Source organism: Spirillospora sp. NPDC052269 (assembly GCF_040679435.1).
Classification (GTDB): domain Bacteria; phylum Actinomycetota; class Actinomycetes; order Streptosporangiales; family Streptosporangiaceae; genus Spirillospora.
In genome coordinates this window covers 17,453-73,425 of sequence record NZ_JBFAUU010000007.1, presented here as the reverse complement: position 1 = coordinate 73,425, position 55,973 = coordinate 17,453, and the positions used below count along the sequence as shown (strand labels likewise).

52 protein-coding genes and 1 pseudogene (1 of these 53 cut by a window edge) are annotated in these 55,973 nt (G+C 72.7%); 18 read left to right on the top strand and 35 right to left on the bottom strand.

Translation table 11 applies throughout. The annotated features are described in order from the left end of the window. Positions 1-156: the beginning of a response regulator transcription factor gene (locus AB0L06_RS16460; protein ID WP_500231839.1), read on the bottom strand. 573 nt of this gene lie to the left of the window's left edge; the window shows 156 of its 729 coding nt (coding positions 1-156); it begins with the start codon at positions 154-156; the stop codon falls past the left edge of the window. Between the two features lie 137 nt (positions 157-293). On the opposite strand from AB0L06_RS16460, the gene AB0L06_RS16455 reads away from it, so the two are divergent. From AB0L06_RS16455 to AB0L06_RS16445, 3 genes are all read left to right on the top strand, one after another. Continuing rightward, positions 294-1,661: a ferredoxin reductase family protein gene (locus AB0L06_RS16455; RefSeq protein ID WP_500231838.1), complete on the top strand. Its 1,368-nt coding sequence runs from the start codon at positions 294-296 to the stop codon at positions 1,659-1,661. A 91-nt stretch (positions 1,662-1,752) separates the two neighbouring features. Next, positions 1,753-2,253: an FMN-binding protein gene (locus tag AB0L06_RS16450; protein WP_500231837.1), complete on the top strand. Its 501-nt coding sequence runs from the start codon at positions 1,753-1,755 to the stop codon at positions 2,251-2,253. Further along, entirely contained in the window at positions 2,246-3,034 is a 789-nt protein-coding gene (locus AB0L06_RS16445; protein ID WP_500231836.1) for an FAD:protein FMN transferase, read from the top strand. Before AB0L06_RS16450 ends, AB0L06_RS16445 begins: the two co-directional genes overlap by 8 nt. Before the next feature lie 9 nt (positions 3,035-3,043). Here AB0L06_RS16445 and AB0L06_RS16440 read toward each other — a convergent pair whose 3' ends face one another. Continuing rightward, a complete protein-coding gene (locus AB0L06_RS16440; protein WP_500231835.1) occupies positions 3,044-3,625 on the bottom strand; it encodes a hydrolase in 582 nt (193 codons plus the stop codon). A gap of 80 nt (positions 3,626-3,705) precedes the next feature. Further along, on the bottom strand, positions 3,706-4,167 hold the full coding sequence (locus AB0L06_RS16435; RefSeq protein ID WP_500231834.1) for a MarR family winged helix-turn-helix transcriptional regulator: 462 nt from the start codon (positions 4,165-4,167) through the stop codon (positions 3,706-3,708). A 126-nt stretch (positions 4,168-4,293) separates the two neighbouring features. Between AB0L06_RS16435 and AB0L06_RS16430 the strand changes: the two genes are divergently transcribed. Further along, positions 4,294-5,145, top strand: a complete 852-nt coding sequence (locus AB0L06_RS16430; protein WP_500231833.1) for a DUF72 domain-containing protein — start codon at positions 4,294-4,296, stop codon at positions 5,143-5,145. 22 nt (positions 5,146-5,167) lie between these two features. On the opposite strand, the gene AB0L06_RS16425 is transcribed toward AB0L06_RS16430, so the two are convergent. Further along, positions 5,168-8,020 carry an AfsR/SARP family transcriptional regulator gene (locus tag AB0L06_RS16425; RefSeq protein WP_500231832.1) on the bottom strand — a complete coding sequence of 951 codons (2,853 nt, stop codon included), beginning with the start codon at positions 8,018-8,020 and terminating at the stop codon, positions 5,168-5,170. Between the two features lie 247 nt (positions 8,021-8,267). Here AB0L06_RS16425 and AB0L06_RS16420 point away from each other — a divergent pair, with 247 nt between their 5' ends. Beyond that, on the top strand, positions 8,268-9,443 hold the full coding sequence (locus AB0L06_RS16420; RefSeq protein ID WP_500231831.1) for a cytochrome P450: 1,176 nt from the start codon (positions 8,268-8,270) through the stop codon (positions 9,441-9,443). Then, the gene (locus tag AB0L06_RS16415) at positions 9,440-10,228 is read left to right on the top strand and encodes an SAM-dependent methyltransferase (RefSeq protein ID WP_500231830.1); all 789 of its coding nucleotides are present in this window, start codon (positions 9,440-9,442) and stop codon (positions 10,226-10,228) included. The genes AB0L06_RS16420 and AB0L06_RS16415 overlap by 4 nt, the downstream gene beginning before the upstream one ends. Positions 10,229-10,420: 192 nt before the next feature. Here the strand turns inward: AB0L06_RS16415 and AB0L06_RS16410 are convergent, their stop codons facing one another. The 4 genes from AB0L06_RS16410 to AB0L06_RS16395 form a co-directional block, all read right to left on the bottom strand. Continuing rightward, a complete protein-coding gene (locus AB0L06_RS16410) occupies positions 10,421-10,741 on the bottom strand; it encodes a histone-like nucleoid-structuring protein Lsr2 (RefSeq protein ID WP_026413192.1) in 321 nt (106 codons plus the stop codon). Between the two features lie 14 nt (positions 10,742-10,755). Then, positions 10,756-11,118: a histone-like nucleoid-structuring protein Lsr2 gene (locus AB0L06_RS16405; RefSeq protein WP_026413191.1), complete on the bottom strand. Its 363-nt coding sequence runs from the start codon at positions 11,116-11,118 to the stop codon at positions 10,756-10,758. A 482-nt stretch (positions 11,119-11,600) separates the two neighbouring features. Beyond that, positions 11,601-12,623 carry a hypothetical protein gene (locus AB0L06_RS16400; RefSeq protein ID WP_500231829.1) on the bottom strand — a complete coding sequence of 341 codons (1,023 nt, stop codon included), beginning with the start codon at positions 12,621-12,623 and terminating at the stop codon, positions 11,601-11,603. A gap of 146 nt (positions 12,624-12,769) precedes the next feature. After that, positions 12,770-13,747: an ArsR/SmtB family transcription factor gene (locus AB0L06_RS16395; protein ID WP_500231828.1), complete on the bottom strand. Its 978-nt coding sequence runs from the start codon at positions 13,745-13,747 to the stop codon at positions 12,770-12,772. A gap of 56 nt (positions 13,748-13,803) precedes the next feature. Here AB0L06_RS16395 and AB0L06_RS16390 point away from each other — a divergent pair, with 56 nt between their 5' ends. Beyond that, positions 13,804-14,685, top strand: coding sequence for an EamA family transporter (locus tag AB0L06_RS16390; RefSeq protein WP_500231827.1), 882 nt, complete (start codon positions 13,804-13,806; stop codon positions 14,683-14,685). A 62-nt stretch (positions 14,686-14,747) separates the two neighbouring features. On the opposite strand, the gene AB0L06_RS16385 is transcribed toward AB0L06_RS16390, so the two are convergent. Together AB0L06_RS16385 and AB0L06_RS16380 are read right to left on the bottom strand one after the other, a co-directional pair. Beyond that, positions 14,748-16,406 carry an FAD-dependent monooxygenase gene (locus tag AB0L06_RS16385; RefSeq protein WP_500231826.1) on the bottom strand — a complete coding sequence of 553 codons (1,659 nt, stop codon included), beginning with the start codon at positions 16,404-16,406 and terminating at the stop codon, positions 14,748-14,750. Positions 16,407-16,410: 4 nt separating this feature from the next. Beyond that, complete coding sequence (locus AB0L06_RS16380) at positions 16,411-17,370, bottom strand: MBL fold metallo-hydrolase (RefSeq protein ID WP_500231825.1); 960 nt, start codon at positions 17,368-17,370, stop codon at positions 16,411-16,413. Positions 17,371-17,672: 302 nt separating this feature from the next. Between AB0L06_RS16380 and AB0L06_RS16375 the strand changes: the two genes are divergently transcribed. The 4 genes from AB0L06_RS16375 (at position 17,673) to AB0L06_RS16360 (ending at position 21,001) form a co-directional block, all read left to right on the top strand. Next, entirely contained in the window at positions 17,673-19,094 is a 1,422-nt protein-coding gene (locus tag AB0L06_RS16375; RefSeq protein WP_500231824.1) for a hemolysin family protein, read from the top strand. Continuing rightward, positions 19,091-20,125, top strand: coding sequence for a hemolysin family protein (locus AB0L06_RS16370; RefSeq protein ID WP_500231823.1), 1,035 nt, complete (start codon positions 19,091-19,093; stop codon positions 20,123-20,125). Before AB0L06_RS16375 ends, AB0L06_RS16370 begins: the two co-directional genes overlap by 4 nt. Before the next feature lie 83 nt (positions 20,126-20,208). Further along, positions 20,209-20,442: an RNA polymerase subunit sigma-70 gene (locus AB0L06_RS16365; RefSeq protein ID WP_500231822.1), complete on the top strand. Its 234-nt coding sequence runs from the start codon at positions 20,209-20,211 to the stop codon at positions 20,440-20,442. 4 nt (positions 20,443-20,446) lie between these two features. Next, positions 20,447-21,001 (top strand): Clp protease N-terminal domain-containing protein, encoded by a 555-nt coding sequence (locus AB0L06_RS16360; protein ID WP_500231821.1) that lies wholly within the window; start codon positions 20,447-20,449, stop codon positions 20,999-21,001. A 36-nt stretch (positions 21,002-21,037) separates the two neighbouring features. Here the strand turns inward: AB0L06_RS16360 and AB0L06_RS16355 are convergent, their stop codons facing one another. Beyond that, positions 21,038-23,527 (bottom strand): DEAD/DEAH box helicase, encoded by a 2,490-nt coding sequence (locus AB0L06_RS16355; protein WP_500232190.1) that lies wholly within the window; start codon positions 23,525-23,527, stop codon positions 21,038-21,040. A gap of 193 nt (positions 23,528-23,720) precedes the next feature. On the opposite strand from AB0L06_RS16355, the gene AB0L06_RS16350 reads away from it, so the two are divergent. Continuing rightward, positions 23,721-25,283 carry a restriction endonuclease gene (locus AB0L06_RS16350; RefSeq protein WP_500231820.1) on the top strand — a complete coding sequence of 521 codons (1,563 nt, stop codon included), beginning with the start codon at positions 23,721-23,723 and terminating at the stop codon, positions 25,281-25,283. Positions 25,284-25,325: 42 nt separating this feature from the next. Here AB0L06_RS16350 and gnd read toward each other — a convergent pair whose 3' ends face one another. Then, the gene (gene gnd, locus AB0L06_RS16345) at positions 25,326-26,783 is read right to left on the bottom strand and encodes an NADP-dependent phosphogluconate dehydrogenase (RefSeq protein WP_500231819.1); all 1,458 of its coding nucleotides are present in this window, start codon (positions 26,781-26,783) and stop codon (positions 25,326-25,328) included. 127 nt (positions 26,784-26,910) lie between these two features. Between gnd and AB0L06_RS16340 the strand changes: the two genes are divergently transcribed. Together AB0L06_RS16340 and AB0L06_RS16335 are read left to right on the top strand one after the other, a co-directional pair. Beyond that, entirely contained in the window at positions 26,911-27,663 is a 753-nt protein-coding gene (locus AB0L06_RS16340; RefSeq protein ID WP_500231818.1) for a beta-phosphoglucomutase family hydrolase, read from the top strand. Then, a complete protein-coding gene (locus AB0L06_RS16335; protein ID WP_500231817.1) occupies positions 27,660-30,065 on the top strand; it encodes a glycoside hydrolase family 65 protein in 2,406 nt (801 codons plus the stop codon). Before AB0L06_RS16340 ends, AB0L06_RS16335 begins: the two co-directional genes overlap by 4 nt. 101 nt (positions 30,066-30,166) lie before the next feature. Here the strand turns inward: AB0L06_RS16335 and soxR are convergent, their stop codons facing one another. The 7 genes from soxR to AB0L06_RS16300 all read right to left on the bottom strand — a co-directional run bounded on the left by soxR (position 30,167) and on the right by AB0L06_RS16300 (position 36,647). Beyond that, positions 30,167-30,715, bottom strand: a complete 549-nt coding sequence (gene soxR / locus AB0L06_RS16330; protein ID WP_500231816.1) for a redox-sensitive transcriptional activator SoxR — start codon at positions 30,713-30,715, stop codon at positions 30,167-30,169. A gap of 62 nt (positions 30,716-30,777) precedes the next feature. Continuing rightward, entirely contained in the window at positions 30,778-31,344 is a 567-nt protein-coding gene (locus tag AB0L06_RS16325) for a DUF421 domain-containing protein (protein WP_500231815.1), read from the bottom strand. Positions 31,345-31,442: 98 nt separating this feature from the next. After that, a complete protein-coding gene (locus AB0L06_RS16320; protein WP_500231814.1) occupies positions 31,443-33,263 on the bottom strand; it encodes a phosphoenolpyruvate carboxykinase (GTP) in 1,821 nt (606 codons plus the stop codon). Between the two features lie 175 nt (positions 33,264-33,438). Further along, positions 33,439-34,575, bottom strand: coding sequence for an ABC transporter ATP-binding protein (locus tag AB0L06_RS16315; protein ID WP_500231813.1), 1,137 nt, complete (start codon positions 34,573-34,575; stop codon positions 33,439-33,441). Beyond that, positions 34,572-35,327, bottom strand: a complete 756-nt coding sequence (locus AB0L06_RS16310; RefSeq protein WP_500232189.1) for an ABC transporter permease — start codon at positions 35,325-35,327, stop codon at positions 34,572-34,574. Before AB0L06_RS16310 ends, AB0L06_RS16315 begins: the two co-directional genes overlap by 4 nt. Before the next feature lie 74 nt (positions 35,328-35,401). Next, complete coding sequence (modA, locus tag AB0L06_RS16305; RefSeq protein ID WP_500231812.1) at positions 35,402-36,178, bottom strand: molybdate ABC transporter substrate-binding protein; 777 nt, start codon at positions 36,176-36,178, stop codon at positions 35,402-35,404. A gap of 76 nt (positions 36,179-36,254) precedes the next feature. Next, entirely contained in the window at positions 36,255-36,647 is a 393-nt protein-coding gene (locus AB0L06_RS16300; RefSeq protein WP_500231811.1) for a helix-turn-helix domain-containing protein, read from the bottom strand. A gap of 203 nt (positions 36,648-36,850) precedes the next feature. Here AB0L06_RS16300 and AB0L06_RS16295 point away from each other — a divergent pair, with 203 nt between their 5' ends. Continuing rightward, on the top strand, positions 36,851-37,849 hold the full coding sequence (locus AB0L06_RS16295; protein ID WP_500231810.1) for an alpha/beta hydrolase: 999 nt from the start codon (positions 36,851-36,853) through the stop codon (positions 37,847-37,849). 18 nt (positions 37,850-37,867) lie between these two features. After that, positions 37,868-38,317 (top strand): PPOX class F420-dependent oxidoreductase, encoded by a 450-nt coding sequence (locus tag AB0L06_RS16290; protein WP_500231809.1) that lies wholly within the window; start codon positions 37,868-37,870, stop codon positions 38,315-38,317. On the opposite strand, the gene AB0L06_RS16285 is transcribed toward AB0L06_RS16290, so the two are convergent. The 3 genes from AB0L06_RS16285 to AB0L06_RS16275 all read right to left on the bottom strand — a co-directional run bounded on the left by AB0L06_RS16285 (position 38,314) and on the right by AB0L06_RS16275 (position 41,031). After that, positions 38,314-39,726, bottom strand: a complete 1,413-nt coding sequence (locus tag AB0L06_RS16285) for an MFS transporter (RefSeq protein ID WP_500231808.1) — start codon at positions 39,724-39,726, stop codon at positions 38,314-38,316. The genes AB0L06_RS16290 and AB0L06_RS16285 overlap by 4 nt on opposite strands. A gap of 89 nt (positions 39,727-39,815) precedes the next feature. Continuing rightward, on the bottom strand, positions 39,816-40,364 hold the full coding sequence (locus tag AB0L06_RS16280; RefSeq protein ID WP_500231807.1) for a TetR/AcrR family transcriptional regulator: 549 nt from the start codon (positions 40,362-40,364) through the stop codon (positions 39,816-39,818). Between the two features lie 115 nt (positions 40,365-40,479). Next, positions 40,480-41,031 (bottom strand): carboxymuconolactone decarboxylase family protein, encoded by a 552-nt coding sequence (locus tag AB0L06_RS16275; RefSeq protein WP_500231806.1) that lies wholly within the window; start codon positions 41,029-41,031, stop codon positions 40,480-40,482. Between the two features lie 149 nt (positions 41,032-41,180). Between AB0L06_RS16275 and sigJ the strand changes: the two genes are divergently transcribed. Beyond that, the gene (gene sigJ, locus AB0L06_RS16270) at positions 41,181-42,164 is read left to right on the top strand and encodes an RNA polymerase sigma factor SigJ (protein WP_500231805.1); all 984 of its coding nucleotides are present in this window, start codon (positions 41,181-41,183) and stop codon (positions 42,162-42,164) included. Between the two features lie 44 nt (positions 42,165-42,208). Continuing rightward, complete coding sequence (locus AB0L06_RS16265) at positions 42,209-42,814, top strand: hypothetical protein (protein WP_500231804.1); 606 nt, start codon at positions 42,209-42,211, stop codon at positions 42,812-42,814. A 20-nt stretch (positions 42,815-42,834) separates the two neighbouring features. On the opposite strand, the gene AB0L06_RS16260 is transcribed toward AB0L06_RS16265, so the two are convergent. From AB0L06_RS16260 to AB0L06_RS16200, 13 genes and pseudogenes are all read right to left on the bottom strand, one after another. Further along, positions 42,835-43,038, bottom strand: a complete 204-nt coding sequence (locus AB0L06_RS16260) for a hypothetical protein (protein WP_500231803.1) — start codon at positions 43,036-43,038, stop codon at positions 42,835-42,837. A gap of 186 nt (positions 43,039-43,224) precedes the next feature. Beyond that, positions 43,225-44,649, bottom strand: coding sequence for a ribosome biogenesis GTPase Der (gene der / locus AB0L06_RS16255; RefSeq protein ID WP_500231802.1), 1,425 nt, complete (start codon positions 44,647-44,649; stop codon positions 43,225-43,227). A gap of 77 nt (positions 44,650-44,726) precedes the next feature. Continuing rightward, the gene (gene cmk / locus AB0L06_RS16250; RefSeq protein WP_500231801.1) at positions 44,727-45,389 is read right to left on the bottom strand and encodes a (d)CMP kinase; all 663 of its coding nucleotides are present in this window, start codon (positions 45,387-45,389) and stop codon (positions 44,727-44,729) included. Between the two features lie 103 nt (positions 45,390-45,492). After that, positions 45,493-46,614 (bottom strand): prephenate dehydrogenase, encoded by a 1,122-nt coding sequence (locus AB0L06_RS16245; RefSeq protein WP_500231800.1) that lies wholly within the window; start codon positions 46,612-46,614, stop codon positions 45,493-45,495. Between the two features lie 132 nt (positions 46,615-46,746). After that, entirely contained in the window at positions 46,747-47,109 is a 363-nt protein-coding gene (aroH, locus tag AB0L06_RS16240; RefSeq protein WP_500231799.1) for a chorismate mutase, read from the bottom strand. A 61-nt stretch (positions 47,110-47,170) separates the two neighbouring features. After that, positions 47,171-47,902, bottom strand: a complete 732-nt coding sequence (locus AB0L06_RS16235) for a pseudouridine synthase (protein ID WP_500231798.1) — start codon at positions 47,900-47,902, stop codon at positions 47,171-47,173. After that, positions 47,899-48,618, bottom strand: a complete 720-nt coding sequence (gene scpB, locus AB0L06_RS16230) for an SMC-Scp complex subunit ScpB (protein ID WP_500231797.1) — start codon at positions 48,616-48,618, stop codon at positions 47,899-47,901. The genes AB0L06_RS16235 and scpB overlap by 4 nt, the downstream gene beginning before the upstream one ends. Further along, positions 48,611-49,630 (bottom strand): segregation and condensation protein A, encoded by a 1,020-nt coding sequence (locus tag AB0L06_RS16225; RefSeq protein ID WP_500231796.1) that lies wholly within the window; start codon positions 49,628-49,630, stop codon positions 48,611-48,613. The genes scpB and AB0L06_RS16225 overlap by 8 nt, the downstream gene beginning before the upstream one ends. Before the next feature lie 31 nt (positions 49,631-49,661). Beyond that, entirely contained in the window at positions 49,662-50,546 is an 885-nt protein-coding gene (locus AB0L06_RS16220; protein ID WP_500232188.1) for a ParA family protein, read from the bottom strand. 128 nt (positions 50,547-50,674) lie between these two features. Further along, entirely contained in the window at positions 50,675-51,784 is a 1,110-nt protein-coding gene (locus AB0L06_RS16215) for a site-specific tyrosine recombinase XerD (RefSeq protein WP_500231795.1), read from the bottom strand. Positions 51,785-51,905: 121 nt separating this feature from the next. Next, a complete protein-coding gene (locus AB0L06_RS16210) occupies positions 51,906-52,580 on the bottom strand; it encodes an NUDIX domain-containing protein (RefSeq protein WP_500231794.1) in 675 nt (224 codons plus the stop codon). After that, positions 52,577-54,265 carry a CTP synthase gene (gene pyrG, locus AB0L06_RS16205; RefSeq protein ID WP_500231793.1) on the bottom strand — a complete coding sequence of 563 codons (1,689 nt, stop codon included), beginning with the start codon at positions 54,263-54,265 and terminating at the stop codon, positions 52,577-52,579. Before pyrG ends, AB0L06_RS16210 begins: the two co-directional genes overlap by 4 nt. Before the next feature lie 368 nt (positions 54,266-54,633). Further along, positions 54,634-55,973, bottom strand: a pseudogene (locus AB0L06_RS16200) (hypothetical protein); the annotation flags it as partial.

The window sequence follows — 55,973 nt, the reverse complement described above, 5'->3', positions numbered from 1 at the left end:
CCCGATCGCCCCGGCCCCGTCGGCGGCCGTCCGCACCTGCCAGCCCTCCTGGGCCAGGACGCGCCCCAGCACGTCGGTCAGGTCCGGCTCGTCGTCCACCACCAGCACGCGGACGGGAGACCCGTCGGCGTGGCTCAGTCCTCGAAGATCTTCCATGGTCCCCCCAGTCTCACCTCCTTTCCTCTGAGTTCCCTCTGCATCGACTCAGAAGCGCGGGGTGGACCACGGGTTCTGAGGGTTCTCAGAGATTCGGGTGGCACTGTGACGGGACGCCGATCGAAAGGGGGGTTTCCATGACCGCGGTCCGTTCCGGGCACACCGTGCCGAACACGCGCCGCACGCATGCGGGGCCACACCGCCGTGGCCTCCGGCCCGGATGGGTCCTCGGCGTGATCTACGCGGGGGCCCTGGCGGTCCTGGCCCTGTGGTGGCAGAACACGGACTCGGTGGTGGGGGCCGCCGGGTGGCTGACCGACGGGGCCCGCATCACCGGGCTGCTGGCCGGCTACGGCTGCGCGGTGCTGCTCGCGCTGATGGCCCGCGTCCCGGCGATGGAGAACGGCGTCGGCGCCGACCGGCTCGCCCGCTGGCACGCCGCGGGCGGCCGCTACACCGTCTGCCTGGTCGCCGCGCACGTCCTGCTGATCATCTGGGGCTACGCGCTGACGGACCGGAAGAACGTGATCGGCGAGACCGGCGACCTCGTCTTCCACTACCCCGAGATGCTCAAGGCGACGCTGGGCACGCTGCTGATGTTCGCGGTCGGGATCACCTCGGCGCGACTGGCCCGGCGGCGGCTCCGCTACGAGGTCTGGCACCTACTCCACCTGGGCACCTACCTGTCGATCTTCCTGGTGTTCTTCCACCAGCTCGCGAACGGCGCCCAGTTCGTCGACCGGCCGCTCGCGAAGTACTTCTGGTACACGCTGTTCATCGGCGTCTCGCTCGTGCTGGCCTGGTACCGCTTCGTCGTCCCCGTCGCGCGGAACCTGCGGCACCGGATGCGGGTGTCGGAGGTGCGCTTCGAGTCGCCGGGCGTGGTGTCGGTGTACGTCACCGGCCACCGCCTGGACGACCTGGCGGCGCGGCCCGGCCAGTTCTTCCGCTGGCGGTTCCTCGCGCCGGGCATGTGGTGGGCCGCGAACCCGTACTCGCTGTCGGCCCCGGCCCGGGACGGCCTGCTGCGGATCACGGTCAAGGCGGCCGGCGACCACAGCCGCGGGCTGGTCCGGCTCCGTCCGGGCACGCGGGTCTGGGCGGAGGGCCCGTACGGCGCGTTCACCGAGGCCAAGCAGACCCGGCGGCGGGTGCTGCTGCTCGCCGGCGGCGTCGGGATCACCCCGCTGCGCGCGCTGTTCGAGACGCTGCGCGGCGACGTCACCCTGATCTACCTGGCGCGCCGTCCCGAGGACCTGGCGCTCCGGGACGAGCTGGAGGCCATCGCCGCCCGCCGCGACCGCCGCGTGCTGTGCTTCGTGGACGACCCCGCCGAGTACTCCCTCTCCCTCACCGGCGACTCCCTGCAGGCGGTCGTGCCCGACGTGGACGAGCGGGACGTGTACCTCTGCGGCCCGCCCGGCATGACGCGCGCGGCCCACCGCGCGCTGCGCGAGGCGGGCGTCCCCGCCCGGCACGTCCACCACGAGTCCTTCGAGTTCTGATGATCCACCGGGTTCTGATGATCCAGAACCGGCCGCACCGAGTCACGACGAGTTCGATCACGGGTCCCGCGGGGCTCGGGGAGGAGAGCAGATGATGCGCCGAGCCGTCCTCGCCACCAGCGCGACGGTCGCCGGGATCAGCCTGCTGCTGGCGCTGAAGCCGCACAACGGCGGGCTCGCCGTCGCGTCCGGCTCGCCCGCCGGACGGTCCGGCGACGCGGGGTCCGCCACCGTGACGCCGCCGGAGGCGTCCGGGCCGTCCGGATCGGTGGGTCCGTCGAAGAAGGGCACGAAGTCCGGCGGGAAGTCCGGAGCGAGCGGCACCTACACCGGGAACACCATCGACACCCGGTACGGGCCCGTCCAGGTCCAGGTGACCGTGGCGCAGGGGAAGCTGACCGGGGTGAAGGTGCTCCAGACCCCGTCGGAGAACGGACGCGACCGGCGGCTGGCCGCGATGTCCGTCCCGCGCCTCACGCAGGAGGCGCTCGCGGCCGGGAACGCGCGGATCGACACCGTCTCCGGCGCCACCTACACCAGCGAGGGCTACATCGGCTCGCTGCAGAGCGCGTTGGACAAGGCCCATGCGTGAGTCCGCCCCCGCCCGCGAGGTCCGCGTCGTCCATGTGATGGGGACGGTCTTCTCGTTCGACGTGCGCACCCCGATGACGCCCGAGATCGACCACGCCCTGGACGCGGCGGAGGACCGGCTGCGGCACGTGGACGCGGTGTTCTCCACCTACCGTCCGGACAGCGAGATCAGCCGCCTCGCCGCCGGGACGCTCACCCTCGACGCCTGCCCGCCGGAGGTCGGGGAGGTGCTGGAGCTGTGCGCGGAGATCGCCGAGGAGAGCGACGGCCGGTTCACCTGGACGCCGGGCGGGCGCCTCGACCCGTCCGGGATGGTCAAGGGCTGGGCCGCCGAGGCCGCCTCGGACCTGCTGTTCGAGGCGGGCGCGACCGACCACTGCGTGAACGCGGGCGGCGACGTCCAGGCGCGCGGGTCCGCCGGGCCCGGGCAGGCGTGGCGGATCGGCCTGGCGCACCCGTACCACCGCGGCGACCTCATGGCCGTGGTGGTGGGCTCCGACATCGCCGTCGCGACGTCCGGGACGGCCGAGCGCGGCGGCCACATCGTCGACCCCCGCACCGGCCGCCCCGCGACCGGCCTGGTCTCCCTGACCCTGGTCGGCCGCCACCTGACCCACGTGGACGCCCTGGCCACCGCCGGTTTCGCCATGGGCGACGAGGCCCGCGACTGGGTCGACGGCCTGCCCGGCATCGAGGCGTTCGCGGTCACCGCCGACGGCCGCGCCTGGCAGACCCCCGGCCTCCCCGCCTGGACGGGCACTGGGGCGGCGAACCCCGAATAACGTCCTGGGTCAGTGGGTCTTGGCCAGGAGCTCCAGGATCTCGGCGGTGGTGGCGGTCTCTCCCAGGCGGGGGAAGATGCTCGCGACGCTGTGCTCGTGGGACTGGGCCGAGCGGTCGGACATCGCGTCGGTCACGAGCGCGACGTTGTAGCCGTGCTCGTGGGCGGCGCGCGCCGTGGACTCGACGCCGATGCTGGTCGCGATGCCGGTCAGGACGATCTGGGTGACGCCCCGGCGGCGCAGCTGGACGTCCAGGTCGGTGCCGTGGAAGGCGCCCCAGTTGCGCTTGGTGACGCGGATGTCGGACGGCTGCGCGCCGACCTCGTCGACGATCTCGTCCCAGCCCTCGGGCGGGGTGCCGTCGAAACGGGCGGCCTCGGTGCGGCCGGTCGGGGCGTCCGAGCCGTCCGGCGCGAAGGACACGTTGACCAGGACGACCGGCAGCCCCCGCTCGCGGAAGGCGGTGGCGAGCCTGGCGGAACGGACGACGACGTCCTCGACGGGGTGCGGCTGGGTCGGCATGCCGGCGACGCCCCGCTGGAGGTCGATCAGCACGAGCGCGGTGCGCTCGTCGAGCGTGGTGACGGCCATGGGTCTGCTCCTTGGGATACGGGCCCGTCCCGGACTCGGGACGCGGCCTCGGACTTCGGGACGCGACCGCTCGCGACCGGTCAGGACTGGGCGAGCCGGTCCATCAGCGCGAGCGCTTCGATGAGGGTCCGCCGCTCGGCCTCGGTGAAGTCGTGCTGCAGCGTGCGCGCCATCCACTCCTCGCGGGCCTTCCTGCTGCCCATGATGAAGCCGTGGCCGCTGCCGGTGAGCGAGACGAGCTGACGGCGTCCGTCGTGCGGGTCGGGGTCGCGCCGGACCACGCCCTGCTCCTCCAGCGCGCCGAGGGTCGCGGCCATCGACTGCGGACGCACCCCCTCGGCGGCGGCGAGCTCGCTCGCCGTCATCGCCCCGCCCGTGCTGAGCCGGCTCAGCACCGACGCCTGGGACGGCGTGAGCACGTCGTTCCCGCCGATCTCGCGCAGCCTGCGGCGCAGCCGGCTGAACACCACCCGCACCTCGCGGGCCGCGCGCACGGCCGACTCCCCCACCTGTTCGGGGACCTCCCCGGCGGACCTCTCCATGCCCACAACCTATATCAGCAGCCCAGCCTGTCAAGTTGAAACTGAACAGCCTGACCTGTTCTTTGCCTCCGGTCGCCCCAGCTCATACGGCGTGACGGCGCGCAGGGCCGGGATACGGTCGGGGCCATGCGGCTTCATGTGGGATGTGCGATGTGGACCCTTGCGCCCTGGAGAGGGCGGTTGGTCCCGCATCCGCTGCCGCCGAACGAACGGCTGCGCGCCTACGCGTCCTTGTGCAACGCCGTCGAGGGGAACACGACGTTCTACGCGACGCCGTCCGTGGAGACCGTGCGGACCTGGGCCGAGCAGACCTCGCCCGACTTCCGCCTCGTGGTGAAGCTGCCGAAGACGGTCACCCACGAGCACCGCCTCGTCGGGGCGGACGCGGAGATGCGGGCCTTCCTGACGGCGATGGAACCCCTCGGTCCTCGTGCGCACGCGTTGTGGGTGCAGCTGCCCGGCTCGTTCGGGCCCAACGACCTCGGAACGCTCCACGCCTTCCTGCGGCGCTTCCCGCGCTCGCACCGGCTGGCGGTGGAGGTCCGGCACCGGGCGTTCTTCGAGGACGAGCGGGCCGCGGGCATGCTCGAACGCGTCCTCGCCGGAGTGGACGCCGAATGGGTGCCGTTCGACACGGTCACGATGTTCGCCGCTCCGCCGACCAGCGACGCCGAGCGGGACGCCTGGACGAAGAAGCCCCGCCTCCCGCGCCGCTCGCGGGCGCTGACGGACCGTCCGATCGTCCGCTACCTGGGCCGGGACGACGTGGACCGCACGGTCGAGGGCTGGCGGCACTGGGTGGACGTCACGGCCGAATGGCTGCGCGAGGGCCGCTCCCCGACCGTGTTCGTCCACACGCCCGACAACGCCGAGGCGCCGGTCCTGGCCCGCCGCTTCCACGACGAGGTCCGGGCGATCGTCCCCGAGGTCGAGCCGCTGCCCGAGCCCGTCCCGGCGGAGCCCCCGACGCTCTTCTAAGCCCGGCCTTTCAGTCCGGCCTTCAAGTCGGCAGGGCGCTGAGGCTTTCGGCGAGGCGTTCACGGCAGGCGGCCGCGGCGTCGACCGCCTGCTGCGACACGAACAGGTCGATGGCCAGCCGGAGCCGCCCGACCGCCCGCGCGTGCTCGCCCATGCCCTGATGCGCGTACCCCCACTGCTCGTGGAAGTAGGCCGCGCCGAGGACGTGGTCGATGCTCCGGGTGAGCGCGAGGCCCTCCTCGCAGAGCGCGGGGACGCGGTCGTGGCGTCCGGCCTCGGCGTAGATGCGGACGAGGCTGAACAGCACGATCCCCTGGTAGGCGGGTTCGCCCAGCTCACGGCCGATCTCCAGGGCCCGCTCGGCGGCGTCGACGGCGTGCCGGTGGTCGCCGAGCTTGCTCAGGGCGAGGCCGAGCACGCGCAGGCAGCTCAGCTCGGCGTGCCGTTCCCCCGTCCGCACGGCGAGCTCCAGGCCGCGCTCGGCGTCGCGGACGGCCTCCTCGGGACGGTCCAGGGCCTGCCGGCAGAAGGCGCGCAGGCTGAGCACGCGCGACAGGTCGCGGTGGTTCTCCACCCGTTCGAACACCTCGACCGCCTCGTCCACCATCGGCAGGGCGTCCGCGGGACGGGCCTGGTCGCCCGCCAGGACGGCCGCGCTCCGGAACCGCGCGTACGCCGCGGTCTCGGGGTCCCCGGCGTCCGTGGCGGCGCGCGCGACGAGCCGCCACAGGTACTCCACCTCGACGTGCTTGCGGTGCAGGTGGGAGTGCGCGGCCAGGCGCATGACGATCCCGGTCGCGAGCCGGTGCCGGTTCGCGACGCAGGCGACCTCCACGATCGTCCGCAGGTTCGGCGTCTCGCTGTTGATCCACGCCACCGGGTCGGGCGCGACGAGCCGTCCGACGAGGTCGGCGCCGACCATGGTGTGGTTCCGGAACCGCGCCGGCGCCGGGAAGTACGGGTCGCGCGGGGCGCGGTCGTCGGCGGCGTCCACCAGCTCCAGCCAGGCGACGATCAGCCGCTCCAGCGCCGGTTCGGTGTCGGGGTCGCCTCGCAGCCGCTCGGACGCGAACTCCCTCAGCAGGTCGTGCATGCGGTACCGCGGCTGGCCGAGCCGGTCCACACCGCAGGCGGTGAGCAGGCAGCGGTCCACGAGCTCCGACAGCACCTCGCCCGCGTCGGCGGTGTCGAGCAGGATGTCGGCGACCCACGGCGCGAACGGGTGCGGGCCCGCGAGGGCGAGCATCCGGAACGCCCGCCGCGTCGGTTCGTCCAGCGCGGCGTAGGCGTGGCCGATGTGCGTGCGGACGGCGGTGTCGCCCGCGACCATCTCGTCGAGGCGCCCGGGGCCGTCCAGCAGGCCCGCCAGGTGCGACAGCGGCCACGCCGGACGCGCCGCCAGCCGCGCCCCCGCGATCCGCAGCGCGAGCGGGAACCCGTCGCAGGCCGCCGCGATCGCGTCCGCGGCGGGACGTTCGAGCGCGACCCGGTCCGGTCCGACGATCCGGGCGAGCAGGTCCACCGCCTCGGCGGGCGTCAGCGGCCGGACGTCCACGACCCGCGCGCCGTCCAGCCCGAGGTGCCGGGACCGGCCGGTGACCAGCAGCGCGCTACCCGGTTCGCCCGGCAGCAGCGGGCGGACCTGCGCCGCGTCCGCCGCGTCGTCGGCGAAGACCAGCACCCGCCGCCCGGCCAGCCGCGACCGGTAGAGGGCGGCGCGGCCGTCCAGGGTGTCGGGGATGTCCCCGTTCGGGACGCCGAGCGCCCGCAGCACCTCGCCCAGCACCGCGACGGCCTTGCGCGGGACCATCGAGGCCCCGGCGAGCTGGATGTGGATCTGCCCGTCCGGGAAGGCGTCCTCGACCGCGTGCGCGACGTGCAGCGCCAGCGCCGTCTTCCCGATCCCGGGCGGGCCCGTGACCTGCACGATCGGCGGGACGGTCGCGCTCGCGGCGGCGCGGAGCAGCTCCTCGGCGGCCGCGCGGTCGGCGTGGTGCCCGGTGAAGTCGCGCAGGCCGGGCGGGAGCTGGCGCAGCGGCGGCAGCTCCCGGACGGACCACGCGTGCGTCCCGTCCATCTCCTCCGCGTCGTCGCGGCGGACCCGCTCGGCCAGGTGGCGCAGCACCTTGCCCGGCTCGCTCCCGGTCGCGGCCATGATCGCCGCGCGCGTCCGCTCGTAGGAGTGCAGCGCCTCCGCCTTCCGGCCGGACCGGTGCAGCGCCAGCAGCAGCGCCGCCGAGAACGGCTCGTTCAGCGGGTCGTCCTCCAGCCACGCGCGCAGGTCGGGGATCAGATCCGGATGGCGGCCGAGCGTGAGCAGCGTCTCCGCCGCCTCCTCCCGGACGCGCCGCCGCTCCCCCAGCAGGCCGGCGCGGACGCCCGCGAGCGACGGCGTCCAAGGCAGGTCCTCCAGCACCGGCTCACGCCAGAGGTCCAGCGCCTGGCCGAACAGGTCCGCGGCGCGCCCTCTGCTCCGCTCCGCCTCGGCGGCGGCGTCGGTGGCGTCCGCGCGGGCCAGCTCCTCGCGGGCGCGGGCGGCGAGATCGCGGAAGACCGCCAGGTCGAAGATGTCGCCGGGACGCGGGACGAGCCGGTAGCCGCCGTGGCCGAGCGGCAGCCGGTCGCGGGTCAGGGCGCGGCGGACGCCGCTCAGGCACGTCTTGACCGCCCCCGCGCCGCGTCCGGGGGCGTCCTCGCCCCACAGCAGCTCCCCGAGCGCCCGCGCGGACACCGGACGGCCCGCCCGCACCGCCAGGACGCAGAGCGCGGCGCGCTGGAGCGGCTGGGACGGCTCGACCCGCGCGCCGTCGTCGGCCGTCACCTCCAGCGGCCCGAGCATCCGGATCTCCACCGGTCCTCCCTCCGTCGTGATCATGGTGGCGCACGTCCGGCGGAGGGGCGAAACGGGGCGTGGCCGGATTCGGCCACGGTCAAGCCGAGTCAGGAAATCAGTCCGGACGCGGACCGCTCCTGCCTGCGCCGTCACGATCCGCACCCGGATCGGCCGCCGCGGTCGACACCGCGTGATCGGCCCCGCGCTGACCTTCGGCTGACCTCCGAGCCCTACGCTCCTCCCCACGGACGATGATCCAGGCGGCGGGCTGCCGGACGGAGGTGACCGGTTGAGCGAGTCCGACACCCCGCCATGCCCCACCGGACAGGGCCGCGCGGCCTCCGGCCGCGCCGCGCAGGTCGTCCGCGTCGAAGCGCCGGACGGGTCGTCCGGGTGGATGGCGACCGGGTGGGAAGAGACCCGCCGCGTCCTCGCCGACCCGGTGTTCAGCCGCGCGCTCGCGGTCGGACGGACGCCCGGCGCGCACCGCCGCGAGACCTTCCTCATCGACATGGACCCGCCGGACCACCAGCGGATCCGGCGGCTCCTGGTGCCCGCGTTCACGCACCGGCGCGTCCAGCGGCTCGCGCCCCGGGTGGACGGCCTGGCCCGCGACCTCGTCGCCGCCATGGCCGCCGCCGGTCCCCCGGCCGACCTGGTGGACGACCTGGCGCTGCCGCTCCCGATCACCGTCATCGGCGAGCTCCTCGGCGTCCCGCCGCAGGACCGCGACCGCTTCCAGGGCTGGTCGGACGCGTTCCTGTCGAGCACCGCCCGCACCCGCGAGGAGATCGAGGCCGCGCACGCCCACCTCGACGGCTACCTCTCCGAACTCATCGCCGAGCGCCGGGACGAGCCGTCCGACGACCTGCTGTCCGAGCTCGTCCGCGCGCGCGACGAGGACGGCGGCCTGACCGAGCCCGAACTCGTGAACCTCGGGGTCGGGCTCCTCGTCGCCGGATACGAGACGACCGCGAACCAGCTCGCCAACTTCGTGCACACGCTGCTCACCGAGCGCGACCTCTGGGAGCGGCTCGTCGCCTCCCCCGCGCTGCTCCCGACCGCCGTGGACGAGCTGATGCGCTGCGTCCCGCTCGGCACGGAGAGGGGCATGCCGCGCGTGGCCGTCCGGGACGTGGAACTCGGGGGCGTCCTCGTGCGCGCGGGAGAGACCGTCTACGCGGCACGCCCCCTCGCCAACATGGACCCGGCGGTCTTCGACGATCCCGAACGGATCGTCCTGGACCGTCCGGAGAATCCGCATCTGGCGTTCGGGCACGGGATCCACCATTGCCTGGGGGCCCATCTCGCCCGGCTGGAACTCCGCGCGGCCCTCGGGGCGTTGATCGCGCAACTGCCGTCGGCGCGGATCGCCGTCCCCGGGGCGGACCTGCAATGGAAGGCGGGGCTGAGCGTGCGGGGGCTGCACGCCCTGCCCCTGACGTGGGAGGACGACACGCGATGAGCAACGGGGGCGGGCTCGGGCTGGCCGGGTCCGCGCGGGTCTACGACTGTCTTCTGGGCGGCAAGGACAACTACGCCGTCGACCGCGAGCTGGTCCGGGAACTGCTCGGCATCGACCCGGACCTGGTGGACGCCGCCCGCGCCAACCGCGCGTTCGTCCGCCGAGCCGTCCGCGAGATGGCGGGGCTCGGCCTCCGCCAGTTCCTCGACATCGGCTGCGGCCTGCCGACCAACGACAACGTCCACCAGATCGCGTCCCGCCACATGCCGGGCCCCCGCGTCCTGTACGTCGACCAGGACCCGCTCGTCCTCGTCCACGCCCGCGCGCTGCTCGTCGACGACGGCGACGTCGCCGTCGTCCAGGCGGACCTTCGCAAGCCCGAGGACCTCGTCGCGCAGTCCCTCGACCACGGCCTGCTCGACCCGGCCGAACCGGTCGGTGTCCTCCTCGCGTCCGTCCTGCACCACCTGACGGACGCCGAGGACCCCTGGCACGCCGTCCGCACCCTGACGGACGCCCTCCCGCCCGGCAGCGCCATCGTCCTCTCCCACCTGACGGACGCGTCCGGCGATGTCTCCGGCGATCTGGCGGCCCGCTACACCGAGGGCTGCTCTCTTCCCCTCGTCCCGCGCGACACGGCCGCCATCACGAGCCTGCTGGACGGCCTGGAGCTCCTCGCCCCCGGCGTCGTCCCGGTGGAGGCCTGGCGTCCGGAGATCTCGGCCGGGGCCCCGCCCGAGCCGTCGTCGCACTACCTGGTGGCCGCCGCGACCGTCCCCCGCTGACCACAGAGCCCGACGCGGCAGGCGATGCGACAGGCGATGCGGCGGCGGTGACTCATCGGCCCTTGCCCCACCTGGATGGGGGAAGGGCCGGGATTCGTGGGGAGCTGTGGTGTCCCTGGTGGCTTCGCACCGTACCGCCTAATTCGCGGGCGCAGGGACGGAATCGGGCCGGAAGGCACCCGATGGGTGGTACTAGTGGGTCGCGTTGTACTGTTCGATCACCTTGGCCGGAATGCGGCCGCGGTCGTTCACCGGGATGCCGTTCTGCTTGGCCCATTCCCGGATTTCTGCGCTCTGCTCACGGTTGCCCGCGCTGCGCGACGGCTTCGCCGGGCGGCGAGCGGCCTTACGGGCGTTCGCCACGAACGGCTCGAACCGCTCGCGCAGTTTCGCGGCGTTCGCAGCGTTCAGGTCGATCTCGTATCCGACGCCGTCGAGCGCGAAGGACACGGTCTCCTCGGCGTCGCCGCCGTCGAGGTCGTCGGTCATGACGACGATGGTCTTCTGTGCCACGGGGACTCCCTGCGTTACGCGTCTGGGCTGGCTTCGGGGTGCGCCTGGACGAACGCCTCATAGGCGGCGTCGGGCAGCGCGCCCTGGTCCGGGACCTCAAGGCCCTCGTTCTTGGCCCACGTGCGGACGTCGGCGTTGGTGAAACCCTTGAGCTTCACCGGGCTTTTCCGGGGCTTGCGCGAGCGCCCCGCCTGCTTCACCTCGCGCGACTTCTCGACATAGCGGGTCAGCGTGTCGAGGGTCTCACGCAGCCGCACGTCGTTCTCGTCGGACAGGTCAATGGTGAAAATCCGCCCTAGGATCTCGAAGTCGCGCTTGCGGACATCCTCGCCCTCGCCGCCATCGAGATCGTCTACCAAGATGACCTTCTCAGCCATGCGTTCCTTTCTGATTCCAGCGCCCTTTACGGTAGCGGACTTTCGCACCTCATCGCTCAACACCCGAACGCGTCGAACAACCGTTTTCCCGATCGGCGGCGCGAAGCCCCCTGTAGGCGGCCCCGAAGACCTCCGCGAGGGACTTCGAGATGTCGTCGGGGACGTCCTCGAAAGCGCGCGCGGCGAGGTGTCCGAACGGCTTCGGAGGACGGGACGCGGAAGCCGGAAGCCCTACGGTTCAAGGCGTTCGGTGATACGGCTCGTCCAAGCGCCGCTCTTCGGACACGCGGGTGAGCGGGAGCGGAGTCCCTACCTCGGAGACGCGGGAGAACGTGCGCCGGAAGGGGACGGAACACCTGGCCGGAGCCGGCGCGAACCACCCGGCGGCGACCTCGAAACGACCCGATTTCCTTACGCAGGGTGACAGGAGTTCGGTCACCGAGGTCTTTGAGATGTGACCTTGGAGACAGAGAGTCGCCTGTTCAGGGGTGCCGGGGCGGAGACGGCGGCGAAGCGGTGGCCAGTTCCAGGCCGGTGTCGACGGCGGAGGCGATGCGGTCGCGGAGGACGGACTCGGCCCGCCGGGCGTCGGACTCGAGCCGGTCGATCACCTCGACGGCGAGGGTGTCGCGGACCGTCTCGGCGAGGAGGTCGCGGTAGCGGGCGTTCTGTTCGGGCAGGTCACGCAGCACGCGCCACTCGTGGAACGCCTCGTCGGCGGCGTGCGCGGAGCGCGCGTAGGACTCCAGGGCCTCGATCCGCTCGGTGATCGAGCGCACGGAGAGGTTCAGGGCGTGGCGCTGGGGCTCCAGAAGGGCCCGGACGGGGGCGGAGAGGCGGTCGGGCTGCTGCGCGCGGCGTTCGCGGCGGAGCCGGGTGTGTTCGGCCAGCGCGGACGCGATGGCCCATTCATGCCGAGGGAGTTCGATGGTGTTGTCGATGGCGTCAAGAAGTCCGGCGGCCTGTGCCTGGGAACCGAGGACGGCGTCGATGGCGCGCTGCGCGCGCATCAGGAGCCGGGCCGCGGAACGGTCGAAGTCGGCCGGGAGCAGATAGCGGCCGTGGTGTTCCCGGGCGGCCCGGGCCGCCTCGGGTTCGCGGAGGTGGCGCAGGGCCCCGACCGTCCAGCCGGTGAATCCGGCGGCGGCGAGGGCGGCGGCGGCCTCGGGCTGGCCGAGGAGCAGCAGCGACACCTGGACGACCGGGACGACCAGCATCGCCAGCACCGCGCCGCGTCCCCATCGCAGGGCGCCGCTGAGCAGGTCGTCCTCGTCCAGGGACGCGAGGAAGAACAGCCGGATCCAGCCGCCGGGCAGGACGCCGTAGAAGAACGCGAAGACCGGGATCCAGATGATCCGGGCGGCGATCGCGGCGGGACTCGGCCGGACCGGTGGCGGGGCGGGCAGGCTCGCGGCCACGAGGCGTTCCGGGGCGGCGGCGAGCGACTCCCGTTCGTCCGCCGGGAGGGAGGGGTCGAAGACGGGCCGGGGGCGGTCGTCGGTCATGGCGGCTCCCACCGCGTCGAGGCAGTGCGTCCGGTGGCCTTTCCGTGCTATCACGGCGGACGCGGACTCTTCCAGCGCCCGGCGGGATCCCCGCAACATCCACACATTCCGTCCCTGCGGCCCCACATCTCCAGGGGCCCAGGGGGCTAGGACGGCTGGCGGAGGAGGCGGTCGCCCAAGGACGTGCGGGCGTACAGGACCGAGCGTCCCGCGCGGGAGCGGGTGACCAGGCCGGCGTCGCGCAGGACGGCCAGGTGCTGGGAGACCGCGCCCGGCGTGACGCCCAGGCGGCGGGCGAGGTCGGTGGTGGTGGCCGGGCCGTCCAGGCAGGCCAGGAGGGTCGCCTTGGGACGTCCGATGAGGTCGTTCAGCACGCCCGGACGCACCGGAGGCCCGGTCTCCCAGACCGTCGCGACGCCCCGGACCGGATAGGAGACGTAGGGCGGTTCGTCCGCGCCCAGCGGATGGTCGGGGGTCCGGAGGAACACGGCGGGCCTCAGGACCAGGCCGCGTCCCGTGATCGGAACCCGCAGGTCGGTGTGCGGATAGGCGAGGTCGAGGCTCAGCTTCCCGGCGCGCCAGCGGATCGCGGGGTGCAGGTCGGCGAACAGCAGGCGGGCGCCGCCGCGGGCGAGCCGCTGCGAGCGGTAGAGCAGATCCGCTTCGAGGACCCCGCGCATGCGGGGCCAGTGCGGGGCGAGCACGGCGTCCCAGTAGGCGGCGAGCAGCTCGGCGAGGCGGTCGCGGAACCGGGCGGGACGGTCGAGCTCGGCGGCGAGGACGTCCGACGCGGGCCGTCCCTGCAGCGCGACGCGGACGTCGGCGACGATCTTGTCCGGCGGGACGCGCCGGACCCGTTCGAGCTCGGCGGCGAAATCGGGCAGCGGGTCGTCCGGACGGGCGGTGAGGAAGTCCGGGACGGCGCGGTACGTGCCGACCAGCGCCAGCAGCAGCCCGATGTCCAGGTCGCCGAGCGCCGCGGCGGCGGACCGCAGCCACGGCTGCTGCAGGGCGTAGTAGTGCGGCAGCAGCCAGATCCGGAGACTCAGCGCCGCCTCGGCGAGCGGGGAGATGACGAAGCGCGTGTCGGCGAGGTCCTCGACGTCCAGCCCGAGTTCGATCATTTAGGCCCAGTCTAAAAGCCTGCCCCGATCGGCCGGCCCGCGCTGGAGTGAGGGGCATGACCACAGCGCTGGCAGTGATTTTCGCCGGGGTTCTCCACGCGACATGGAACGCGATCGCCAAGGGCGCCTCGGACCGGTGGGCGTCGTTCACCCTGATCGGCATCGGGCAGGCCATCCTGATCGTCCCCTTGCTGGGCCTCGTCCCCCTTCCGGCCGCGGCGGCCTGGCCGTGGCTGCTCGGGTCGGTGGCGATGCACCTGATCTACATGGGCCTGCTGCTCACGTCGTACCAGCTGGGCGACTTCAGCCAGGTGTACCCCCTCGCCCGCGGAAGCGCCCCGCTGGTCGTCGCACTGGTGGCCGCGACGGCCCTGCGCGAAAGCCTCACCTGGGTCCAGTTCGGCGGTGTCGCGGCGATCTGCGGCGGCCTGGCCGTCCTGGCCTTCACCACCCCCGGAACCGCTCCCGACACCGCTCCCGCGCCCGAGGCCGAGGTCGCGCGGCGGGTGCGGAATCCACGTGCGGTGGTGGCGGCGCTGACGACCGGCGTGTCCATCGCCGCGTACACCGTGCTGGACGGGATCGGGGTGCGGGCGGCGCACGGAGCGGCCGGGTACTCGACGTGGCTGTTCGCCTTGGAGGCGCCGCTGACGGTCGGGATCGTCCTGGCGCTGCGCGGGCGGAGGGTGCTGTCGGGCCTGCCCGCCCGGACGTGGGCGATGGGCCTGACGGGCGGCGTCCTGGCGATGACCGGGTACGGGATCGTCCTGTGGGCGCAGACGCGCGGCGCGCTCGCGGCCGTCGCGGCGCTGCGCGAGACCGGCGTCATCGCGGGCGCGGTGATCGGAGCGGTCTTCTTCGCCGAGCGCATGGGCGCGCGCCGCATCGCCGCCGCGTGCGTGGTCGCGGCGGGCGTCGTCCTCATCACCGGCACCTAGGGGCGTGCCTGGGCGTCGCGCAGTAGGGCAGGTGACTTTGAGACACGCCACTGGGGCGTGTCTCAGAGGTCGTGGCCGAGGGCTTTCCGGACGGCGGCGGCGACGGCTTCGGGGGTGGGGTTCTGGAGCGTGGCGGCGATGTGCGCGTCCGGGCGGACGACCCATAGTTCGCCCGGACGCAGGTCGGGCAGGGCCTTCCTGACCGCGGTCGGCTCCGGGCAGGTGACGGGCGCGGCGGTCGCCTTCTCGGCGGCGGCCAGGAGTTCGAGGTGCGGCAGGGACGGGTCGGCCAGCAGCGTGATGCCGCCGCGCAGGAGTTGGCGGAGCCGGGCGGGCCGTCCATCGCCGTGTCCCGGGACGGCCACGTCCGGGGCGGCGGCGGTCGGTGGCGGAGCGTTCTCGATGAGCGGGACGGCGGCGGGTGGGAGCGGCGCGTCCGGGACGACGGTGCCAGGGGCCACGGGCGGCGCGGTTCCGCGTGGCGGACGGCCCGTGCCCGGACGCGTCGGATCCGGGACGGTCAGGGGCGAGGAGTCGTACCAGAAGGGCTCGGCGAACCGTCCGGAGTCGATCTCGCCCGCGCTCGCCGGGTCGGCAGACGCGCGTTCGAGCACGTCCGCGCGGTGCGCGTGCTCCGCGGGCGTGGACGGCGCGAGGAAGCGCATGGTCGTCGCGGTGACGTCCAGGTTCTCCAGGGCGGCGGCGCGGCGCTCGGTGTCGTAGGTGTCGAGGATCGCGGGCGGGGACCAGCCTCGCACCGCGAACGCGACCTTCCAGGCGGCGTTCTCGGCGTCCGGAACGCCCGAGTTGAGGCCGCGCGCGCCGAACGGCGCGTACACGTGCGCGGCGTCCCCGGCGAGCAGGACGCGTCCGACCGCCATCCGGGACGCGACGCGCGAGTGGAACCGGTACTCCGACGCCCACAGCACCTCGTACGGCCGCTCCCCGACGACCTGCCGGATGCGGGCGTCGAGGCGTCCGTCGGCGCGCTCCGCCTCGAGGTCGAAATCAGGCGGCACCTGCCAGTCGATCCGGTACACCGAGTCCGGACAGGGATGGATGAGCACCTGCCGTCCGGGGTTCCACGGCGGGTCGAAGTGGAAGTGCCGCTCGGTCTCCCGGCCGGGCCAGTCCGTCCGCAGGTCCACGATGAGGAAGCGGTCGCCGCCGTCCTCCCCCGGGAACGCCACACCGAGCGCGTCACGCAACGCGCCGGAGTGCCCGCCCGAACAGACCACCGCGTACGACCCGGTCACGGCCTCGTCGTTCGCGCAGTGCGCGGTGACGCCGGACGGGTCCTGTTCGAGGCCGGTGACCTCGTGGTCCCAGAGGGTCGTGATGTGGGGGTCGGCGTCGGCGAGACCCTGGAGCACGTCCTCGGTGCGGCTCTGCGAGATGTTGACGAAGGGCGGCAGCGGCCCGGCGGCGGCGAACCGCCACGAGGTCACCTCACGGCCGCGGTGGAAGACGCGGCCGGTCGTCCAGGTCAGGCCCTCGTCGGTGATCCTGTCCGCGCCGACCGACGACCAGATGTCCAGGACGTCGCGCTGCTGGCAGATCGACCGCGACCCGATCGCCGTCCGCCCCGCGTGGCTTTCCAGCACGGCGACCCGCAGCCCCCAGCGCGCGAGCAGCAGCGCCGTCGTCAGCCCCACGGGCCCGGCGCCCACGACCAGCACGGGCGCGACCGGCTCCATCCCAGCGCTCTCCGATGCGGACATGGGATCAGTCCTGGAGCTCGGCCCAGACCTGGCGGTCCCGTTCGGCGGTCCAGATGCGAGGGCGCTCGATGCCCTCCATCTCGTCCCAGAGGCGGGAGACGTCGAAGGGCAGGCAGTGTTCGAAGATGGGCCAGCCGCCGTAGGACGGTTCGAGCGCGGCGTGGACGGCGGTGAACGCCTCGCGCAGCGTCCCGCCGCGTTTCCGCACGTCACCGACCTCGCGAAGCATCGTCTCCAGGAAGTCGCGGGTCTGGCCGATCGCGGCGCGCACGGCCTCGCGCCCGTGCGCGACCGCCCCGCGGCCGCCGATCAGGGCGTCCGCGCCGAACGAGGCGACCTGGTCGAGGGTCGACCCCGCCCAGTCGCCGTGGAAGGCGTCGCCGGTGTAGAGCGCGGCCTGCGTCTCGACCAGGTCGCCCGCGAACAGGACGCGGTGCCGGGGCAGCCAGGCGATGATGTCGCCCTCGGTGTGCCCGCGTCCGCAGTACCGCAGCTCCAGCGTCCCCCGGTCCCCGCCGAGGTCGATCGTCATGCCCTGGGAGAAGGTGGTGGTCGGCCAGGTCAGGCCGGGGATGCTCGCCGGGTCCTTGAACAGCCGGGGCATCCGGCCGTACTCCGACTCCCAGTCCTGCCTGCCGCGCTCGGCGATCAGCTCCCGGGTCTTGTCGTGGGCGATGATCGAGGACGTCCCGAAGGCGCTCGCGCCGAGCGTCCGGACGGCGTGATAGTGCGACAGGACCAGATGCCTGATCGGTTTGTCCGTATGCGCCCGCAGCACCATCAGCCAGTCGCGGGCGGCCGTGGGGGTGGCGAGCGCCTCGAAGCAGACCACGAAGTCCTCGCCCTCGATCGCCCCGACGTTCGGATCGCCCTCGGCGGTCAGCGCGTACACACCGTCCGCGAGGATCTCCAGGGTCTGGGGCTTGGCGGACATGTCGGCGGACGACGCGAACGGCTTGGGCATCGTTGCCCCTCGCTCTCTTCTTGGCACCCGGCTCGGGAGGACGACCTCGCGCGGGACGCGGCGGGGGACCGTCGACGCCGAGGCGAAGGTTTCATTCCACGGCCGGACGGCCGGTAACCACGATTCCCGCCCGTCCCGATCCGGTCCCCCGAGCGCCTCCGCCACACGTCCTCCGACGCCTGCGATCGGGGTCCCGGCCCAGGCGGCGGGCCGCGGAGGCCCCCGAGGGTGGGAAGATCCAGTTCGGGGAACGTACCGGGGATCTGTGCGCGCGGACGGGTGGCGCGCGGGAGGAGGGCGGGATGACCGCGGCGCTCGGACTGCTCGCGGTCCTGCTGCTGACGGCGGCGACCGGATACTTCGTCGCGCAGGAGTTCGCGTTCGTGACCGCGGACCGGCCGGTGCTGGCGGAGCGCGCGGCGGACGGCGACCGGGCGTCCGAGCGCGCGATCCAGGTGATGGAGCGGCTGTCGTTCATGCTGTCGGGCGCGCAGCTCGGCATCACGGTGACCGCGCTGGTCGTCGGCTTCATCGCCAAGCCCGCGCTCGCCGACCTGCTCGCCCCGGCGCTGCGCGCGGCGGCCGTCCCGGAGGGCGCGGTCGGCGGGATCTCGGTGACCGCCGGGTTCGTCCTGGCCACGGTGATCCAGATGGTGCTGGGCGAGCTGTTCCCCAAGAACCTGGCGCTGGCCCGCGCGGAGCGGCTGGCCCGGGCCCTCGCCCCGTCGACGCTGGTGTACCTGACCGTCGCGGGTCCGCTGATCCGGCTGTTCGACGCGGCCGCGAACCGGCTCGTCCGGGCGGCCGGGATGGAGCCGGTCGAGGAGCTGCACCACGGCGCGACGCTGGAGGAGCTCGGGCACATCATCGGCGAGTCCGGCGAGCAGCTCGGCGACAGCCAGGCCGACCTGCTGGAACGCGCCCTGGAGTTCTCCGAGCGGGACGCCGAGGAGGTCATGGTCCCCCGCGTGGACGTCGTGACCGTCCCGGCCGACGCCCTCGCGTCCGACGTGACCGGCCTCGTCTCCGAGCACGGCCACTCGCGCTACCCGGTGGTCGGCGACAGCGTCGACGACATCCTCGGCGTGGTCGGCCTGGACGACCTGATCCGGCTCGGCGCCGACCAGGCGCGGCACACCCCGGTGCGCGAGCTGGTCCGTCCGGCGGTCCTGCTGCCGTCGTCGCTGCCGCTGCCGCAGGTGGTCGCCGAGCTGCGCCGGCACGGCGATCCGCTGGCCTGCGTGGTGGACGAGTACGGCGGCTTCGCCGGTCTCCTCACCTGGGAGGACGTCGCCGAGGAGCTCGTCGGGGAGATCGCCGACGAGATCGACGCGGACCCCGACCTCGCCATCCGCTCCGGCGCGTGGTGGACGACCGACGCGGGCCTGCGGGTGGACGAGGTGGAGCACGAGACCGGCATCGACCTCCCCGAGGGCGACTACGAGACCGTCGCGGGCCTGCTCCTCCAGCGCCTCGGACGGGTCGCCGAACCGGGCGACGTCGTCCGCATCCGGCTGCATCCGGAACGGCTGAACGATCCGCCACTGGAGGCCGTCGTCGAGGTGCTGACCATCCACCGGCACGTCCCGGAGATGATCCGCGTCTGCGTCGTCCCCCTCGGCGGACCCCCGCCCGCGACCGACCTCGGCAAACCGAACGGAAACGGACGCCGCGGGGACGGGAAGCCGTCCGCCGGACGGAACGGGAAGGGCGGCGAACGATGAGTCTTCCGGTCGGCCTGCTGTTGACGCTGGCGCTGCTGGCGGGGAACGGGTTCTTCGTGGCGTCGGAGTTCGCGCTGGTCGCGGCCCGGCGGCCCCGCCTGGAGAAGGCGGCGGCCGAGGGCGACCGGAAGGCCGCGTCGGCGGTCTCGGGGATCCGGGAGCTGTCGCTGATGCTGGCCGGGGCGCAGCTCGGCATCACGATGTGCTCGCTGGGCCTCGGCGTGGTGTCCGAGCCGGTGTTCGCGGAGACGCTCGCGACGCTGTTCCACCACGTCGGAGTGCCGGCGGGCGCGGCGCATCCGGTGGCGTTCGTGCTGGCGCTGGCGTTCGTGACGTTCCTGCACATGGTGCTCGGCGAGATGGCGCCGAAGTCGTGGGCGATCATCGATCCGGAGCGGTCGGCGACCCTGCTCGCGCCGCCCTTCCGGGGGTTCGCCCGGTTCGTCCGTCCCGCGCTGGCGGCGCTGAACGGGCTGACGAACCTGCTGCTGCGGCTGGTCGGCGTCCGGCCGAAGAACGAGGCGGAGCAGTCCCGCACCCCCGAGCAGCTGCGCAGCCTGGCCGTCGAGTCGCGGCGGCTCGGGCTGATCGCGGAGACCGACCTGAACCTGCTGACCGCCGCCCTGGACGCGCCGCGCGCGCCGCTCGCCGGGCTGGTGATCCCCACCGCGCGGATCGTGTCGGTGCCCGCGGCGGCGTCCCCGCAGGACGTCATCGACGCCGCCGTCCGCACCGGGCACACCCGCCTGGTCATCGCGGACCCGGCGGTCACGGCGGGAAGCGGCGGGCCCGCGCGGATGGTGCACGTCCGGGACGCCTATCTGGCCCGTGCGCGCGACCTGGAGACGCCCGCCGGCGAGCTGGCGCACCCGATGCCCCGACTGTCGCTGGCGACCGCGGTGGCCGAGGCGGTCGCGGTCCTGCGCGACGAGCACAGCCACCTGGGCCTGGTCCTGCGCGAGGACGGCCACACCGTCGGCATGGTCAGCCTGGACGACCTGCTCACCACCCTCCTCGCCCCCGCGACCTGAGCCCCCCGGACCACCGCCCGCCCACCACAGCCAATTCGTCAACCCTTGTTGACATGCCCAGCACGTCAACCTACATTGACAGAATGAGCGACGGAGTGAGGCTCGCCCAGGAGGCGAGCAGCCGGGACCCGGCCGTCGGCCTGCGGGCCGTCCGCGCGCTGCGCGACCTGGCCGAACGGCTGGAGGCGCTGCAGGTGGACAACGCCCGGGAGCAGGGCTGGTCCTGGCAGGAGATCGCGGTCTGCCTCGGCGTCAGCCGGCAGGCCGTCCACAAGAAGCACGGCGGGGGACGCCGCATCCTCAGGAAGGACGGCTAGAGAGATGTTCGAACGCTTCAGTGCCGAGGCCCGCGAGGTCGTGAAGGCCGCGCAGGAGGAGGCCCGCAGCCGGGGCGACCGGGGGATCGGGACCGAGCACCTGCTGTTCGCCCTCACCCGCGACGAGGGCCCGGCGGGCGAGGCGCTCCGCGGCTGCGGCGTGTTCCGCGGCGCCGCCGGGGACGCCGTGGACGCGCTGCCCGACCGGGACGGCCTGGACGGCGACGCCCTGCGCGTCCTCGGCATCGACATCGACGCCGTCCGGGACGCCGCCGAGGACGCCTTCGGCCCCGGCGCCCTGGACGCCCCGCGCGGCCCCCGCCGGGGCCGCTCCCCCAAGGGCCACATCCCGTTCAAGCCGGAGGCGAAGAAGACGCTGGAGCTCGGCCTCCGGCAGTCCCTGCGGCTCAAGCACGACTACATCGGGTCGGGGCACCTTCTGCTGGCCCTGCTGCAGGACCAGCGTTTCCCGGCCACCCGCGCCCTCAGCGGGGCGGGCGTGAACCTCGACGCCCTCCGCGACGACGTCACCCGCCGCATCCCGCCCCGGGCCGCCTGACCCGCGTGCGCGCGGGCCAGGCGAGGGAAGCGGTGCTCAGAGGCGGTCGACGGCGGTGACCCGGATGACCGCCTCGCCCGCCTGGTCGGACCCGGCGAGGTCGACCTCGGCGCTGACGCCCCAGTCGTGGTGGCCCTCCGGGTCGTCGAAGACCTGGCGGACGCGCCACAGCTCGTCCTCCGGGACCTCCTCGATCTGGAGCAGCTTCGGGCCGCGCGCGTTCGGGCCCGTCAGCAGCTCGTCGTGCTCCTCGAAGTAGCCGTCCATGGCGTCGGCCCAGGCATCCGCGCCGAAGTCCGGGTCGAGCTCGCCGAGATCCCGGTAGTGCTCCAGCGCGGCCAGCTCCACCCGCCGGAACATCGCGTTGCGGACCAGCACCCGGAACGCGCGCGTGTTGGCGGTGACGCGGGTGACCCGCTCCTCGAAGGCGACCGCGAGGTCGTCGTCGGACGGGTTGGCGAGCTGCTCCCACTCGTCCAGCAGGCTGGAGTCGACCTGGCGGACCAGCTCGCCCAGCCACTCGATCAGGTCGATCAGGTCGTCGTTCTTGATCGACTCGGGGACGGTCTGCTGGAGCGCCTTGTACCCGCCGGACAGGTAGCGCAGCAGCAGGCCCTCGGTGCGCGCCAGGTCGTAGTGGCCGATGTACTCGGTGAAGGTCATCGCCCGCTCGTACATGTCCCGGACGATCGACTTCGGGCTGAGCGGGTGGTCGCCGACCCACGGGTGGCCCGCCCGGTACACCTCGTAGGCGGCCTCCAGCTGCTCCTCGAGGGGCTTGGGGTAGCTGACCTCCTGGAGCAGCTCCATCCGCTCCTCGTACTCGATGCCCTCGTTCTTCATCTCCTGGACGGCCTCGCCGCGCGCCTTGTTCTCCTGCGCGGCGAGCACCTGGCGCGGGTCGTCCAGGGTGGACTCGATCACCGACAGGACGTCCAGCGCGTACGTCGGGGAGCCGGGGTCGAGGATCTCGAACGCGGCCAGCGCGAACGCCGACAGCGGCTGGTTGAGCGCGAAGTCCTCCTGGAGGTCGACGGCGACCCGGGCGTAGCGGCCCTGCTCGTCCGGCTCCTCCAGGGCCTCCACGACGCCCCCGGCCAGCAGCGACCGGTAGATCGCGATGGCGCGGGAGATGTGCCGCCGCTGGGAGGCGCGGTCCTCGTGGTTGTCGGTGAGCAGGCTCTTCATCGCCTGGAACGCGTTGCCCGGACGGCCGATCACCGACAGCAGCATCGCGTGGCTGACCTGGAACCGGGACATCAGCCGCTCCGGCTCGGCCACCTGGAGCTTGGCGAAGGTCTCCTCGTCCCAGCCGACGAACCCCTCCGGCGGCTTCTTCCGCTGCACCTTGCGCCGCTTCTTCGGGTCGTCCCCGGCCTTGGCGAGGGCCTTCTCGTTCTCCACCACGTGCTCGGGGGCCTGGGCGACGACGTACCCGATGGTGTCGTACCCGGCGCGCCCGGCGCGTCCGGCGATCTGGTGGAACTCGCGGGCCCGCAGCCGCCGCACGCGGTGCCCGTCGTACTTGCTGAGCGCGGTGAACACGACCGTCCGGATCGGGACGTTCACCCCGACGCCGAGCGTGTCGGTCCCGCAGATGACCTTGAGCAGCCCGGCCTGCGCCAGGCGCTCGACCAGCCGCCGGTACTTCGGCAGCATCCCGGCGTGGTGCACCCCGATGCCGTGCCGGACGAACCGGGACAGATTGCGCCCGAACCGGGTGGTGAAGCGGAAGTTGCCGATCAGCTCGGCGATCTTCGCCTTCTCCTCCTTGGTGCAGACGTTGATGCTCATCAGCGACTGCGCCCGCTCGACCGCCGCCGCCTGCGTGAAGTGCACCAGGTAGATCGGCGCCTTCTGCTCGCCGAGCAGGTGCTCGATCGTCTCGTGCAGCGGCGTGATCCGGTACTCGTACTTCAGCGGGACGGGCCGCTCGGACGAGGTGACCAGCGCGGTCGTCCGGCCCGTCCGGCGGGAAAGGTCCTTGCGCAGGAAGTCGACGTCGCCGAGCGTCGCCGACATCAGCAGGAACTGCGCCTGCGGCAGTTCCAGGATCGGCACCTGCCAGGCCCAGCCGCGCTCGGGCTCGGCGTAGAAATGGAACTCGTCCATGACGACCACGCCGATGTCGGCGTCCCGGCCGTCCCGCAGCGCGATGTTGGCGAGCACCTCGGCGGTGCAGCAGATGATCGGCGCGTCCGGGTTGACCGAGGCGTCCCCGGTCATCATCCCGACGTTCTCCCGGCCGAACATCTCCACCAGGTCGAAGAACTTCTCCGAGACCAGCGCCTTGATCGGCGCGGTGTAGAACCCCACCTGGTCCCGGCCGAGCCCGGCGAACAGCGCCCCGGCCGCCACCAGCGACTTCCCCGACCCGGTCGGGGTGGCCAGGATCACGTTGTTCCCGGAGACCACCTCGATCAGCGCCTCCTCCTGCGCCGGATACAGCGTGATCCCCCGTCCCGACACCCATCTCTCGAACGCCTCGAAGAGGCTGTCGGCATCGGCGTCGTTTCCGGAAGGCATCTGGTCGAGAAGGTTCACACAACCATCCTGCCCCTCCCCGCGCACTGCCCACGCCAAATCACCACCCCGAAGCCCCCTCTCCCCCGCACAACTCCCGTGTCAGGCCTGGTACTCATTTCCGTTGTCCGCCCCGACACTCTGAGTTAGCGTCACGTCAGCGCCTTCTGACAAAGCAACCGATCGGGAGCCCCCCATGTCGCCTGGCCAGTCGTCCTACCGGGAGTGGGAGAGGGAACGCAAAGCCCAGCAGCGCGAGGAGGAACGGGAGCGAAAGCGCGCGGAGCAGGCACGCAAGACCCAAGAACGCGCTCGCGTCCAGGCCGAGGCCGATGAGCGCGACCGGCGGGCCACCGCCTGGACGGCCGATCTGGAACGGAGGGTCGCCGGACTCCAGACGCTGCTTCGGGACGGCCTGACGCGCGACCCTCGTGTCGATCTGGCGCGCATGCGCCGGAGTCCCCAGGTCCCGCCCCTGGATCTCGGCCCTCTCTCCCACGCGGAGGCTCCCCCGGCCTGGGAGCACTTCGCTCCGCCCCCACCCGGCCCGCTCTCAGTGATCTTCGGCGGGCGCAGCCGCCACGAGGCCGAGGTCCAGGCGGCCGAGCGGCGGCATGCCCACGCCACCGAGCAGTATGAGCAGCGGAAGTCCGAGCGGCAGCGGCAGATCACCCGGGCACGGGAGCGGCACGCCGCGCACGTCGCCGAGGCCGAGCGCGCCGCCGCGGAGGAGAACGCCGAGCTCGACCGCATCGAGGCCGGGCTGGCCGTCCGGGATCGGCACGCGGTCAGCGAGTACCTGGAGATGGTGCTGCGCTCGTCGCCCTATCCAGAGGGGTTTCCGGCCGAGCGCCACGCCGGCTATGTGCCGGAATCCTCGCTGCTCGCGATCGAGTGGTACCTGCCGCCGTTCGAGATCGTCCCTGAGGACAAGTCCTTCCGGCACATCAAGACACGCAGCGCCGTCGAGCCGGTGGCGCGGCCGCTGGCGGAGCGGCGGCGGATCTACCAAGGGCTGATCGCGCAGGTGGCGCTTCGCACGCTGCACGAGGTGTTCGCCGCCACCCCGGCGGAAGCGGTCAGCACAGTGGTCTTCAACGGCCGCGTCCACGCCGTCGATCCGGTGACCGGGCAGCGGATCGAGCCCCACCTCATCACCCTGCGCGCGACACGGGAGCAATTCGAGCCGCTGGTGCTGGGCGAGCCGCGATTCCAGCCGATCGAGTGCATCCGCAGGCACTTCTTCGCGGACGTCTCCCCGCACCCCGACGAACTGACCGCGGTCGAACCCGTCATGCCGTACAGCATGGCCGACCCACGCGCCGTCGATCCGGTGGACGTCATCTCCGACATCGACAAACGCCCCAACCTGCTCGACCTCGCCCCCAAGGAATTCGAGGCGTTCATCCAGAACCTGTTCTCCAAGATGGGCTTTGACACCCAGCTGTTCCAGGCCAGCGGCGACGGCGGGGTCGACTGCGTCGCCTACGACCCGCATCCGATCACCGGTGGAAAGTTCATCATCCAGGCGAAGCTCTACACGAGAACGGTTGAACCGACCCACGTCCGTGACCTCTGGGGGACGGTGCAACACGAGGGCGCGACCAAGGGGATCATGATCACGACATCCGGGTACGGCCCGGACAGCTACAGCTTCGCCAACGGCAAACCCCTCAACCTCATCGACGGGACAGGCCTCCTCGCCCTATGCCACCAGCAGGGCATTCCAGCGCGCATTCTGCCTCGCAAGAAGAAATAGCCCCTGCCCGCAAGCAGGGGCCCTTCGAGTTCGCGGCAGGCCTCAGGCGGTGATCTCCTTGCGGGGGGATTCGGCCCAGAGGGTGTGGAAGGCGCCCTCCTTGTCGGTGCGGTGGTAGGTGTGGGCGCCGAAGAAGTCGCGCTGGGCCTGGATCAGGGCGGCCGGCAGGCGGTCGGCGCGGAGCGAGTCGTAGTAGGCCAGGGCCGCGGCGAAGCCGGGGGCCGGGATGCCCTCGCGGACGGCGATGGAGACCACCTCGCGCCAGGCGTCCTGGGCGTCGGCCAGGGCCTCGGCGAAGTCGGGCGTGGTCAGCAGGGTCGGGGTCGCCGGGTCGGCGGCGTAGGCGGCGCGGATCCGGTCGAGGAACTTCGCGCGGATGATGCAGCCGCCGCGCCAGATGGCGGCGGTCGCGCCGAGGTCGATGTCCCAGTCGTACTCGGCGCTGCCGGCCTGGATCTGGTTGAAGCCCTGCGCGTAGGCGACGATCTTGGACGCGTAGAGGGCCTTCTCGACCTTGTCGGCGAACGCGTCGCGGTCGGCGACCGGGGTCCGGGACGGGCCGGGCAGGGCGCGGGCCGGCTCGCGCAGGTCGGAGTGGCCCGAGGTGGAGCGGGCGAAGACGGCCTCGGCGATGCCGTTGACCGGGGCGCCGAGGTCGAGGGCGGTCTGGACGGTCCAGCGGCCGGTGCCCTTCTGCTCGGCCTGGTCCAGGACGACGTCCACGAACGGACGGCCCGTCTCGGGGTCGGTGTGCGCGAGGATGTCGGCGGTGATCTCGATCAGGTAGGAGTCGAGGCGGCCGGTGTTCCAGGTGCGGAAGATCTCGGCGAGCTCGGCCGGCTCGAAGCCGCCCGCGTTCCGGAGCAGGTCGTAGGCCTCGGCGATGAGCTGCATGTCGGCGTACTCGATGCCGTTGTGCACCATCTTGACGAAATGTCCGGCGCCGTCCGGGCCGATGTGGGTGGTGGCCGGGTCGCCGTTCACCTTGGCGGCGATGGACTCGAACAGCGGGCGCAGCGCCTCCCAGGACTCGGCGGAGCCGCCCGGCATGATGCTCGGGCCGTTCAGCGCGCCCTCCTCGCCGCCGGACACGCCCGCCCCGACGAAGTGCAGGCCGCGCTCGCGGAGCGCGGCCTCCCGGCGGCGGGTGTCGAGGAAGTGCGCGTTGCCGCCGTCCACGATGATGTCGCCCGGCTCCAGGAGCGCGGCGAACTCCTCGATCACCGCGTCGGTGGGCGCGCCCGCCTTCACCATCACGACCACGCGCCGTGGACGCTCGAGCGACGCGACGAACTGCTCCGCCGTCTCCGCCGGCAGGAACGTCCCCTCGTCCCCGAACTCCTCGACGAGCGCCTTCGTCCGCGACTCCGTTCGGTTGTGCACCGCGACCGTGTAACCATGGCGCGCGAGATTCCTGGCCAGGTTGCGGCCCATGACGGCCAGGCCGGTGACACCGATGTTCGCCTTCTGAGTGCTGGTCACTTGGTTTTCCTCACTCATCGTCTGCATCCCCCGACGGGTGTACTACCCGTCTGTTCGGGCAACCCGGCGGCGAGCGTCCTTGTTCCGGGTATGTACTGGACCACGGGGAAGGCGTGATCAAGAAGCCTACGACTTAGGGGAAACATTGCTGGGACTACCGGAGGGGGTCGAGGCGTGCCTGTTCGACCTCGACGGAGTACTGACCGCGACGGCCGCCGTGCACGCCGCGGCATGGAAGCAGATGTTCGACGCGTTCCTGAAGGACTGGGCGCTGCGGCACGGTGAGCCGTTCGTGCCGTTCGACATCCGGACCGACTACGGCCCGTACGTGGACGGCAAGAAGCGCGAGGACGGCACCCGCTCGTTCCTGGAGTCGCGCGGCATCCACCTGCCCGAGGGCTCGCCGGACGACCCGCCGAGCGCCGAGACCGTCCGCGGGCTCGGCAACCGCAAGAACGAGCTGGTGCTCAAGCTCATCGACGAGGACGGCGTCCAGGTGTTCCAGGGGTCGGTGGACTTCGTCCGCGCGGCCCGCGACGCCGGGCTGAAGACCGCGGTCGTGTCGTCCAGCGCCAACACCGTGCAGGTCCTGAAGGTCGCGGGCATCGCCGACCTGTTCGACGCCCGCGTGGACGGCGTCGTCGCGGCCGAGCGCAAGCTGCCGGGCAAGCCCGCTCCGGACACCTTCCTCGCCGGGGCCGAGGCGGTGGGCGTCCCCGCCGGCCGCGCGGTCGTGTTCGAGGACGCGCTGGCCGGTGTCGAGGCAGGTCACCGCGGGAAGTTCGCCTATGTCGTCGGGGTCAACCGGCTGGACGCCGACCACGCCGCCGGCCTGCGCGAGCACGGCGCGGACATCGTCGTGAACGACCTCTCCGACCTTCTCAAGGAGGACCAGTGACCGAGACCGAGGCCCGCGCGTCGGGCGGCCAGCAGCCCCAGTTCCTGGTCGAGCCCTGGTGCGTGCGCGAGCCCGAGCTGCGCCTGGACCGGCTGGCCCAGAGCGAGTCGGTCTTCTCGCTGTCCAACGGCCACCTCGGCCTGCGCGGCAACCTGGACGAGGGCGAGCCGCACGGCCTTCCCGGCACCTACCTGAACTCGTTCTACGAGCGGCGTCCGCTGCCGCAGGCCGAGGCCGCCTACGGCGTGCCCGAGACCGGGCAGACCGTGATCAACGTGACGAACGGGAAGGTCATCCGCCTGCTGGTGGACGACGAGCCGTTCGACGTCCGGTACGGGCGGGTCCACTTCCACGAAAGAGTCCTGGACCTGCGCGCCGGAACGCTGTCCCGGGACGTGGAGTGGACGTCCCCGGCGGGCCGCCGAGTCAAGGTCACCTCGACCCGGATGGTGTCGCTGACGCAGCGCGCCGTCGCCGCGATCTGCTACGAGGTCGAGGCGGTGGACGACCCGGTCCGGATCGTCCTGCAGAGCGAGCTCGTCGCGAACGAGGCGCTGCCCGACCTCGGCAAGGACCCCCGCACCAGCGCGATGCTCGAGCAGCCGCTGGTGTCGGAGGACCACATGTCCAACGGGCACCGGGTCGTCCTGGTGCACCGCACCCGCGAGAGCGGGCTGCGGATGGCGGCCGGGATGTCGCACGAGGTCACCTGCCCGGACGCCGCCGACCACGCGCTGGAGAGCCTGCCCGACATCGGCCGGCTCACCGTCGCGACCCGCCTCAAGCCCGGCGAGAAGCTGCGGATCGTCAAGTACATGGCGTACGGATGGTCCAGCCAGCGGTCCCGCTCGGCGCTGAACGACCAGGTCGTGGGCGCGCTCGCGGCGGCCCGGCAGACCGGCTGGGAGGGGCTGCTGAAGGAGCACCGGGAGTTCCTGGACGACTTCTGGGAGGGCGCGGACGTCGAGGTCGACGGTGACGCGGAGGTCCAGCAGGCCGTCCGGTTCGCGCTGTTCCACATCCTCCAGGCAGGCGCGCGGGCCGAGCGCCGGATGATCCCGGCGAAGGGCCTGACCGGGCCCGGCTACGACGGGCACTCGTTCTGGGACACCGAGACGTTCGTCATGCCCGTCCTCACCTACACCTATCCGGACGCGGTCGCCGACGCGCTCGGCTGGCGTCACATGACACTGCCGCTCGCAAAGGAACGCGCGGGCCAGCTCGGCCTGTCCGGCGTGGCGTTCCCCTGGCGGACGATCCGGGGCCAGGAATGCTCCGGCTACTGGCCCGCCGGAACCGCCGCGTTCCACATCAACGCGGACATCGCCGACGCGGTCGTCCGCTATCTCGACGCCACGCGCGACGAGCAGTTCGAACGCGAGGTCGGCCTGGAGATCCTGGTGGAGACCGCGCGGCTGTGGCGCGGCCTCGGCCACCACGACGTCGAGGGCGTGTTCCGCATCGACGGCGTCACCGGCCCGGACGAGTACACGGCCATCGTGGACAACAACGTCTACACCAACCTCATGGCCCGCCGGAACCTGGTCGAGGCGGCCGACACCGCCATGCGCCACCCGGACGTCTCCGACCGGCTCGGCGTCACCACCGAGGAGGCCGCGTCCTGGCGGGACGCGGCCGACCGCATGCGCATCCCCTACGACGAGCGGCTCGGCGTCCACCCCCAGTGCGACGGGTTCACCAACCACGCGCGCTGGGACTTCGCCTCCACCAAGCCCGACCAGTACCCGCTGCTGCTGAACGTCCCGTACTTCGACCTGTACCGGAAGCAGGTCGTCAAGCAGGCCGACGTCGTGCTGGCGCTGCATTTGTGCGGGGAGATGTTCACACCCGAGCAGAAGGCGCGCGACTTCACCTACTACGAGGCGCTGACCGTCCGGGACTCCTCGCTGTCGTCGCAGACGCAGGCCGTCGTCGCGGCCGAGTGCGGGCACCTGGAGCTCGCGCACGACTACCTCGGCGAGACCGCCCTGATGGACCTGCACGACCTGAACCGCAACACCCGCGACGGCCTGCACATCGCGTCCCTCGCGGGCGCGTGGACCGCGCTGGTCGCCGGCTTCGGCGGCATGCGCGCGAGCCGCGGCAGCCTCCGGTTCGCGCCGCGCCTCCCCGGCGGCATCAGCCGCCTGGCGTTCCGCATGCGCTACCGCGACAACCTGATCAAGGTCACCGTCACCGGCGAGACCGCCACCTACGAGCTCCTGGACGGCCCCGGCCTCGTCCTCGGCCACCACGGCGTGGACTTCCACCTCGAGAAGGAGCCGGTCGAGCGCGAGATCGCCCAGGAACCCGCCCCCACCCCGCCCGTCCAGCCCGCCGGCCGCGAGCCCATCCCCCGCCGCATGGACCCCCACGACCGCAGCCGCCGCCGGGTCCGCTGACCCGCAGCGCCGCGATCACCTGCGCCGCGTCCGGACCGAGCCGTCCGGACGCGGCGCCCGTGTTTCAGCGGGTCGTCGGTGTTTCAGCAGGCCTCGGTGGGTCAGCCGGCCTCGGCGCAGGGGTTGCCGGGGGTGGCGCAGGGGTTGACGGCCGCGGCGGCGGCCTGGCCGCCCGGCTTGGCCCGGTCGCGGTGGCGTTCGACGAGGAGGCGGCGGGGGCCGGGGCCCTCGTCGCCGAGGCGGTCGTAGGGGTTGGCGAGGGCGCAGGTCTTGATGGACAGGCAGCCGCAGCCGATGCAGTCGGTGAGGTCGTCGCGCAGTTTCTCCAGTTGCGCGATGCGGTCGTCCAGTTCCGAGCGCCAGGTCTCGGAGAGGCGGGCCCAGTCCTCGGCCGTGGGGGTGCGCTCCTCGGGGAGGGTCGAGAGGGCCTCGCGGATCCGGTCCAGGGGGATGCCGACGCGCTGGGCGACCTTGACGAACGCCACGCGGCGCAGCGTGTCCCGGGTGAAGCGACGCTGGTTCCCGGCCGTCCGGCGGCTGCTGATCAGCCCCTTGGACTCGTAGAAGTGCAGGGCGGACACCGCGACCCCGCTGCGCTCGGCGAGCTGCCCGACGGTCAGCTCATGGACCCTGAACTCCAACCTCGACATACCCGCGAGGGTACTTGGCCGCGCCACCCGGCCGCCTCGGCCGGACGCCTTGGCAGGACGCCTCACTTGGCCGCGAGGGCGGCCAGGTGGGCCTCGATCCGCTCCAGCCGGGCCCGCAGGTCGTCCATGTCGGCCTTGTCGGCGGACTGCTCGGTCTCCCGCAGCCGGACGACCAGGGCCCCCTGGGGCTCCAGCGTGACGACCCTGGTGTCGTGGACGCCGTCGCCGCCCTGCTCCAGGATGCCCTGCACGATCTCCGGCTTGCCGAGGCCGAGCCGGAACAGCGTGCGCTCACGCCACTCCCCGTTCCACACCAGGATGCTCGAACTCCCGTGGACGAGCCGGTGCAGCCACGGCACCGCCAGGGCGAGCCGGACGAACACCGCGTTCGCCCCGACCAGCAGGATCGCGCCGAGCGCGCCGCCCCACAGCGAGTTGTCGGGCCCGATGATGGCGTTCTGGACGACGTTCGACAGAAGCAGCATCACCACGAAGTCGAAGCCGTTGAGCTGGGCGAGCTCGCGTTTCCCGGCGAGCCGCAGCAGCGCCACGATGAGCAGGTAGACCGCGAAGGTTCGGATCACCTTGTCGGCCACGGGGATCTCGATGTGCATCAAGTCGTGCCACATGCGCCCGACCCTAATCACGCCAAAGGGGCCGCGTCCGGCAGGACGCGGCCCCTTCGGTCACGAGATCACGCGGGGGGTCACCCGCGATCCACGCGGAATCACTCGCCGAGGCGGTTCACCAGCGCCTCGTACTCGGCCCACAGCTCCTTGGGCAGGTGGTCGCCGAAGGTCTCGAAGTGCGCCGGGACCAGGGCGGCCTCCTGCTTCCAGACCGCGGTGTCCACGGTCAGCAGGGTGGTGAGGTCCTCGTCGGACAGGTCGAGACCGGAAAGGTCGAGGGCGTCGCGGGTCGGCAGGTGGCCGATCGGGGACTTGGCGGCGTCGGCCTTGCCGTTGAGCCGGTCCACGATCCACTTCAGGACGCGGCTGTTCTCGCCGAAGCCCGGCCAGATGAACTTGCCGGCGGCGTCCTTGCGGAACCAGTTGACGTAGTAGATGCGGGGCAGCTTCTCCACGTCGGTGGAACGGCCGATCTTCAGCCAGTGGGCGAAGTAGTCGCCCATGTTGTAGCCGCAGAACGGCAGCATCGCGAACGGGTCGCGGCGCAGCTCTCCGACGGTGCCCTCGGCGGCGGCGGTCTTCTCGGACGCGATGTTCGCGCCGAGGAAGACGCCCTGCTGCCAGTCGAACGACTCGGTCACCAGCGGCACGGCGGTCGCGCGGCGGCCGCCGAACAGGATCGCCGAGATCGGCACGCCGTTCGGGTCCTCCCACTCCGGCGCGATGATCGGGCACTGCCCGGCCGGGGTGGTGAAGCGGGCGTTGGGGTGCGCGGCCGTGACGCCCGACTCGGGCGTCCAGTCGTTGCCCTTCCAGTCGGTGAGGTGCGCGGGCGGCTCGTCGGTCAGGCCCTCCCACCACACGTCGCCGTCGTCGGTCAGCGCCACGTTGGTGAAGATGGAGTTGCCGTGGAAGGTCTTCACCGCGTTGGCGTTGGTGGCCTCGCCCGTGCCCGGCGCGACGCCGAAGAACCCGGCCTCGGGGTTGATCGCGTAGAGGCGGCCGTCCTCGCCGAACCGCATCCAGGCGATGTCGTCGCCGATGGTCTCGACCTTCCAGCCCGGGATGGTCGGCTCGAGCATGGCGAGGTTGGTCTTGCCGCAGGCCGACGGGAACGCGGCCGCGACGTAGCGGGTCTCGCCCTCCGGCGGGGTGAGCTTGAGGATGAGCATGTGCTCGGCGAGCCAGCCCTCGTCGCGGGCCATCGTCGAGGCGATGCGCAGCGCGTAGCACTTCTTGCCGAGCAGCGCGTTGCCGCCGTAGCCCGAGCCGTAGGACCAGATCTCACGGGTCTCGGGGAAGTGCGAGATGTACTTGGTGGAGCTGCAGGGCCACGGGACGTCCGCCTGGCCCGGCTCCAGCGGCGCGCCCACCGAGTGGACGGCCTTGACGAACGAGCCGCGCTCCTCGATCAGGCGCAGCGCGCCCTCGCCCATCCGCGTCATGATCCGCATGGATACGGCGACGTACGGCGAGTCGGTGATCTCGACGCCGAGCTGGGAGATGTTGCCGCCCAGCGGGCCCATGCAGAAGGGCACCACGTACATGGTGCGGCCCTTCATCGCGCCCTTGAACAGGTCGGCGAAGGTCGCCCGCATCTCCGCCGGGGCGACCCAGTTGTTGGTCGGGCCGGCGTCCTCCTCCTTCTCGGAGCAGATGAAGGTGCGGTCCTCGACGCGGGCGACGTCCGACGGGTCGGACGCGGCGTAGAAGCTGTTGGGGCGTTTCGCCGGATTGAGCCGCTTGAAGGTGCCCTGCTCCACGAGGAGTGAGGTCAGGCGCTCCCATTCCGCGCCCGAGCCGTCGCACCATTCGACGCGCTCGGGCTGGGTCAGCTCGGCGATCCCGCGCACCCAGTCCACGAGCTCGCGGTGACTGGTCGGGGCCTTGTCGAGGCCGGGGATCTCCTGGTTGGACACGGGCAACTCCTTCAGCTGTTCGCAGGATGTTTGCATCATGAGCAAATCCCGCGGCTTTTTCCATTTGGTCTGGACCAATCCAGAGGAGTTTTGGGGCATGCTGAGCCCATTTGTGATTGATGTCACCGGGAATCGGCCCTGTCCCGAGGGCTCGCTCGACCGCTGACGCACCCGCTCAAGCGGGGTATACCCGCACTTCCGTGGCCTTAACGGAGGCCCAGACCGGGCTGCCCTCGGTGAGACCCAGATCGGCCACGGCGGCGGCCGTCACGTCCGCCGACACCTGTGGACCGTTCTGTCCGAATTCGTCCGATCTGGACCCCGGCCCGTCCGGGCCCGCGGCGTCCAGGCGGATCCGGAAACGGTCTCCACGGCTCTCAACTGCGGCGACACGGGCCTTCCAGAGGTTCCGGGGGCTCCCGTCGGGGCGGGACCGGTACAGCGCGACGGCGGATGGCTCGAAAGCGAGAAATACATCACCCTCGGGTGAGGTGACGGCGTCGATCTTCAGGCTCCCGTCCGCGAGGGCGACGGATCCCCCGTCCGCGCGGCCCCGGAAGAGGTTCAGCCCGACGAGCCGCGCCACGTAGGGGGTGCGGGGGTGCCGGGCGACCTCGGCGGGGGCGCCCTCCTGGACGAGCCGTCCGTCCTCGATCACGACGAGGCGGTCGGCGAGGGTCAGCGCGTCCAGCGGATCATGGGTCACCATCACGGCCGCGCCCGCGAACCCGGCGAGGTGGCGGCGCAGCGCCGCCCGCACCTCGAGCCGCGTGTGGGCGTCGAGGGCGGAGAGCGGCTCGTCCAGCAGCAGAAGCCCAGGCCGGACGGCCAGTGCCCGCGCCAGCGCGACCCGCTGCGCCTGTCCTCCGGAGAGGGCGCGCGGACGGGCCGAAACCTGCTCCGCGAGCCCGACGTGCTCTAGCCACTCGGCGGCCCTGCGGCGTGCCTCGCGCTTGCCCGTCCCCTGCGCGCGCGGCCCGAAGGCCACGTTCTCCAGGGCGGACATGTGCGGGAAGAGCAGGTACTCCTGGAAGACCATGCCGACACCGCGCTTGTCCGGCGGCAGGCTGGTGAGGTCGCGCCCGTCCACGCGGACGTGGCCGTCCGCGAGCGGGGTGAGCCCGGCGAGGGCCCGCAGGGCGGTGCTCTTGCCCGCGCCGTTCGGGCCGAGCAGCGCCACGACCTCGCCCGGCGCGGCCCGCAGGACGAGATCGAGATCGAACCGGGAACGGCGGACGACGAGCCGGGCGTCCAGCCCTTGGCCGTCGGGCCCTGGGCCGTCCGTCAGGCGGCGGTCGGTGGAGGCGGTCATGCGGCGCCCGTCCAGCGGTCGCGGAGGCCGACGAGGACGGCCACCGACACCACCAGGAGCACCAGGCTGAGCACGATCGCGGCCTGCGGATCGGTCTCCAGGGCGAGGTAGACGGCCAGCGGCATGGTCTGGGTGCGTCCGGGGAAGTTGCCCGCGAACGTGATCGTCGCGCCGAACTCGCCGAGCGCGCGGGACCAGCACAGCACCGCGCCCGCCAGGACGCCGGGCGCGGCCATCGGCAGCGTGACGCGGCGGAAGACCGTCCAGCGCCCGGCGCCGAGCGTGGCCGCGGCCTCCTCGAAGCGGGCGTCGGCGGCGCGCAGGGCGCCCTCCACGCTGATCACCAGGAACGGCATCGCCACGAACGTCTCGGCGAGCACCACCCCGGACGTGGTGAACGGCAGGGTGATCCCGAACCCGCGGTCGAGCCACTCCCCCACCAACCCGCGCCGGCCGAGCACCAGCAGCAGCGCGACGCCGCCGACGACCGGCGGCAGCACCAGCGGGACGGTCACCAGCGCCCGCACCAGCCGGACGCCGGGGAACGGCACCCGCGCCAGCAGCCACGCCAGCGGCACCCCGAACAGCAGGCACAGTCCGGTCGCGATCGTGGCACTGACCAGCGACAACCGCAGCGCCTCCAGCACCTGCGGCTGGGCGAGCCGGGTCCCGAGCGTCCCCCAGGGCGCCCGGGCGAGCAGCCCGACCAGCGGCAGCACCAGGAACACCAGGCCGACCAGCGCGGGCAGCATCAGCACGAGCGGCGGACGTCCCGCCGTCCGGTCCACCGCGTCCCTCTGCCGCGTCCGCCGCCCGCGCAGAACGGTCACGGCGACTCGAACCCCGCCTCGCTCAGCGCCGCCTTCCCCTGCGGCGACAGGACGAACTGGACGAACTCCCTGGCCGTCGCGGACTGCGGGGCCTTCGCCAGCGCCGCGATCGGATAGGAGTTGACCGCCTCGGCCGCCTCGGGGAACTCGATCCCCTCGACCTGCCCGGCGGCGGACTTGGCGTCCGTGCGGTAGACGAGCCCGGCGTCCGCCTCACCGAGCCGGACCTTGGTCAGGACGGCCTTGACGTCCTGCTCCTGCGAGACCGGCTTGACCGTGAGGTTCGCGGCGGCGAGCGCCTGCTTCGCGGCGGCCCCGCACGGCACCTGCTCGGCGCACAGCACGACCTTCAGCTTCGGCGCGGCCAGGTCGGCGAGCGCGCGGACCTTGCCCGGATCGCCCTTGGGAACGGCGATGACCAGGCGGTTCCTGGCGAACACGGTCGGCTGCCCGGCCGCGTCGCCCGCGTCCGAGACGGTCTTCATCGTCGTGCCGCTGGCGGCCGCGAACACGTCGGCGGGCGCGCCCTGCGTGATCTGCTGGGCGAGCGTCGAGCTGCCGCCGAAGTTGAACCGGACCCTCAGCCCGGGATGCGTCCCCTCGAAGTCCTTCCCGAGCCGCGTGAACGTCTCGGTGAGTGAGGCGGCGGCGAACACGGTCAGCGTCCGGCCGGGCGACCCGCCGGACGAGCCGTCCTTGGTGTCGCCGCAGGCCGCGGCGAGGGCCACCAGGGGCAACGCCGCCAGCGCGGCCACGGATACGCGTCTCAGCACAGGGACTCCCAGGGGGTTTCGGCGAGGGGTTCGCGGAGGGGTTCTCGGGCCGGGGGCAACCCCCGTCGGGCCGGGGTCAGCCCCCGTCGGGCCGCTCGACGACCACGGTGGTGGACTTCACGACGGCCTCGGCGACCACGCCCACCTCCAGGCCCAGTTCCTCGGCGGCCTCGCGGCTCATCAGCGACACGATCCGGAACGGCCCGGCCTGGATCTCGACCTTGGCCATCACCGTGTCGAGCACCACGTCGGTGACGATGCCGCGCATCCGGTTCCGCGCGGAGGAGAAGCTCTCCCCCGGTTCCCGGGCCTGCCCGCGGACGAAGGCGGCCAGCTCGGCCCCGGGAACGATGCGGTGCCCGTGCTCGTCCCGGACGGCGGGCAGCCGCCCTCCGTCCACCCACCGGCGCACGGTGTCGGCGCTGACCCCGAGCAGGGACGCGGCCTCGCTGATCCGGAAGTTCGTCACGCGGAACACCCTAAACCCTCGCATCTGCGACCCACATCCGGAGTATCACCAAGAAGGTGCGAGGTGAACAAGGGGCAGGCTCTCGCGTCTGCGATGCCGACACGAACCCCTCGGGCATCGAAGCGACCGCTTGTTCCGTCCGCCGGCCGGGTGGGACGATCAGAATCGCGTTCGGAAACGGCGCAGGGAGCGAGGGAGTGGACGTGACGCGTGCGGAACCCACCACGCTGGTGATCGACAGGCGCGGGACGGCGAGCCTGCGGTCGCGGGCCGTCGCGGCGGGCGTGCGCGGCCTGGTGCGTCCCCGGCTGGCGAAGGCCGCCGGGCGTCCGCTCGCCGGGAAGGCCCTGCGTCGGGCCGCCGCGCTCGACAGGCTCGCCGGACGGGCCCGTCCGCCGCGCGGGACGCGGGTCGAGCCGGTCCGGTTCGACGGCTTCCGCGCCGAGTGGACGCACGGTCCCGGCATCGGACGCGACCGCGGCAAGGCGATCCTCTACCTGCACGGCGGCGGGTGGATCTGCTGCGGCCTGAACACGCACCGCCGGATGGTGTCCCGGTTCAGCGCGGCCGCCGGGGTCCCGGCGCTGTCGGTCGACTACCGCATGATCCCGGCCGTCCGGTTCGAGGAGGAGGTCGAGGACTGCCTGACCGCCTACCGGAGCCTGCTCGAGGACCGCGACGCCTCGGACATCGTGATCATGGGCGACTCGGCGGGCGGACACCTGACCTTCGCGACGGCCCTGCGCGCCCGCGACGAGGGACTCCCCCTGCCCGCCGCGCTGGTCGCCCTCTCCCCGATGCTCGACATGGACCTCGGCGCCAAGCTCGCCCACGCGAACACGCGGCTCGATCCGTCCGCGCCGGGCCCGCTGCTGGAGCGCCTGGTGGCGGACTTCCTCCCCCACCTCGACCTCACCGACCCGGCGGTCTCGCCGATCCGCGCCGACCTGACCGGGCTGCCGCCCGTCCTGCTGACGGCGGGCTCGACCGAGCTCCTGTACACCGACTCCGAGACCATGGCCCGACGGCTCGTCCGGGCGGGCGTCCCGACGACCCTCCAGGTCTGGCACCGGCAGATCCACGTGTTCCAGATGTTCGGCCCGCTGCTGCCGGAGTCCCGCGCGGCGATCGCCGACATGGGCGCGTTCGTCCGCCGCGCGCTCGCCGGCCCCCGGGACGGGGTTGACCTCAAGACACGTTGAGGTTCTAGCGTCGGAAGCATGACGACCACATCGAGCACATCCGCCACGTCGCCGTTCACCGAGGTCGAGCGCGCCTACCTCGCGACGCAGCGCCTCGGCCGGTTCTCGACCGTCGCCCCCGACGGGACGCCGAACACGCGTCCCGTCGGGTTCCGGCTGAACAAGGACGGCACGATCGACATCGGCGGCCCGAACAACGCCGCCAGCCGCAAGTACCGGAACGCCAAGGACCACCCGGAGGTGTCGTTCCTCGTGGACGACATGACCTCCCCGGACGACCCCGACGCCGTCCGCCCCGGCTGGGGCCGCGGCGTCGAGATCCGCGGCCGCGCGGAGCTGGTCAAGGGCGAGATGCACATCGGGAAGGGCTTCTTCAGCGACGACCTGATCCGCGTCCACCCGACCCGGATCATCTCCTGGCACATCGACCCGGACAACCCGGACGGAAGCGCCCGGACGGTCGCCTAGACGCGCTCCTCGTGCCGCTCCGCCTCGGCCGCGACGGAGGCGTCCGCCGCGCGAGGACCGCGCAGGGTGAGCGCGACCGCCGCTCCGACCAGCGTGAGCGCGGCGGCGAGCCACCCGGCCATGCGCAGGCCGCCGACCGTGGCGGCGCCGCCCGGCCCGTCGTTGATGACGGCGACCAGCGCCGCCAGGCCCACCGCGCTGCCGATCTGCTGCGTGGTGGACGCCATCGCGGACGCGATGCCCTGCCGCTCCGGCGCGACACCCGTCGACGCCGCGACGAACATGGCGGTCCAGGCGACGCCCTGGCCGAGGCTGATCAGCACGATGCCGGGCAGCAGCGCCGCGTATGTGCCGTGCGGCGAGACGGCCAGCCCGAACGCGACCATGCCCGCCGAGCCGAGGACAAGGCCGGTCAGCAGGGTCGTCCGGGTACCGGCGCGGACGAGCAGCCACGCGCTCAGCCGGGTCCCCACGAGCCCGACGAGCCCGCCGGGCAGGAAGGCCAGCCCGGTCGCCATCGCGCCGAAACCGCGAAGGTCCTGCAGGTAGACGGTCAGGATGTAGTACTGCGCGCCGAACGCGCCCATGAAGACGAACGTGATCACCATGGCGGCGGTGAGGCTGCGGTTGGTCAGCAGCCGCAGCGGCATCAGCGGCTCGTCCGCCCGGGCCTCGATCACGACGAACAGCCCGATCAGCGCCGCGGCCACCACCAGCGAACCGACGGTCCCGGCCGAGGCCCAGCCCGCCTCCGGCCCCTGGACCAGCGCGAACACCAGAAGCGTCGACCCGAGCGTCGAGGTCAGCGCGCCCGGCAGGTCGAACCCGCCGCGTCCGACCGTCCGCCGGTCTACCGGAATCAGGACGAACGCCGCGACCGCCGCACCCAGCGCCAGCGGGACGTTGACGAAGAACACCGACTCCCACCCCAGACCGCTCGTCAGGACGCCGCCGAGCAGCGAACCGAGCGCCAGGCCGACGCCTCCCGCGCCGCCCCAGATCGCCAGGGCCCTCCCCCGCGCGGGCCCTTCCTCGAACGTGGTGGTGATCAGCGAGAGCGTGGCGGGCAGCAGCAGCGCCCCGCCCAGCCCCTGGACCGCCCGCGCCGCGACCAGCAGGCCCGGCGTGGACGCCAGGCCGCCCACCAGCGACGCGATCCCGTAGAGGGCCAGCGCGAGGGCGAACATCCGGCGCCGTCCGAGCCGGTCGGCGGCCCGTCCGCCCAGCAGCAGGAACCCGCCGAACGCGACGGCGTAGGCGCTGACGACCCACTGCTGCGACTGCGCCGAGAAGCCCAGCTCGCGGCCGATCCCGGGCAGGGCCACGTAAACGATGTTGAAGTCGATCGCGCTGATGAACTGGGCGAACGCCAGCAGCGCCAGGATCGGTCCGGTCCGTGATCGGGACATGGGGGTTCCCTCCAAAGATAGAGTGATTGACCACTCACACTTGAGCCCAAAAAGAAGGCCGCCGAAGCGGCCCTGGTCGCAGGAAATGATCAGCCGAGCAGCGTCCGCGCCCAGGGCGCGTCCACCTCACCCGCGTCGATGCCGGCCAGCACGTTCGACAGCAGCCCGTCGCCGAAGAACCGCCGGATCTCCTCGTCGGACGCCCCGGAGGCCGCCCGCACGTACTCCACCTGCTTGGCGTAGCAGACGCGCACCGCCTCCCGGATCGCCGGCTCGGCGCTCGCGCACGCGGCGTGCAGCAGCACCAGCAGCAGGTCGCGATCGTCGATGAGCCGCGCGTAGGCCCCCGCCATCGCGGCGAGCACCACGGCGGGCTCCGTGCCGCCCGCCCGGGCGGCCCCTTCGGCGTGACACTCGCGGATCCGGTCCGAGCAGTGGTCCACCACCGCCACGAACAGCGCCTCCTTGTCCGGGAAGAGCCGGTACAGGTAGGACTGCGAGATCCCGGCCGCCTTCGCGACCTCGGTCGTCGTCGTCCCGTAGTACCCCCGCGCCGCGAACGCCTTGATCGCCGTCCGCAGCACGGTCCCGCGCCGCTCCTCGGCGGTCGACAGCCGCCGCGCCCCCGTCATCGACATGTGAGTAATAAACCACTCACACTTCCCCGGGTCAACCCGGGCCCGAGGGCGGAGCCCCTGGCCGGACGCACGGACGTCGTCCAGGCCAGGTGCCGTCCCCACTCCGAGCCCGCCGTCAGCTGGTGTAGCCCTTGCCGATGGCCCTGCCGGGGACCGGCTTGGCGATGAGGGCGACCGGGATGAACATGCTGAAGTGGCCGATCGCCATGGTGAGCGTCCAGAGCGCCTCGTCGCCGTAGAGCGCGTGCGCCCTGGCGAACAGCTCGTCGGGGACGCGCTCCCCGGACGGGTTCGGGGTGAGGACGGCCTCCACGAGCTCCAGCGCGATCCGCTCGGCGTCGGTGAAGTAGGGGGCGTCCTTCCAGGTCGCGACGGCGGTGATGCGCTTCTCGCTCTCCCCGGCCTTGCGGAGCCCGGCGGTCAGCGAGATCGCGTGGTAGGTGCTGCCGACGACCTGCGCGGCGCGGAGCAGCATCACGTTGATGGTGCTCTGCGGAACCGGTCCGTTCCAGACCTCCTTGCGCGCGACTCCGGAGAGTTTCGCCAGTTCGGGGAAGAAGTGGAGAAGGTTCGGCAGGCGCGACTGGACGCCGTCCTCCTCGGTCGTCCTGCCGGTCGCCGTCTCGTTCGCCGTCTCGGTCGCCGTCTCGTTCGTCGTCGTGGACATGGTGTGGTCTTCCTTCCCGAGCACCGGATGCTGTCTCACCCGTCCGACAAACCAGGCCGTCGAAGTGTGAGCCGCCGCGCCGACCTCACGTTCGGGGACGTCGTCTTGTCGAACCGGTGAGGACGGACGCGACCGAGGGAGCAGACACCATGACCACCCCATCCGGACCGGACGGCGGCCGGCCCGAGCCGGACCTGAGCGCGATCATGAGCGAGCGGCGCCAGTTGATCAACCTCGCCTACCGGCTCCTCGGGTCCCTCGCCGAGGCCGAGGACGCCGTCCAGGAGACCTACGCCCGCTGGTACGCCCTCTCCCCGGAGCGGCGGCGGGAGATCGAGTCCCCCGGCGCCTGGCTGACCACCGTCGCCGGACGCGTCTGCCTCAACGTGCTCAACTCGGCACGGGCCCGGCGGGAGGACTACGTCGGCGACTGGATCCCCGAGCCCCTGCCGGGCCCCGCGGAGTGGCCGGGCGGCCGGACGGACGGCGCCACCGCCGACCCGGCCGACCGCGTCACCCTCGACGAGTCGGTCACCATGGCGTTCCTGGTCGTGCTCGAGTCGATGACCCCGGCCGAACGCGTCGCCCTCGTCCTGCACGACGTCTTCAGCTACCCCTTCACCGAGGTCGCCGGCATCGTCGGACGCACACCGGTGGCCTGCCGCCAGCTGGCGACATCGGCCCGCCGCCGCCTCCGCGCCTCGCGGGCGCCCGCGCCGCCGACCGCCCGGCAGGCCGTCATCGTCCGGGACTTCAAACGGGCGTGGGAGGCCAAGGACATCGACGCCCTCGTCGGCCTCCTCGACCCGCGCGTCACGGCGACCGCCGACAGCGGCGGCCTCGTCCCGACCGTGCGCCGCCCGTTCGAGGGCGCCGAGCAGACCGCGCAGGGTCTCGTCGACCTCATCGGCAAGGTGGCCGGCCTGACGTTCCTGGAGCGCACCGTCAACGGCCGTCCCGGCCTCGTCGCCCAGCGGGACGGCGTCGTCGTGACCGTCTACGCCTTCGATATCGCGGGCGACCGGATCACCAGCATCTGGGCCGTGCGCAACCCCGAGAAGCTCCGCCTCTGGACGGAGGAGGGCCACGGTGGCACTGCGGCGACGGCGCATGAAGGACGAGATGGAGGGTAAAGGCGATTTAAAACTTGACAGTCCGACCTGGTCGGGAGGCCGTGATGATGACCGGGACCATGCGGGTGCCGAGAAGCCGGGGGGCGTTCAGCGGGGTTCTGCTCGTGCTGCTCGGACTGTGGGGCGCGCTGCTGCCGTTCATCGGGCCGTACGCGCACTTCGGCTTCCACCCGGACGAGACCTGGATCTACGGCACGGACCGGCTGGAGCTGTGCGTCGCGCCGGGCGCGGCGACCGCGCTCGGCGGGCTCGTCGCGCTCGCCGGGACGCACCGGGTGATCGCCTCGGCCGGCGGCTGGCTCGCGGCGCTCGGCGGGGCCTGGTTCGCCGTCGGGACGCAGGTCGCCGTCCTGTGGGACGTGGACGGCATCGGCGATCCGCTCGGCACGACCAAGGGCCGGCACCTGGCCGAGCAGCTCAGCGGATTCACCGCGCTCGGGGTCGTGATCGTCTTCCTCGCGGCGGTGGCGCTCGGCCGGTTCGCGGTCGTCGGCGTCCGTGACACGCCCGCCGAGCAGCCCGACGGGGCGTCCACCTTCAAGGACGAGACGGCGGTCACCCAGCCGCTCAGGCCGTCGACCTACGGCCGCTACGCCCGCCAACCCCAGCCGGACGACCGCCGCGTGGCCCCCGACGAGTCCGGGTTCTAGGCCAGCGCGGGAGCACCAGCTCAGCGGTCGCGGGAGCGCATGTTGCGGACGGACTTGGTGGTCTCGAAGCTGCGCTTCTCGTCGTCGTTCGCGACGTCGTCGCGGTCGGTGAACATGCCGGCGAACAGGACGAGCAGGCCGACCGCGCCGATCCAGGGCTGCCGCCAGTAGAAGCCGGCCGCCACGAACCCGGCGGCCACGAGCACCAGCAGCAGAAGCCTCACGTCACGTCACACTCCTCGCCCGACGACCGCGGCACGCCCCACCGGACCCCACGTCCGCGAGTAATGGAGAACTTACTCCAGGGCGTCACAGGCATCCTGACACGCCGAAGCCCGCCCGGGGAAGCCCCGGGCGGGCCACGTCACGCTCGTCCGCGCCGCCGTTCGCGCGCGGTCGGCGGCTCTCCGCTACTTGCGCTTGCCGCGCTTCTCGCGGATCTTCATCGTCACCGCGATCGGGGTGCCCTCGAAGCCGAACTCCTCGCGCAGCCGCCGCTCGATGTACCGGCGGTAGCCCTCCTCGAGGAACCCGGAGGTGAACAGGACGAACCGGGGCTGCCGGACGCCCGCCTGCGTCGCGAACAGCACGCGCGGCTGCTTCCCGCCCCGGAGGGGGTGCGGGTGCGACGACACCAGGTCGGCGAAGAACGTGTTCAGCTTGGCCGTCGGGACGCGCGAGTCCCAGCCCGCCAGGGCCGTCTCGATCGCCGGGACGAGCTTCTCCATGTGCCGTCCGGTGCGGGCCGAGACGTTCACGCGCGGCGCCCACCGGGCGTTGTGCAGCTGCCGGTCGATCTCGCGCTCCAGATAGTGGCGGCGCTCCTCGTCCAGCAGGTCCCACTTGTTGTAGGCGATGACCAGCGCCCGGCCGGACTCGATCACCATGGAGATGATCCGCAGGTCCTGCTCGGCCAGCGGCTCGGTCGCGTCGATCATCACGACCGCGACCTCGGCCCGCTCCAGCGCCGACTGGGTGCGCAGGGTGGCGTAGAAGTCGGCGCCCTGGTTCTCCCGGTGGCGGCGGCGGATCCCGGCGGTGTCGATGAACCGCCAGGTCTTGCCGCCGAGCTCGATCTCCTCGTCGATCGGGTCGCGGGTGGTGCCCGCGACCGAGTCGACGACGACCCGCTTCTCCCCGGCCAGCTGGTTCAGCAGGCTGGACTTGCCGACGTTCGGACGGCCCAGCAGCGCCACCCGGCGCGGCCCGCCCGCCTCCATGCCGAACTTCTCCTTGGGGGCCTGCTCGGGCAGTGCCTCAAGGACGGCGTCCAGCAGGTCGCCGGAGCCGCGCCCGTGCACGGCGCTGACCGGGTGCGGCTCGCCGATGCCGAGGCTCCACAGCAGCGCCGCGTCCGACTCGGTGCCGACGTTGTCGACCTTGTTGGCGACCAGCACCACCGGCTTGCCGGACCGGCGCAGGATCTCCACCACGGCCTCGTCCACGTCGGTCGCGCCGACGGTGGCGTCCACGACGAACATCACCACGTCGGCGAGGTCCACCGCCATCCGGGCCTGCTCGGCGATCGCCGCGGCCAGGCCGGCCGCGTCCGGGAGCCAGCCGCCGGTGTCCACGACGGTGAACCGGCGGCCGGACCAGGTCGCGTCGTAGGCGACCCGGTCGCGGGTCACGCCCGGCACGTCCTCCACGACCGCCTCGCGGCGGCCGATGATCCGGTTGACCAGGGTGGACTTGCCGACGTTCGGACGGCCCACCACGGCCACCACCGGCGCGGGCCCCTCGCCCTCCTCGGAGAAGCCCTCGTCCCGGGCCTCCTCCTCGAACTCGGCGACGTCGAAGTCGGAGGCGTCGAAGTCGTATTCGCTTTCAGTCACGTTCATGTCCCCGCTCGCCGGACGGGTACGCCTCCCGGCGTCCCCCGGCTAGCTCGTGCGCTCGTTGCCGAGCCCGCTCAGTACTGCTCTTTGGCGAGGCGGACGACCGCCTCGATGACCTCGTCGAGGCTCAGCTCGGTCGAGTCGATCTCGTGCGCGTCCGCCGCCTTGGCCAGCGGGGACGCCTTACGCGTTGAGTCCAGCCGGTCACGCCGGGCCTGCTCGGCCTGCGTGACCTCCACCGAGGCGCCCGGGTCGGCCGCCAGGTCCTTCGCGCGCCGGGCGGCCCGGGCCGCCTCGCTGGCGGTCAGGTAGACCTTGACCGGCGCGTCCGGCGCGACGACCGTGCCGATGTCGCGGCCCTCCACGACGATGCCCCCGGCACCGATGATCTCACGCTGGAGCACCACCAGACGCTCCCGCACCTCCGGAACCCGGCTCACCGCACTGACCGCGTTGGTGACCTCGCGGGTGCGGATCGGCTCGGACACGTCCGTGCCGTCCACCTCGATGGTCGGACGGTCCGGGTCGGTGCCGGAGACCAGCGCCACGTCGCCCACGCGGGCCGCGACCGCCGCGCCGTCCTCGACGTCCACGCCGCGGTCCAGCATCCACCACGTCATGGCGCGGTACATCGCGCCGGTGTCGAGGTAGCGCAGCCCGAGGGCGCGGGCCACGCCCTTGGAGGCGCTGGACTTGCCGGACCCGGACGGGCCGTCCATGGCGATGACGAGCGACACGATCGCTCCCTTTCGGTGTCTGGTGCGGTGCTGGGGCGTCTGGTGGCGACGCCGGGGGGCGCCGAGGCGGGTGCCTGCGGCGGCCAGCGTTCCAGGGTACTTGCTAGCCGGGCACCGACCAGCCGCGCGCGCGCAGCTCGTCGGCCAGCTTGGCGGCCTCCTCCGGCCGGACCGCCAGCTCCAGCACACCGAGCGGACGGCTCGGGGAGTGCTCGATCGAGACGTCCTCGACGTTGACCCCGGCGATCGTCGCCGCCTGGAAGATCATCGCCAGTTCGCCCGGACGGTCCGGGATGACCACGGTGACCGTGGCATAGCTGCGCTGGTCACCGCCGTGCTTGCCCGGGATCCGGGCCCGCCCGGCGTTACCGCGCAGCAGCAGGTCGGCGACGTGCGTCGCGGCGCCCTCGCTGCCGTCGCGCAGCAGCGAGGCGGCCACCGCGAGGTCGGTCGCGACGCCCTCCAGGACGTCGGCGACCGGCTCGGCGTTGGCGGCCAGGATGCCGATCCACAGCCGGGGGTCGGACGCGGCGATCCGGGTGACGTCCCGGACGCCCTGCCCGGCCAGGCCGAGTGCGGTGTCGTCCGCGCCGGTCAGCCGGGCCGCGACCGCCGCCGACACCACGTGCGGGGCGTGCGACACCAGCGCGACCGACCGGTCGTGGTGCTCGGCCTCGACCGTGACCGGATTGGCCCCGCAGAGCCGCGCCAGCCCCTCCACCGCCGCGACGGCGTCCGGAGAGGTGCGGTCGCCCGGGCACAGCGCCCACGGACGGCCGAGGAACAGGTCGTCGCGGGCCGCGGACGGCCCGGACCGCTCCCGTCCGGCCAGCGGATGCCCCGGCACGTAGGACGCCAGGTCGCAGCCGACCTCGGCGGCCTGCGCCAGCGGCAGCGCCTTCACGCTCGCGACGTCGGTGTAGACCTTCGCCAGCCTGCGCTTCTGCGCGTCCAGCAGGGTCACGGCCACGGCGGCGGGCGGAACGGCGATCACGGCCAGGTCGGCGGGCCCGTCGAGGCCCTCGTCCGGCAGCGCCTCGCCCGCGCCGATCTGCACGGCCACGTCCAGCGCGGAGGCGTCCCGGTCGGACAGATGGACCTCCGAGCCCCGTCCGCGCAGGACCAGCGCGATCGACGTGCCGATCAGGCCGGTGCCGATGACGATCACGCGGCCGGGGCCGCGCTCGCCGGTTCCGGGGCGCTCGGGGACTGGGGTCTCTGCCACCGATCCAGCCTACTGGCCCCGGGCCGCCGGATCGTCCCACTCCGCCCGGCCCGGACGTCCGAGCCGCCCGCGGCGGACAACCGGACGACCAGCGCCGCCCCGTGTTCCGCCGAGCGCGTCCCGCCGAACGGGCTACTGGGCGATGTCGATGCGCAGGGCCGCCGCCCCGCGCAGGTACACGTGCTGCACCTGCGCGCGGGGACGGTCCGTCTCGACGTGCGCCATCAGCCGGATCACCCGGGGCAGCCCGTGCGGGACGGCGATCTCACTCGCGCACATCAGCGGCACCTCCTGGAAGCCCAGGTTGCGCGCCGCGAGCGCGGGGAACTCCGCGGTCAGGTCGGGGGTCGCGGTGAACAGCACGCTGATCACGTCGTCGGTGCCGAGCGCGTTGCGCTCCATCACCGCCGAGACCAGCTCGGTGGTCGCGGCCAGGATCTCGTCCCGGTCGTCCGCCTCCACCTGGGTCGCGCCGCGGATCGCCCTCACCGCCACAGGTTCCTCCCCCGTCCTCGCCGATCATGTCCGCCCGTGCCCGCCGGCCCGGAGACCCGTCCTACAGGTCGACGGCCTTGTACAGCTCGCCCACCTCGCGGACGGTCAGCGCCCGCATGTGACCGGGCTTGAGCTGGCCGAGCTTGAGCGGTCCGAACTCTACGCGAGCGAGCTGCTGCACAGGGAAGCCGACCTCCTTCAGCAGCCGCCGGACGATGTGCTTGCGGCCCTCGTGCAGGGTGATCTCCACCAGGATCCGCCTGCCGACCTGGTCGAAGATCCGGAACTGGTCGGCCTTGGCGAAGCCGTCCTCCAGGTCCACGCCCTTGCGCAGCCGGCGGCCCAGGTCCCGCGGGAGCGGGCCGTGGATCTCGGCCAGGTAGGTCTTGCTCACGCCGAAGCTCGGGTGGGTCAGGCGGTGCGCCAGCTCCCCGTCGTTGGTGAGCAGGATCAGGCCCTCGGTGTCGGTGTCGAGCCGTCCGACGTGGAACAGCCGCTCGGGCACCTCCACGTAGGACGCCAGGGACTTGCGGCCCCGCTCGTCCTTCATCGTGGACACCACGCCGCGCGGCTTGTTGATCATGTAGTAGCGCATCTCCGACCGGGTCTCCACCCGGCGGCCGTCCACCTTGATCGTGTCGCGCTCGGGGTCGACCCGCTCTCCGAACCGGAACACCCGCTGGCCGTTGACCTCGACCCGGCCCTCGCCGATCAGTTCCTCGCAGTGGCGTCGGCTGCCGATCCCGGCCTCGGCCAGGACCTTCTGCAGGCGTACGCCCTCGTTGTCGCTCACGCTTCCTCGACTATCTCTTCTGGCAGGTCATCGGGTAGGTAGGGGGCAAGTTCGGGCAGCTCTTCCAGGCCGCGCAGCCCCAGCCTCTCCAGGAAGTACCCGGTGGTCCGGAACAGGACGGCCTGGGACTCGGGGTCCTGCCCGGCCTCCTCGATCAGGCCGCGCAGCGCCAGCGTCCGCATCACCCCGTCGCTGTTGACCCCGCGCACCGCCGAGACCCGCGCGCGGCTGACCGGCTGCCGGTAGGCGACCACCGCCAGGGTCTCCAGCGCCGCCTGGGTCAGGCGGGCCTGCTGCCCGTCGGTGACGAACTTCTCCACCACCGGCGCGCAGACGTCTCGAGTGTAGAAGCGCCAGCCGCCCGCCACGTCCCGTAGATCGAACCCCCGGCCCTGTTCGGTGTATTCCGCGGCCAGCTCACGCAGCGTAGCGGAGATCTCGGGGACGGGCCGCTCCAGCAGCTGCGCGAGGGTGATCTCGGCCACGGGCTCGTCCACGACCAGCAGGATCGCCTCGACCTGGGCCCGCAGCGACGGCCCCTCCTCCACCGGCTCCCCCACGGCGGGCTCCCCGTCCACGGACGCCCGGGAAGCCCCCTCGGGCGCCTCGGAGGCCCCCTCGGGCTCCTCGGGAGCCTCAGGGGACTCCCCACGCACCTCCGGAGGGGTCTCCGGCGTCTCGGGAGGCTCGGGCGCGTCCTCGGGGTGGTCAGTCATCGGTGTCGTCTTCCTCGGTCTCGTCGGACGGCTTGGCGGCCGGCTCGCGGGAGCCCTCGTAGTCGTCGCCGACCTTGATCTCCCCCTCGTCGGTACCGGTCCAGGTGACGTGCAGGACCCCGAGCGCCTCCTCCTGCTCGAAGGTCACGGCGCGCTCGCGGTACAGCTCCAGCAGGGCCAGGAACCGGGCGACGACCTCGAAGGTGCCCTCGGCGTCGTCGGTGAGCTGCTCGAAGGTGGCCTGCCCCAGCGCGCGGAGCTTGGCGATGACCACCTCGGCCTGCTCGCGGACGCTCGCCTTCGGCTGGTACATGTGCTCGACGTTCACGCCCGGCGGGGCCTTCGGGGTGAACACCTTGGCGGCCAGCCGGGCGAACTGGTCGGGGCCGAGCCCGATCAGCACCTCCGGCAGCAGGTTGGCGAACCGCGGCTCCATCGGGACGATCCGGGGGAACCGGCGGGCCGCGTCGGCCATCCGCTCGGTGAGGAACTTGCCGACCTCCTTGTACGCGCGGTACTGGAGGAGCCGGGCGAACAGCAGGTCGCGGGCCTCCAGGAGGGCCAGGTCCTCCTCGTCGTCCACCTCGCCGGACGGCAGCAGCCGGGCGGCCTTGAGGTCGAGCAGGGTCGCGGCGACGAGCAGGAAGTGGCTGGCCTGGTCGAGGTCCCAGTCCTTGCCGTGGGCCCGGATGTGCGCGATGAAGTCGTCGGTGACCTTGTGCAGCGACACCTCGGTGATGTCGAGCTTGTGCTTGGAGATCAGCCCCAGCAGCAGGTCGAACGGGCCCTGGAAGTTCTCCAGCTCGACCCGGAACCCCTTGCCGTCCCCCTCCTCGGACGCCTTCTCACCGGACGCGCCGCCGAGGGGTCCGCCCGCCTCATCGGACGCCGCGCCGGACGGCTCGGCCGCGAGATCGCCGGGAACGGCGTCGTCGGAGGCCTCGTCAGAGGCGTCGGCCATCGGGTCGGCCTTCTCGTCGGCCTGGGTCGGCGGTGGAACGGGCGGTTGCACAGGGAGAACGCTAACGGACGCGGCGGCCCGCTCAGGCCACCGTCTTCCAGCGTTCCAGCACCTCACGGGCCAGGCTGCGGTAGGCGTTGGCGCCCATCGAGGACGGGTCGAAGTAGGTGATCGGCTCGCCCGCGACCGTGGCGTCCGGGAACCGGACGGTGCGGTTGATCACGGTGTGGAAGACCTTGTCGCCGAACGCCTCGACGATGCGGCCGAGCACCTCGCGGGTGTGCAGGGTGCGTGAGTCGTACATCGTTCCGAGCACGCCGTCGATCTCGAGCGACGGGTTGATGCGCTGCTGGACCTTGTCGATGGTCTCCATGAGCAGCGCGACGCCGCGCATCGCGAAGTACTCGCACTCCAGCGGGATCAGCACGCCCTCGCTGGCGGCCAGCGCGTTCACCGTGAGCAGGCCCAGGGACGGCTGGCAGTCGATGAGGATGTAGTCGTAGTCCGGGATCGCCGACTTCAGCGCCCCCGCGAGGATGTACTCGCGGCCGACCTCGTGGACCAGCTGCACCTCGGCGCCGGACAGGTCGATGTTGGACGGCAGCAGGTCCATCCCGTCGACGCCGGTCTCGATGACGACGTCCTCCCACTCGGTGTCGCGCTCGAGCAGCAGGTTGTGGATGGTCACGTCGAGCTGGCGCGGGTCGCCCTTGCCGAGGCCGACCGACAGGGCCCCCTGGGGGTCGAAGTCGACCAGCAGCACGCGGCGGCCGTACTCGGCGAGCGCCGCGCCCAGGTTGATGGTGGTCGTCGTCTTGCCGACGCCGCCCTTCTGGTTGCAGATCGACACGATCCGCGCGGGTCCGTGCTCCGGGAGGGGCTCGGGTTCCGGGAACACCGGGACGGGACGCCGCGTCGGCCCCAGGGCACGACTCGGATCGGTCTCGATGGTGGCGGACGACAACATTCCGTCCGCAGCCTCAGTGCTGGTCACCAGATCCCTCCCCGGCGGCTGGAGATGCCTACCAGAACGGCGACTCTAGAACCCCGCCGCCGCCGTCTCAACTCGACTCGCGGTCGATGCGTCGCGTTTTGTCAGCCGAGTGCCCGCGGATGTGACGTGGCGTAGACCTCGCGCAACAGTTGAACCGTGACCAGAGTGTAGACCTGTGTGGTCGTCACGGAGGCGTGTCCGAGCAATTCCTGGACGACCCTCACGTCCGCCCCGCCGTCCAGCAGGTGGGTGGCGAACGAGTGCCGGAGTGTGTGCGGAGACACATCGGTCAGCCGGGCGCGGTCGGCGGCGGCGCGCAGCACCATCCACGCGCCCTGGCGGGAGAGCCGTCCGCCCCGGGCGTTCAGGAAGAGGGCGGGGCCGCCGCGTCCGGTCCGGGCCAGTTCGGGACGCGCGCGCACGAGGTACGCCTCGACGGCGCGGCGCGCGTACTCGCCGATCGGGACGATGCGGGTCTTGCCGCCCTTGCCGGAGACCCGCGCGTAGCCCTCGTCGAGGTCGAGGTCGTCCACGTCCAGGCCGACGGCCTCGGAGATGCGGGCCCCCGAGCCGTACAGCAGCTCCAGCAGGGCGCGGTCGCGGAGCGCGCGGGCGGCGGCCGAGGCGTCCCCGGCGGACGCGCCGCCGGCCCCCTCCGGACCGGACGCGGCGTTGAGCAGCCGTTCCACGTCGTCCAGGGAGATCGCCTTCGGGAGCCGCCGAGGCGGGGTGGGCGGGCGGACCTCGCGCGCCGGGTCGTCCGCGGTGAGGCCCTCGCGCAGGGCGAAGCGGTGCAGGCCGCGGACGGCGACGACCGCGCGGGCCGCCGACCCGGCCGCGAGCGGCGGATGGTCCTCGTCGCCCTCGCGGAGCCCGACGAGGAAGGCCCGAACGTCGTCCTCGGTGATCCGGTCGATGGCGTCCCGGCCGCGGGCGGTGAGGACCTCGACGTAGCGGCGCAGGTCGCGGCGGTAGGAGCTGAGGGTGTTGGCGGCCAGGCCCCGTTCCACGGCGAGGTGGCCGAGGTAGGTGCGCACGGTCGACTCCAGCGCCGTCCCGGAGGCGGCATGCGGGGCGGGGCGCCCGGGGTGCGCGACCTCGGGGTGCGCGGCGCCGTGGCCGGTCGTGCTCGGAGTCAGTGCGGACCTCGTTCTGGACGGTCGTTCGGGGGCCGGGCGGTCGCGGGTGACGTCCGCCCCGGGCCCCATCATGCCCCCCTCCGGGCCCGCCGGGGTACGTCAACGCCCCGCACGTCCGAATGGACGGCGGGGCGTCGACGTTGGCGTTGACGATGGCGAATCGGCGATGACCTGGGGATCCGCCGCCGCGAGGTCAGCCCTCGGGGGCCTCCACCGGGCGCAGGCCGGCGAAGCCGCCCGTGCTCGCCGCGTGCGCGGCGAGCACGCCGGTGACGGCGATCATGTTGTGCAGCCCGCCGTTCAGGGCCTTGCCGACGGCCTCGTCCAGCGGCACCCACACCACCGGCATGTCGGCCTCCTCGTGCACCCGCTCGAAGTCGATCTCCTCGGCGGGGACCTCGGTGAGGTCGCGGGCCAGGAAGATCCGGGTCCGCTCGTCCGACATGCCGGACGACGGGAACAGGTCCACCAGGACGTCCCAGCGGGCGGCCTCGTAGCCGGCCTCCTCCAGCAGCTCGCGGGCGGCGAGCACGTGCAGGGGCTCGCCGTCCACGTCGCGGAGCCCGGCCGGGGCCTCCCACAGGTAGTACCCGACCGGGTGCCGGTACTGGCGCAGCAGCAGGACGCGGCCCCGCTCGTCCAGGGCGATGACGCCGACCGAGCCGGGATGCACGATGACGTCCCGGCCGACGAGCTCGGTGCCCTCGCCCTTCGGCATGCGGACCCGGTCCCGCCGGACACCGAAGACGTGCCCGGTGAAGACCTCGGCGGCGTCCTCGGTGTGCCAGCGCTCCGGAACGTCCCGGACGTCCCCGGGGCCGAACCCGGTCACCAGCCCGGCGTCCGGGCCGGTCTCGGGGCCGGTCACCCGGCGGACGGCGCGGAGGAGCCCGACCGGCGGGCGTCGGCGTACTCGATCGCGGCGCCGACCAGGCCGGTGAACAGCGGGTGCGGCCGGGTCGGGCGGGACCGGAACTCCGGGTGCGCCTGGGTGCCGACGAAGAACGGGTGCGTCTCGCGCGGCAGCTCGACGTACTCGACCAGGCGGCCGTCCGGGGACAGGCCGGAGAAGCGCAGCCCGGTCTCCTCGATCCGGTCGCGGTAGGCGTTGTTCACCTCGTAGCGGTGCCGGTGACGCTCGGACGCCTTGGCCTCGCCGTACAGCTCGCGGACGATCGAGTCCTCGGCGAGGTCGGCCGGGTAGAGGCCGAGCCGCATCGTGCCGCCCATGTCGCGCTCGCCGGACACCACGTCCAGCTGGTCGGCCATGGTCGCGATGACCGGGTGCGCGGTGGCCGGGTCGAACTCGGCGCTGCCCGCGTCCGGAAGGCCGCCCAGGTGCCGGGCGGCCTCGATGACCATGCACTGGAGGCCGAGGCAGATGCCGAGCAGCGGGATCCGGTTCTCCCGGGCGTGCCGGATCGCGCCGAGCTTGCCCTCGATGCCGCGAACGCCGAACCCGCCGGGGATCAGCACGCCGTCGACGCCGTCCAGCTCGCGCTTGGCGCCCTCGGGGGTCTCGCAGTCGTCGGACTTGACCCAGCGGATCGTCACCCGGGCGTCGTTGCCGAACCCGCCGTGGCGCAGCGCCTCGGTGACCGACAGGTACGCGTCGGGCAGGTCGATGTACTTGCCGACCATCGCGATGGTGACCTCGCGGGACGGCTGGTGGACGTGCTGGAGCAGCTCGTCCCAGGAGCCCCAGTCGACGTCCCGGAAGGGCAGCCCGAGCCGCTGGACGACGTAGGCGTCCAGGCCCTCGGCGTGCAGCACCTTCGGGATGTCGTAGATGCTGGCGGCGTCGACGGCGGACACGACGGCCTCGCGGTCGACGTCGCACATCAGGCTGATCTTCTGCTTGAGGCCCTCGGTGATCGGCCGGTCGGACCGGCAGACGATCGCGTCCGGCTGGATGCCGATGGAGCGCAGGGCCGCGACCGAGTGCTGGGTCGGCTTGGTCTTCAGCTCACCGGACGGCCCGATGTAGGGCAGCAGCGAGACGTGCAGGAAGAAGCAGTTGTCGCGGCCGATCTCGTGCCGGATCTGCCGGACGGACTCCAGGAACGGCAGCGACTCGATGTCGCCGACCGTGCCGCCGACCTCGGTGATGACGAGATCGACCTCCTGGCCGTCGGCCATGCCGCGGATGCGGTCCTTGATCTCGTTGGTGATGTGCGGGATGACCTGCACGGTGTCGCCGAGGTACTCGCCGCGCCGCTCCTTGGCGATCACGTTGGAGTAGACCTGGCCGGTGGTGACGTTGGCCGAGCCGTGCAGCTCGGTGTCGAGGAAGCGCTCATAGTGGCCGACGTCGAGGTCGGTCTCGGCGCCGTCGTCGGTGACGAAGACCTCACCGTGCTGGAACGGGTTCATCGTTCCGGGGTCGACGTTGAGGTAGGGGTCGAGCTTCTGCATGGTGACCCGCAGGCCGCGAAGCGCGAGGAGTCGCCCCAGGCTTGAGGCCGTCAGTCCCTTGCCGAGGCTGGAGGCGACACCGCCGGTGACGAAAAGATGCTTGGTAGGACGCGAGCTACCAGTGGTGGCCGAAGGCAAGAAGACTCTCCCGTGGTCGATACGAGGCGTACGAGGCGGATGAACCGGAGATCGGTACCGCACTGCCCACGGGCCACCAGAATATCACTCGTCGGCAGCGCGACATCCGGGACGGCCCCGGGCAGGCGTGTCCCTCCCCACATCGGGGCGTTCCGGGCGGCCTGCGGCCCCCTTTCACTCCCCCTTCCGGCGCCGACACCAGCGATCCGTCGCCGGTCAGCGACGTTCCGGAGCGGCCACGGACCCCGGACGGCCCCCGGCGCGCGCCGTCCGGGTCCGTGGGGACCCGGACGTGTGCCGGGGGCCGTGTGGGGCCCTGAGGCCGTCTGGGGGCCTGAAGGGCGGGGCCGTCGGGGGAATCCCGCTGATCAGCGCGGCGGGGCTCCGGACGGCATGATCGTGCGGAGCTGGCGGGTCAGTTCGTCGATGAGCCCGCGGGCCTGCTCGGAGGCCTGCTTGGCGGCGTCCCGCTCCTGGGTGAGCTCGGCGATCTGCGCGCGCTGCTCGGTGACGGCCTGGGCGAGCTGGTCGACCCACTGGTCGCGCTCGGCGAGCTTCTCGGCGATCGCGTCCCGCTCGGTGGCGATCTGCCGCATCCCCGCGGACGCCTGGTCGCGCTCGCGGACGGCGGTGTCGGCCCGCCCGCGGGCGATGGTCAGCTCGGAGTCGGAGCGGGCCTGCGCCTGGACGGCGCCCTCCCGGTCCCGCGAGGCGGCCTCCAGGGCGGCGTTGGCGCCGTCCCGCTCCCGCTCGGCCTGCTTGGCCGCCTCCAGGCTCTGCGCGGCCGTGTCGAGGGCCTGCTTGCGCTCGGCCTCGGCGGCGTCCGCGCGGCGCTCGGCCTCCACGGCGCGCCGGTCGACGTCGGCGAGCCGCCGCTCGGCCTCGGCGGCACGGGACTCGGCCGCCTTCATCCGGCTCTCGGCGGCCTGCCCGCGGCGGTCGGCCTCGCCGGTCCGCTGCGCGGCCTCCTGGGTGCGCCGCTCGCTCTCGGCGGCGCGGCTCTCGGCGGCCTTCGCGCGGACCTCGAACTCCTGGGTGCGGCGCTCGGCCTCGCTCGCACGGGCCTCGGCGGCGCGCATCCGGGTCTCGGCGGTCTGCGCGAGGTTCCGCGCCTCCTCGGACTCCTTGGCGGCCGCGGCGACGGCGTGCTGCAGGTTCTGCGCCTGCATCTCGGCGTCGGCGAGCTTGGCGCGGGCCTGCGCGAGCTCGCCGCGCGTGCCCTCCAGCGCCCGGGACAGCTCGCCGGCCTGCTCGGCCATCCGGTCGCGCTCGGACTCGACGGCGCGGCGGGCGGAGACGGCGTCCTCGACGGCGCGCAGGGCGTCGTCGCGGGCCTCGCTCATCTGGTCCCGCTGGGTCATCGCCTGCCGGACGGTCGCCTCGGCCTCGGCGGTGCGCCGCTCGGCGGCCTCGGCGCGCCCGGCCGCGGCCTGCGCCTCGGCGCGGGCCTGCTGCTCCTGCTGGCGGGCCTGCTCCATCCCGGAACGGGCCTGCTGCTCTTGCTGCAGCGCCTGCTCCATCTGCGTGCGGGCCTGCTGCTCCTGCTGCCGGGCCTGCTCGGCCTGCGCCCGCGACTGCTGCTCCTGCTGGAGCGCCTGCTCCATCGCGGAACGGGCCTGCTGCTCCTGCTGGCGGGCCTGCTCCATCCCGGAACGGGCCTGCTGCTCTTGCTGCAGCGCCTGCTCCATCTGCGTGCGGGCCTGCTGCT

Excerpts from the sequence above, each read along its gene's own strand:
- AB0L06_RS16455 (WP_500231838.1), top strand. The coding sequence starts at position 294 with ATGACCGCGGTCCGTTCCGGGCACACCGTGCCGAACACGCGCCGCACG.
- AB0L06_RS16450 (WP_500231837.1), top strand. The coding sequence starts at position 1,753 with ATGATGCGCCGAGCCGTCCTCGCCACCAGCGCGACGGTCGCCGGGATC.
- AB0L06_RS16445 (WP_500231836.1), top strand. The coding sequence starts at position 2,246 with ATGCGTGAGTCCGCCCCCGCCCGCGAGGTCCGCGTCGTCCATGTGATG.
- AB0L06_RS16440 (WP_500231835.1), bottom strand. The coding sequence starts at position 3,625 with ATGGCCGTCACCACGCTCGACGAGCGCACCGCGCTCGTGCTGATCGAC.
- AB0L06_RS16435 (WP_500231834.1), bottom strand. The coding sequence starts at position 4,167 with ATGGAGAGGTCCGCCGGGGAGGTCCCCGAACAGGTGGGGGAGTCGGCC.
- AB0L06_RS16430 (WP_500231833.1), top strand. The coding sequence starts at position 4,294 with ATGCGGCTTCATGTGGGATGTGCGATGTGGACCCTTGCGCCCTGGAGA.
- AB0L06_RS16425 (WP_500231832.1), bottom strand. The coding sequence starts at position 8,020 with ATGATCACGACGGAGGGAGGACCGGTGGAGATCCGGATGCTCGGGCCG.
- AB0L06_RS16415 (WP_500231830.1), top strand. The coding sequence starts at position 9,440 with ATGAGCAACGGGGGCGGGCTCGGGCTGGCCGGGTCCGCGCGGGTCTAC.
- AB0L06_RS16405 (WP_026413191.1), bottom strand. The coding sequence starts at position 11,118 with ATGGCTGAGAAGGTCATCTTGGTAGACGATCTCGATGGCGGCGAGGGC.
- AB0L06_RS16400 (WP_500231829.1), bottom strand. The coding sequence starts at position 12,623 with ATGACCGACGACCGCCCCCGGCCCGTCTTCGACCCCTCCCTCCCGGCG.
- AB0L06_RS16395 (WP_500231828.1), bottom strand. The coding sequence starts at position 13,747 with ATGATCGAACTCGGGCTGGACGTCGAGGACCTCGCCGACACGCGCTTC.
- AB0L06_RS16390 (WP_500231827.1), top strand. The coding sequence starts at position 13,804 with ATGACCACAGCGCTGGCAGTGATTTTCGCCGGGGTTCTCCACGCGACA.
- AB0L06_RS16385 (WP_500231826.1), bottom strand. The coding sequence starts at position 16,406 with ATGTCCGCATCGGAGAGCGCTGGGATGGAGCCGGTCGCGCCCGTGCTG.
- AB0L06_RS16380 (WP_500231825.1), bottom strand. The coding sequence starts at position 17,370 with ATGCCCAAGCCGTTCGCGTCGTCCGCCGACATGTCCGCCAAGCCCCAG.
- AB0L06_RS16375 (WP_500231824.1), top strand. The coding sequence starts at position 17,673 with ATGACCGCGGCGCTCGGACTGCTCGCGGTCCTGCTGCTGACGGCGGCG.
- AB0L06_RS16370 (WP_500231823.1), top strand. The coding sequence starts at position 19,091 with ATGAGTCTTCCGGTCGGCCTGCTGTTGACGCTGGCGCTGCTGGCGGGG.
- AB0L06_RS16365 (WP_500231822.1), top strand. The coding sequence starts at position 20,209 with ATGAGCGACGGAGTGAGGCTCGCCCAGGAGGCGAGCAGCCGGGACCCG.
- AB0L06_RS16360 (WP_500231821.1), top strand. The coding sequence starts at position 20,447 with ATGTTCGAACGCTTCAGTGCCGAGGCCCGCGAGGTCGTGAAGGCCGCG.
- AB0L06_RS16355 (WP_500232190.1), bottom strand. The coding sequence starts at position 23,527 with ATGCCTTCCGGAAACGACGCCGATGCCGACAGCCTCTTCGAGGCGTTC.
- AB0L06_RS16350 (WP_500231820.1), top strand. The coding sequence starts at position 23,721 with ATGTCGCCTGGCCAGTCGTCCTACCGGGAGTGGGAGAGGGAACGCAAA.
- gnd (WP_500231819.1), bottom strand. The coding sequence starts at position 26,783 with ATGAGTGAGGAAAACCAAGTGACCAGCACTCAGAAGGCGAACATCGGT.
- soxR (WP_500231816.1), bottom strand. The coding sequence starts at position 30,715 with ATGTCGAGGTTGGAGTTCAGGGTCCATGAGCTGACCGTCGGGCAGCTC.
- AB0L06_RS16325 (WP_500231815.1), bottom strand. The coding sequence starts at position 31,344 with ATGTGGCACGACTTGATGCACATCGAGATCCCCGTGGCCGACAAGGTG.
- AB0L06_RS16315 (WP_500231813.1), bottom strand. The coding sequence starts at position 34,575 with ATGACCGCCTCCACCGACCGCCGCCTGACGGACGGCCCAGGGCCCGAC.
- AB0L06_RS16310 (WP_500232189.1), bottom strand. The coding sequence starts at position 35,327 with ATGCTGCCCGCGCTGGTCGGCCTGGTGTTCCTGGTGCTGCCGCTGGTC.
- AB0L06_RS16290 (WP_500231809.1), top strand. The coding sequence starts at position 37,868 with ATGACGACCACATCGAGCACATCCGCCACGTCGCCGTTCACCGAGGTC.
- AB0L06_RS16285 (WP_500231808.1), bottom strand. The coding sequence starts at position 39,726 with ATGTCCCGATCACGGACCGGACCGATCCTGGCGCTGCTGGCGTTCGCC.
- AB0L06_RS16280 (WP_500231807.1), bottom strand. The coding sequence starts at position 40,364 with ATGTCGATGACGGGGGCGCGGCGGCTGTCGACCGCCGAGGAGCGGCGC.
- AB0L06_RS16275 (WP_500231806.1), bottom strand. The coding sequence starts at position 41,031 with ATGTCCACGACGACGAACGAGACGGCGACCGAGACGGCGAACGAGACG.
- sigJ (WP_500231805.1), top strand. The coding sequence starts at position 41,181 with ATGACCACCCCATCCGGACCGGACGGCGGCCGGCCCGAGCCGGACCTG.
- AB0L06_RS16265 (WP_500231804.1), top strand. The coding sequence starts at position 42,209 with ATGATGACCGGGACCATGCGGGTGCCGAGAAGCCGGGGGGCGTTCAGC.
- scpB (WP_500231797.1), bottom strand. The coding sequence starts at position 48,618 with ATGACTGACCACCCCGAGGACGCGCCCGAGCCTCCCGAGACGCCGGAG.
- AB0L06_RS16220 (WP_500232188.1), bottom strand. The coding sequence starts at position 50,546 with ATGTTGTCGTCCGCCACCATCGAGACCGATCCGAGTCGTGCCCTGGGG.
- AB0L06_RS16215 (WP_500231795.1), bottom strand. The coding sequence starts at position 51,784 with ATGATGGGGCCCGGGGCGGACGTCACCCGCGACCGCCCGGCCCCCGAA.